Raw genomic sequence first — 57671 nt, forward strand, 5'->3', positions numbered from 1 at the left:
GGCTGGCAAACGATGTGTTTCGCAACACTCCAGAACACATGAAAGATGTGGTGGTATGGCTGACCTTGCCGGTCCTGGCAGGCTTCATGACCCTGATCGTGCTCAGCTACTACGTGCATCTGGGTGAGGCACTGGCGTCGCTGATACTGGTGGCGATGGTGGTACTGGTGACAGGGCTGGTGATGTCACGCCCCGCGTTCAAACGCGTGATCCACAGCAGTCTGGAGAAACACCCCGCTGCGGGCAGAGGCACCTGGGGTGGCCTGTTCGTGACCCTGACACTCTGCCTGCTGGGCACGGTGATCTCGGGGATCTTCACCAGCCTGCTGATCATCAATGCCTACAGCAACGAAGTGTCCAATGACTCGCCGCACTTACCAGCCTTGTTGAACTTCCTGGGGCTGCTCTTCTCCTTGCTGCCCATCGTGTTCTTCTACTGCAAGGCCGGTAGTCCCTACAAACGGGTCTTCTATGCCCTGATGTGCACCCTGCTCCTGGCCGCAGCATTTCTTCTGGTGCTGCCCGGAGCCATGAGTCAGATCACCTACAAGGCCGCCGGCAGCCTCGACGTGCGTCAGGACGGAATCGAACGATTCGTGCTGCACGATGACCTCGAACTGCATGACCTGGACCCACTGATGTGGAACACCCGCCTGACCTCTGAGCAGCGCCTGGAAGTTCAGGGCTTTCAACTCTTCTCTTTCGGCGAGGCCCTGTTGATCTGCCCCAAGGGGCTGCGCAACCTGGCGCTGAACCAGATGCACCGCTATACCCGCACCTGCATCAGGACCCGCAACAGCGCGGTAACCCGCAAGCCGGCAAAACCGCTGTATAGCCAAAACCGCGCCTGTGCCGGTGCCGCGCCACCGGCGGCATGCTGGAAACCCCAAGGCTTCTGAGTCCCCCACTTGCTGAACCTCCAGGCCGTAACCGGCCTGCTGGCTCAGGGCGCCGGGTTGACCAGCAACGGGGGGCTCAGGCTGTCGTGGTTGTGCGAGCCGGGAGCGCAGGCGACAAAGTCCTCCTTGCGCAGCACCACCAGGGCAATCAACGACACCACCCCGGTGGCCACGTAGAAGTACCAGGGCGCGGTGATGTCGCCGGTGAGCTTGATCAGCCAGGTGGAGATCAGCGGCGCACTGCCCCCGAACACCGCAACGGGGATGTTGTAGGCCACGGCAATCCCGGTGGAGCGGATGCGGGTCGGCAGCAGTTCGCTCATCAGGGCGTAGGTCGAGGAGGCGTAGAGCCCGAACAGGATCGCCACTGCCATCAGCGGCCAGAACAACGTGGCCGGGGTGGCGTTGGGCGCCGACTTGAAGAACCAGTACATGGCCAGGGTGGCCAGGGTGCCGATCACCATCAGGAACGGCTTGCGTCCGTAGCGATCGGTGAAGGCGCCGCCCAGGGGCATGACCAGCGCCGCCGAGAGGCTGGCGACGAACACGTAAAGCAAGGTGGTGCCGCTGTCGAACTTGAGGGTGTTGGACATGTAGGTCGAAGCGAAGGTCAGCACCAGGTAAAAGATCGAGCTGTGCAGGGTGATGATGAAGAACACCAGGGCAATCGAGCGTTTCCACTGCCAGACTTCCCGCAGCGGCGCCTTGGAGGTTTCTCCGGCGTGCACCAGGGCCAGGAACTCCGGGCTGTCTTCGAGCTTCAGGCGGATGTACAGCGAGATGAACCCCAGGGGCCCGGCGATCAGGAATGGAATCCGCCAGCCCCAGTCCTGCATCAGCTCGGCCCCCAGGGCCCAGGTCATGCCATTGGCCACGGCGCCGCCCAGCAGCAGGCCGAGCACCGCGGTGACCATCAGCCAGCAGGTGGCGAAGCCCCGGCGCCCAGGTCCGGCGTACTCGGAAATGAAGCTGGTGATGGTGCCGATCTCGCCTCCGGCAGAAAACCCCTGCACGCAGCGGATCAGTACCAGGAGGATCGGCGCGGCGATGCCGATGCTGGCGTAGGTCGGCAACAGGCCCAGCAGGCAGGTGGAACCGGCCATCAGCAGCAGTACGGTGATCAGGGTCTTGCGCCGACCGATCTTGTCCGCCAGGGGACCGAAGAACAGCCCGCCCAGAGGACGGATGAAAAAGCTCAGGGCAAAGGCCGCAAAACTTGCCAAGAGGCTGCTGGTGGGGTCATCGGAGACGAAGAACGCCTTGCCGATGTACAGCGCCAGGAACCCGTAGACGCCGTAGTCGTACCACTCGATCAAGTGGCCCGAGGTAGCGCCGATAAAAGCCCGGCGCCGCTGGCGCCGGGGATTGCAAGAGGACACGTCCATGCTTGGAGACTCCTGTCGTATTGCTGTCCATGGAAAAATCGTTCAGAGGTCGGCGACGGACCCTGTGGGGTCCTGCAACCACTGCCGCAAGCGGGTCTTGAGAATCTTGCCGTAACTGTTCTTGGGCAGCTCGCTGCAGAACAGGTATTTCCTGGGTTTCTTGAACGAGGCCATGCGGGTCACGAACCAATGGTTGAGCGCCTGTGGATCGAGGCCGCCAGGAGAACGCAGCACCACGAAGGCCACCACCGCCTCGCCCCACTCGGCATCCGCCTCTCCCACCACGCAGACCTCGAACACCTCGGGATGCTGCATCAGCACCTCTTCCACTTCCCGGGGATAGATATTGCTGCCGCCGGAAATGATCACATCCTTGGAGCGGTCCGTGAGGGTCAGAAACCCGCGACTGTCGAGGAAACCGATATCGCCGGTAAGCAACCAGCCGTACACCAGAGTCGCCTGAGTGGCTGGCGGGTTGTCCCAGTAACCGTGCATCACCGGGGCACCGCGCACGGCGATCTCCCCGGGTTCGCCGGGCGTCAGGAACTGCCCGTCGGCACCGACTATCCGCACCTCCACACAGGACTGTGGCCGCCCCACCGAGGCCGCGATCGCGGGCCAGTCGGGGTGCTCGCGGTCGGCGATCAGCTCCCGGGACAGGGCGCTGATGGTCATCGGGCACTCGCCCTGGCCGTAGATCTGCACCAGCCGCGGGCCGAAGGTGTCCAGGGCCTGGCCCAGGTCCGCCAGGTACATGGGCGCCCCGCCGTAGACAATGGTCTTGATCCCCTCGCCCGAATACCCCTGGCGACGAGCCTGCTCCACCATGCGCTTGACCATGGTCGGCGCGGCAAACAGGCTGACCTGTCCCAGTTGCTGCGCCAGCCCGAACAGCTCCGCCGCATCGAACCCCCGTGACTCCGGCACCACATGCCGGGCACCGCAGCGCACGTGAATGAAGTTGTAGAGCCCGGCCCCGTGAGACATCGGCGCGGCATAGACCACCGCATCAAGGGCCTGCACCGGGTCCACATCCAGTGGGTAGCACAGCGACATGGCCATCAGGTTGCCGTGAGACAGCATCACCCCCTTGGAACGGCCGGTGGTGCCCGAGGTGTAGAACAGCCAGGCCAGCTCGTTATCCCCGCGCGGGCAGGGCTCCAGCAGCTCGTGGCCCGGGGCTGCAGCCGGCACGGGGGTGGCGTAACCAGGCAACTCGCGGCAGTTGTCCGGCAAGTCCTGGAGCTCGAAAGTCCGACCGCTGTCGGTATAAATCGCCCGGGCCCCGGCGTTGCCGACGATCCAGGCTGCCTCCCGCGGATGCAGCTTGCTGTTGACCGGCACCGCCACCGCCCCGCTCCACCAGATGGCGTAGAGCAGCTCCAGGTAGTCGCAACTGTTCTTCATCAGCAACGCCACCCGCTCCCCCGGGGCGATGCCATGGCCGTGGCGCAAGTGCAGGGCCCGAGCCCGGACCCGCGCCGCGAAGTCCTGGTAGTCGGCCACCTGGCGGTTGCCCTCGAACAGCGCTGGACGCTGGGGCCAGCGTTGAGCCGCATCCAGCAGCCAATGAGCGATGTTCATCTCAGGCCCTGACCGCTTGCAGGACCGAGGCGTAGTTGGCCACGGCCATTCCGCCCATGTTGAACAGCAAGCCGAATTCGGCACGGGGCACGCCGAGGCCAATCGGTTCGCCGATCAATTGGCGAAAGCCCAGGGCATGCATCGAGACCCCGGTGGCGCCCACCGGGTGGCCCTTGGCCTTGAGTCCACCGGACAGGTTCACCGGCAAACGACCGCCCTGGCGCACGATGCCCTCATCCAGCGCCCGATGGCCTTGGCCCCTGGGCGCCAGGCCCATGGCCTCGTAGATCAACAGCTCGGCGATGGTGAAACAGTCGTGGACCTCGGCGAAGTTCATGTCCCCCAGGCTCACCCCGGCCTCGCGCAAGGCGCCGTGAATGGCCCGCTGCGGACCGTCGAAGGCCAGGATGTCGCGGCTGGCCATCGGCAGCAGGTCATTGACCTGGCTCAGGGCGCGGATCGCCACCTCGCGCCGGAACGAACGGGCGCGCTGCGGTGACGCCAGGATAATGGCCGCCGCGCCGTCACTGATCAGCGAGCAGTCGGTGAGGCGCAGCGACGGCGCGATCAGCGGATTGCTCTGGGAAACATTGTTGCAATGCTCGAAGTCCATCGGCCGGTGCATCTGCGCCAACGGGTTGGCCATGGCATTGGCGTGGTTCTTCACCGCAATCGCCGCCATCGAGGCCAGCGGGCTGTGGTAGCGCTCGGTGTACTGCTGCGCGACCCGGGCAAACAGCTGCGCAAAGCTCAGGCCGGCCTCCTGGGGATCGTTCTGGTAACCGGCCCCGGCCAGCGCTTGGGTGACTTCGGCGGTGGAGTTGCCGGTCATCTTTTCCGCCCCCACCACCAGCACCAGTTCGGCGGCGCCGCTGCGGATCGCGTTGACCCCGGCCTGGATCGCTGCCGAGCCCGAGGCGCAGGCGTTCTCGCAGCGGGTCGCCGGTTTGAAGCGCAGTTGCGGGTCGGCCTGCAGCATCAGTGAGGCAGCAAAGCCGTCCGGCACCAGGCCTGAGTTGAAGTGCCCGAGGAACAGGGCGTCGATCTCGGCCGCGTCAATCGCGGCATCCGCCAGGGCTTCACGAGTGACCTGGACAATCAGGTCCTCAAGGGTCGAGCCCTGCAGACGACCGAAAGGCGTGTGGGCAGCAGCAACAATGGATACGGAAGCATGGGTCATAGTGATTTTCTTCTGTGCTTGAAGCGGGCATTCCATACAATGGCGAGCGCCGAAATCAGACGCTAGTTGGGGCAACTACGTACAGCAGTAAGTAGTGCCTGCCCAGCTAGAGCGGCGCACCAACCCCCACGAGGCAGGATGCCCAATGACCGTACATGCCCAGCAGCTCCAGGACCTCGAGCGCCTGGCTTTCCAGGTTTCACCCGCACCGCAGTTGATCACTGGGCATCGGCGCATGCTCGATTGCAACCAGGCCTTCCTGCACCTGTTCGGCTATGAGCGCGAGCAGCTGCTGGATCACCTGACCCTGTTGCTGTATCCCTCCCAGGCCGATTACCAGAGCATTGGCGAACGCAGCGAACACTGGCTGCGCAACGGCCAAGGCGCTTCCTATACCGACGAACGCTTCATGCAGCACCGCGATGGTGAGGTGTTCTGGGCTCGGGCCCACGGCTTTTCCCTGACCCCGGACGACCCGTTCGGGCTGATGATCTGGCACTTCGAACGCCTGGACCGGCGATTGGCGCCGACCGTGCGCCTGACCCCTCGCGAGCGGGAAATCTCCCTGCACATCGTCAACGGCCTGACCTGCAAGGAAGTGGCGCGCAAACTGGCGATTTCCCACCGCACCGTGGAAGTCCATCGCGCCCGGCTGATGAAGAAGCTCCAGGCCAAGAACAGCGCGGAGCTGGTGTCGAAGATCATCTACATCAGCTAGGCGTTTGCTCCAGCACCTCGCTGGCGCTCAGCCGCAGCAACTTCAGGGGCCCGATCGTCCCGCCCTCCAGGCTGCCGCCCTGGTTCAGCACCTTATTCGCCGCGTTCATCTCGGCGCTGTGTTGAGTCACGCTGACAAAGGTGCTGTGCGGCAACTCCTCGCTCCAGCCCTCTTCGAGCGTGTTGTAGGCCAGCATCAGCGCGGCGGTGAAATAGTGCTGGCTGGAAACCGGGATTTTCACCTCCTGGTCATTGTCGTCGTAGGCGATGAAGTGACCGACGAAGGACTCCACCCCCAGGCGCTTGAGCAGCGGCCAGCTCAGGGCCGAGGGCACAAAGGCGTTGAGCTTCTCGGCGACGATGGCCGAGTAGCCACGCGCCTGGAGCATCTGGACGATTTCGTCTTCGCTGGCCTTGGGGTGGGCGCCCATCACTTGCAGGGCTTCGACCACGGCCTGGTGGGCGGTCTGGTGATCAGGGTATTGGGCGCAGTGCGCGCAGTTTGGCGGGCAGGTATCGGTCACGGGAGGCGAAGGTCCATATCGGTCTCGAAAAAAGTGCCGCAGGGTAACCCCATAACCTGCGGCCCGCCAGTGTCGAGCCGGGCGTTTACTCAAGCGCCGCCTTGGCATCCAGACGCAGCAGTTGCACGGGCTCCAGGGTGGACCCCTGCAAGGACTCCCCGGCATACAGCGCCTCGTTGGCCATGGCCATTTCGGCGCTGCGGCCAGCCACCATTTCGTAGGTCTTGCGCGGCAGCACCTTGCTCCAGCCGTTTTCAAAGGTGTCGTATGCCAGGGTCAGCGCGGCGGTGAAGTAGTGCTGGCCGGCCACCGGAACCCGGACCTCCTCGCCCTCCTCATCCAGGGCGATGAAGTGGTTGGGCAGGTGTTTCACCCCCAGGCGCTTGAGCACGATCCAGGCCAGGGCCGATGGCACGAAGGCGTTGAGTTTTTCCGCGGCGATGGCCGAGTAGCCACGCTCCTGCAGCAGTTGGACGATGTCGTCCTCGCTGGCCTCGGGGTGGTCGGCCATCAACTCCAGGGTATCGAGTACGCCCTGATGGGCATTGGCGTGATCCAGGCAGCAGCTGCAGTCCGGCGAGTGCGAATCGTCATGCATGATCGGTCGATGATCCCTATCGGTCTTGGTGAGGGGGCGCAGGATAAACCCTGCGCCCGCCTCTCCACCAGCAAGCGCCGGCTACTTGATGACGATGGGGTTCACCGGTGCCCCGCTGCCGCCGACGATCTTCAACGGCGCGGCGGTGTAGAGGAAGGTCCACTGGCCGTCGGCGGCGCAATCCTCGGCCAGGTCTTCGAGCAGCACGATCTCGGTGAAGGCGATCCCCAGGTTGCGCATCAGCGCGCAGTGCAGCGGAATCTGCACCCCGGACACCGGGTCGGTGATCACTTCGTTGGCAATGGTGTCGGTCACCAGATTGGGGATTTCCATCTGGTTGAACCAGTCCACCAGTTCGCGACTGTAGGTCAGCCCCGGCTCCACCAGATCCTTGAAGAACTCGGTCTTGCCGTACTCGTAGAAGGCACCCATGGAGCCGGTACGGATGATCAGGATGTCGCGCTTCTCGATGGCCACGCCCTGGGCCTTGGTGGCGGCCAGCAGGTCCAGGTGATTGAAGGTCTCGCCGCGCCCCAGGTACTTCTTGCCGCGGTGGCGGGCCATGTCGATCAGTACCGCGCGGCCTACCACGCCACGCTCGGCAATCGGCAGCACGCTGGCCTTGGCCATGCCGCCAACGGTGCTGCTGGCGTCGTAGCCGTTCCACAGCTGGTTGTCGTACCAGGCGTGGCCCAGGGCGTCGTACTGGGTCGAGCCCTGCAGCTGCATGAAGATCACGTCGTCGCAGTACTCGGCACCGCCGGTCATGGACGGCTGCTTGCCGGCCTGATAGTGGCTGCGGTCCAGGGTGTTGAAGCGCATCGAGGGGTTGCGCGCCGGCCACATCGGGTCGCCGCCGGGGTGGCCGATCTGCACTTGCAGGGTGAAGGTCTTGCCCTGGCGCACGGCGGCCACGCCCCGTAGCACTTCGGCCTGTTGCAGGTAGTTGAGGGCACCCACCTCGTCGTCCGGGCCCCACTTGCCCCAGTTCTTGGGCAGGCCTTCAAGCAGCTGCTTGGTATTGGGGTGGCTAGTGTTGTTATCGATCCCACACATGTCGACTGCACTCCGTAGCTGGGTTTGGATTTAGCCAAAGGGCTTTCTACAGATCATCAGACGCAGCGTCCACCATCCACTTCCAGGCAGGTGCCGGTGATAAAGGCCGCCTCATCGGAGGCCAGGTACAGACAGGCGTTGGCCACGTCCTGAGGGGTGGAGAAACGTCCCAGGGGAATGCTGGCCATGAATTTCTGGCGGTTTTCCGGGGTGTCCGGCACGCCCATGAACTCACTGAGCAGGGCCGTGGCGCCGACCACCGGGTTGACGCAATTGACGCGAATGTTGTCCGGCCCGAGCTCGGCGGCCATGGTCTTGCTCATCACCACCACCGCGCCCTTGCTGCCGTTGTACCAGACCAGCCCCGGGCGCGGCCGGATCGCCGCGGTGGAGGCGATATTGATGAACACCCCGCCGCCCTGGCCGCGAAAATGCGGCACGAAGTGCTTGGCGCTGAGGTAGATGCTTTTCACGTTGACCGCAAACACCCGGTCGAACTCGGCCTCGTCCACTTCCAGCATCGGCCGGTTGCGGTGGGTGGTGCCGGCGTTGTTGACCACGATGTCCAGGCCGCCGTATTGCTCCAGGGTATTGCGCAGCAGGTCGCCAACGCTGGCGTCCTGGGCCACGTTGACCTCGATGAAGTGGGCCTGGCCGCCAGCGGCGCGGATCTGGTCCACCACCCGCTGGCCGCCCGTGGCGTTCATGTCGGCGACGATGACCCGGGCGCCCTGCTGGGCGAAAGTCTTGGCGATACCTTCACCAAAGCCGGAACCGGCGCCGGTGACGATGGCAGTCTTGTTGGCTAGACGCATGGGAGTGACTCCTGTTTTTGTTGTTATGGGCCGCCGTCGTGGCGGCCCTCAGTCGTGACGAATGGCAATGGTCTTCAAGGTGGTGAAACCCAGCAGCGCCTCGAAGCCCTTCTCCCGGCCATAACCGCTGGCCTTGACCCCGCCGAAGGGCAGTTCGACACCGCCTCCGGCGCCGTAGTTGTTGATGAACACCTGGCCGCAACGCAGCTTGTGGGCCATGCGCAACTGCCGCGCACCGTCCCGGGTCCAGACCCCGGCCACCAGGCCGAAGGCGCTGTCATTGGCCAGGCGGATGGCGTCGGCCTCGTCCTCGAAGGGCATCACCGCCAGCACCGGGCCGAACACTTCCTCCCGGGCCAGACGGCTGTCTGGCGGTACATCGCGAAACAGCACCGCCTCCTGGAAGTAGCCACCGCTGCCGGCCTCGGCCACCACCTGCCCGCGCGCCGCCACCGGGATGCCGGCGGCTTCGGCCTCACGGACGAATTCGCGCACCTGGCGCAGCTGCTTCTGATTGATCAGCGGGCCCAGGTCCAGGTCCAGCTCCGAGGGCCCGGCACGTAGTTGGCCAAAGCACTGGGCCAGGCGCTCCAGCAGCGGTTCGTAGAGGCTGCGTTGCACCAGTAGGCGGCTGCCGGCAGAACAGGTCTGGCCGCTGTTCTGCACGATGGCGTTGATCAGTACCGGCAGCGCCCGCTCCACATCGGCGTCGGCAAACACGATCTGCGGCGACTTGCCCCCCAGCTCCAGGGTCACCGGGCAATGGCGCTCGGCGGCGGCCTTGGCCACCAGGGCGCCGGTGCCGGTGGAACCGGTGAAGGAGATATGCGCGACGCCAGGATGGGCGCACAACGCCGCGCCGGCTTCGTGGCCATAGCCGCTGACCACGTTGATCGTGCCTGCCGGAAAACCGACCTTGGCCGCCAGTTCCGCCAGCCGCAGCAGCGACAGGCTGGCGTCCTCGGCGGGTTTGACCACACAGGCGTTGCCCGCCGCCAGAGCGGCGCCGACGCTGCGGCCGAAGATCTGCATCGGGTAGTTCCAGGGAATGATGTGCCCGGTGACGCCGTGGGGCTCGCGCACGGTGAGCACGGTGTAGCCGGCCTGATAGGGCAAGGTGTCGCCGTGGAGTTTGTCGGCGGCCCCGGCGTAGTACTCGAAGTAGCGCGCGAGGGCCGTGACGTCGGCCCGGGCCACCTTCAGCGCCTTGCCGGTGTCACGGGCCTCGATCTGCGCCAGCTCTTCATGGTGCTCCAGCACCGCCTGGCCCAGACGCGCCAGCAGGCGCCCACGTTCCAGTGCCGAAAGGCTGCCCCAGGGTCCATCGAAGTTGTCCCCCAGGGCCCGCTGCGCGGCCTGCACCGCCAGGTCGATGTCCTCGGCAGTGCCGCGGGCGATGCGCGCGTAGCTGATGCCGGTGCTGGGGTCGAGTACCGGAATGTCCTCGGCCCAGGACGAGGCTTGCCATTGGTTGTCGATGTAGTGTTCCAGACTCATCAGCTCAGCTCCTGTTTCCAGCCAGACACTCGGCAATCGCCCTACCCACTTCCACGGTGCTGGCGTTGCCGCCCATTTCCCGGGTGCGCGGGCCTTCGGCGAGCACCGTCTCGATGCTTCCGACAATCGCCGCCGCGGCCCGTTGGTAGAGCTCGTCGCCCTGCCCCAGGTGTTCGATCATCAGGGCCGCCGACCAGATCTGGCCGATCGGGTTGGCCACCCCGAGACCGGCGATGTCCGGCGCCGAACCGTGCACCGGCTCGAACAGCGAAGGGTACAGACGCTCCGGATTGAGGTTGGCCGAGGGTGCAATGCCGATGGTCCCGGTACAGGCCGGACCCAGGTCGGAAAGGATGTCGCCAAACAGATTGGAAGCCACCACCACATCGAACCAGTCCGGGTGCTGGACGAAGTGCGCGCAGAGAATGTCGATGTGGAACTTGCGGGTATCGACCTGGGGATAGGCCTTGGCGAGTTGCTCCACCCGCTCGTCCCAGAACGGCATGGTGATAGCGATGCCATTGGACTTGGTGGCCGCCACCAGATTGCGCCGGGGTCGGCGGCTGGCCAGTTCAAAGGCGTACTTCACCACCCGGTCGACACCGTGACGGGAGAACACCGACTCCTGCAGGGCAATCTCCCGCGGGGTGCCCTCCCACATGCGGCCACCGACGCTGGAATATTCGCCTTCGGTGTTTTCCCGGACCACGATGAAATCGATGTCCCCCGGCACCCGTCCGGCCAGGGGGCACGGCACTCCGGGCATCAGGCGCACCGGACGGATATTCACGTATTGGTCGAACTGGCGGCGGATCTTCAGCAGCGAGTCCCAGACCGCAATATGGTCGGGGACGATGTCGGGGGCGCCGACGGCGCCGAAGAAGATCGCCTCGTGGTCGCCGATCTGCTCGGCCCAGTCCTCGGGCATCATGCTGCCGTGGACCTGGTAGTGCTCGCTGCACCAGTTGAAATGATCGAACTCAAGATCGATGCCGAAGCGCCGGCTGACGGCTTCCAGCACGCGCAGGCCTTCGGGCACCACTTCGCGGCCGATGCCGTCACCGGCGATCACGGCAATGCGGTGGCACGGTTTTACAGCGGAATTGATCCTGGACAAGCCGTATCTCCTGGTCTGACGTGTTGTTGTTATTGAGGCAGGTCAAGCGCAAGGGCGAGCCCATTCTGGGCACGGGGAAGCACCCAGGGGAATTGCTCATTGTGGAAACCGCCTTCGCAAAATTCGAAGGCTCGCGGCGCCAGCCAGCCAGGGGCGCGCGACTAGGGCGGCGGCGCTCCGCTCTGGTCGCAGTCAGCCAGGTAGTCGAACAGCTCGCGGCTGGCCAGGGACGGTTGCTCCAGACGTCGGCACAGGAACATCTGACGATCGGCCCAGGGGTCGTCGATTTCGATAAAACGCAAGGCCATCTCCTTGCGAAAGATCTGCACCGCGCCCTGGGGCAACACCCCCACGCCCTGCCCGGCAGCGATCAGCCGGCACACCGCCTCGAAGCTGCGCACCTGCACCCGCAGGCGCAGAGGCATGCTCACCGCAGCCGCTGCCTCGGTGATCAACGGGGTGATGGCGGCGTTGTCCTCCAGGCCGACGAAGTCGTAGCCCAACAGGTCCTGGAAACGCGCATGGCTCATCTTGAACGGGTGATCCTGGGGCACGATCAGGCACAGACGGTCGCGGCAATAGGGCTTGAAGTACAGGTCCCGGGCCTGGGGCAAGGTGGTAACGATGCCCACATCGGCGATGCCGTCGCGCACCGCCAGGAGAATCTCGCGGCTGCGCTCCTCGCGGATGTCCACGCGAATCCCCGGGTGCAGGTCGCTCCACTGGGTCAATTGCCGGGGCAGTTCCTGGCTCATCGCCGAGCTGTTGGCGTACAGGCTGACCCGGCCGGTGGCGCCCTTGGCAAAGTCGGCCAGGTCAGCGTGCATCACATCCACCGCCCGCAGGATGCTCCGGGCATGTTCGGCCAGGGCCTGCCCGGCCGCGGTCGGCTGCACCCCGGTGGAGGTGCGAGTCAGCAGCGCCACCTTGAAGTGCTGCTCCAGCAGCGACAGACGCCGGCTGGCGGCCGACAGCGACAGGTGCGACTGCTCGGCAGCCCGAGACAGGTTGCCCAGGGTCAGGGCCTTGAGAAACAGCTCGATGGAAGTCAGGTCCGGAGACATGGCGGAGTCCTTGTGCGCAGTCCGTGAAAACTACGCAGTTGGCGCGGCCCTGTCCAACGCTGCAGCGACGGTTCAAGCCCCCTCGGAGAGGGCCCCGCCGGCCAGCGCCAGCAGCCTCGAATATTGTCCGACAATAATCTTCAAAGCCCCGTACACACGGGCCGAAACACGCACTAATGGCAAACTGGCATTTCGCCAAAACTGGACAATACTAGGTCGCGACGGACCTCCCTGTCCGCCTTCCAGCGAAAAGGACTTCAGCATGAAACCTCAAGAACTCGAACTCGATGTCGCGGTGGTCGGTGGGGGCGTGTCCGGCACCTACAGCGCCTGGCGCCTGCAGCATGAACAAGGTGAAAAACTGCGTGTCGGCCTGTTCGAATATGGCGACCGCATCGGCGGCCGGCTGTTCAGCATCAACCTGCCGGGGCTGCCCAACGTGGTCGCGGAAGTCGGCGGCATGCGCTATATCCCCGGCCCCACCGGCCATGTGCTGGTGGACAGCCTGGTCAAGCAGTTACGCCTGCCAAGCCAGAAATTCCCCATGGGCGCGCCGCCCCCGGTGGGCTCGCTGAACAACCTGTTCTACCTGCGGGGCAAGCGCTTCCGGTATCGCGACTTCAAGGAAGCGCCACACAAGATCCCCTACGACCTGGCCTGGTCCGAACGTGGTTTCGGCCCCGAGGACCTGCAAGTCAAGGTGATGAACTACGTCTACCCGGGCTTCGACCAGCTCAGCCTGTGCCAGCAGATGCAGGTCAAGGTGTTCGGCAAGGAGATCTGGCGCTACGGCTTCTGGGACCTGCTGTACCGGGTCATGAGCAATGAGGGCTACCAGTTCATGAAGGACGCCGGCGGCTACGACGCCAACGTCGCCAACGCCAGCGCGGTCACCCAGCTGCCCGCCACCGAATACAGCGACGACACCGAGTTTCTGACCCTGACCAAGGGTTTCCAGAGCCTGCCCCTGACCCTGGAGGCCAAGTTCCGCAAGCTGCCAGGGATCTTGCCCGGCGCCCAACGGGTGCAGATGAACCAGCGCCTGGTGCAGATCAGCTACGCCAAGGACCGCGACTTCCCCTATCGCCTGCATTTCCAGAGCACCGTCACCGAGCAGGGCAGCACCCGGGACGTCGGCGGCAGCCAGGTAGTCAAGGCGAAGCAGATCATCCTGGCCATGCCTCGTCGCGCCCTGGAGCTGATCGATGCACCGCTGTTCGACGATCCCTGGCTCAAGGAAAACCTCGGCTCGGTGCTGATGCAGTCGGCGTTCAAGCTGTTTCTGGCCTACGAACAGCCCTGGTGGCGCAGCCTCGGGCTGGTGGCCGGGCGCTCGGTCACCGACCTGCCGGTGCGCCAGGTCTACTACATGGGCACCGAATGCGAACAGCCCGGTGGCCAGCCGAACCTCAACTCGTTGCTGATGGCCTCCTACAACGACATCGGCACCGTGCCTTTCTGGAAAGGCCTTGAAGGCGGTGCGCCCTTTGTCGGCCATGTGCCCTCCAGCCTCGCCGGGCAACTGCAAGCCGCGGCAGTGGTGCCCAGGAGCGAGTTCCAGGTCAGCGACGAAATGGTCCGGGTGGCGCAGATGCAAGTCACTCAACTGCATGATCAGGTGGAGCTGCCACGCCCCTATTCGGCGGTCTACCACGCCTGGGACGCCGATCCCTACGGCGGCGGCTGGCACGAATGGAAGGCCAACTACCGGATCGACCAGATCCTGTGCCGCATGCGCAAACCGGTGGCCGACCAGCAGATCCATATCGTCGGCGAGGCCTATTCCATGGGCCAGGGCTGGGTGGAAGGCGCGCTGACCGTGGCCGAGTCGACCCTGCAGGACTTCTTTGGCCTCAAGCGCCCCAACTGGCTGCCCAAGGACTATGCCCTGCTGCCGGTGCCGACCCCGGACGGCTGCACCCTGCCCGGCGCCCAGCCGCTGCCCTGCCAGGACTGCGCCAAGACCCTGGACAGCGTCACCCAGTTCGCCTACGAGGGGATCGCCCATGGCCAGCAATGACAACTTCACCGTCGCCGACTACCTGCTGACCCGCCTGCAGCAACTGGGCCTGACCAAGGTATTCCAGGTGCCGGGGGACTACGTCTCGCACTTCATGTCGGCCCTGGACGACTTCGACGGCATCGACGCGGTGGGCGAGATCAACGAGATGGCAGCCGCCTACGCGGCCGACGGCTATGCCCGTTACACCGGGATCGGCGCGGTATCGCTGCAATACAGCGTCGGCACCTTCAGTGCCCTGAATGCCATTGCCGGCGCCTATGTCGAACGCAATCCGCTGGTGCTGATCAGCGCCAGCCCGTCGGCGCAGAACCGCAACCTGATCTGGTCCCAGGATGTGCTGTTCCACCACTCCACCGGTGATCTGGACGTGGGCCGCAAGGTCTTCGAGCCGGTGACCGTGGCCAGCCTGATCCTTGACGACAGCCTGCGCGCCCCGGCGCTGATCGATGAGGCGCTGGTCAAGGCCATCAGCGAGCGCCGGCCGATCTACCTGGAGGCCTGGCAGAACGTCTGGGGCGAACCTTGCCCGCGCCCTCAGGGCGAACTGCAACCGCGGGCTACGCGCTGCGACGAGGACTCGATGCGCGCCGTCATCGAGGCTAGCCTGCTGCGCCTGGGCAGCGCTCGCTCGCCGCTGATCATGCTGGGCATCGAAGTGGCCCGCTACGGCCTGCAGGAGCAGGTAATGCGCCTGATCGAGGCCAGCGGCCTGCCCTTCACCACCAGCCTGGAAGCCAAGACCGTGGTCGACGAAAGTCACCCGCAGTTCATCGGCACCTGCGCCGGCACCGCTTCGCGCCTGTGGACCCAGGCCTTCATGCAGGACGTGGACTGCATCCTGGCCCTGGGGGTGATCTTCACCGACGACTACCTGCAACTGCTGAACAAGGACTTCAGCCGGATCATCCTGGTCAACAGCCAACTGGCCCGCACGGGCCTGCAGTACTACCCCCACATACCGCTGCCGGACTATGTGCAACGGCTGCTGGGGGCCATGGGCCTGGACAGCGACTACCCTCTGCGCAACCAGGTTCCTGAACCCGCGCGCCCGCCGCTGCTGCAACAGGGCGCAGCCGACGATGCCCTGGGCTACGACCTGTTCCTGGAGATCCTCGACGGTTTTGCCCGGCAACAGAATCTGTGGCCGAGCAGCAGCCTGATCCTCGGTGAAAGCTCGGCCCTGTATGCCGCCAGCAACCTCAACGGCCTACCTCGGGACAGCTTTGTCGCCGATGCCATCTGGGGTTCCCTGGGCCACGAAACCGGCTGCGCCCTGGGGGTGGCCATGGGCAGCGGTCGGCGGCCGATCGTGGTGGCCGGCGACGGCGGCTTCATGATGATCTGCCAGTCGCTGTCGACCCTGGCACGCAACCGGATCAACGCCCTGGTGTTCGTCATGAGCAACGAGGTCTACGCCATCGAACAGGCTTTCGTCGACATTGACGCCTTCGAACCCGGCGGCCAGTTCGCCCCATTCGACACCCTGCCAAGCTGGGACTACCTGGCCCTGGCCAAGGGTTTCGGCGCCGAGGGGTTCAAGGTCTCGACCCGGGCCGGGCTGGAACAGTTGCTGCCGCAGCTGCTGCAGATCAAGGACCGCCCGGCGCTGATCCAGGTGGTGATTCCCCGGCAGGACCTGGCACCGCAGATCAAGCGCCTGGCCAAGCCGGACGGCCCGTTGTTCGTCGCCCGCCATAGCCACGACAACGACTGAACCCCGGCGGTTGTCATTGCCCCGCCCACTGTAGGAGCCGGCTTGCCGGCGAACAGGTCGCTAAGATCGCCTGCGCCGGCAAGCCGGCTCCTGCCGAGCATGTCCTCTTAGGAGCAACACAGCATGGACGTCCCCTTCCTGCGCTCTACCCTGGCCGCCGGCCTGCTGCTGGTCAGCGGCTGCGCCCTGGCCCACACCATGAACCACGGCAGCGATGAACACAGTGGCGGCTTCACCCCGGTGCCGCCGGACACGCCCTACCTGCAAGTGCTGCACAAGTGCGTCAGCCCCCAGGACACCGAGGGCGACCAACTGCTCTCGGGCCTGGGCGGCACCCGTTACCCCCTGGTCAGCCTCAAGCAGCCGGAGCAGGTCCAGGCCTTCTACAGCCAGGGCATGGCCCTGCAATACGGCTTCAATTTCTCGGCGGCGATCCGCGCCTTCTACCAGGCCAGCCGCTTCGACGAAGGCTCGGCCATGCCCTATTGGGGCATCGCGCTGTCGGCCAACTCCAACATCAACAGTGTCGCCACCACCGGTTGCAACCAGTTGGCCTACCGCTCGGTTCAGATCGCCCTGGAGCACGCCAGCGCCCGGCTCAAGGACAGCGCCGCTCAAGCCGCCTTCAGCCAGCGTCAGTTGCAGCGCGAGGTGGACTACGCCAAGGCACTGCTGAGCCTGTATAGCGAAAAGGACGGCCAGGTCAGCCTCGGCGATGAGGGCAACAAGCGCTACGCCGACGCCATGAAAACCCTGTCGGAAAACTACTTTGACGACCTCGATGCCGCGACCCTGTACGCCGACGCCTTGCTCAGCCGCGACCCGTGGAAATGGTGGGACGGCACCGAAGCCGTATCCAATCAGGTCAAGCCGACCGACGCCGCCTACGAGGCCCTGCAAGTGCTCAACCGGGTACTGGTCCAGGACCAGCAGCACACCGGGGCCAATCACTTCTACATCCACGCCATCGAAGAATCACCGTTCCCCGACAGCGGCCTGCCCATGGCCAATCGCTTTCGCGACCAGAACCCGGCCATCGGCCATCTGGTGCACATGGCCTCGCACATCTACCAGCGCACCGGCAACAACAACCTGGCCAGCGTGGCCAACTACACCGCAGTCTCGGTGGACCGCGCCTATGCCCACCAGGTCCAGCCGCAAAGCCCCTATGCCTTGCACTACCTGGGGCACAACATTCACTTCCTGACCTGGACCCTGTCCATCGAAGGCCGGCAGAACGAATCCCTGAACATGGCCGAGGAACTGGTGGAGAACACCACCCGCTACTCGGCCGTGCCCTTCCTTTGCCAGCAGTACCCCGAAGAGCTCAAGACCAAGACCGACTACTTCTACGCGGTGCCCTACTACTTCGCCGTGCGCTTCGAGGGCTGGGACGCCCTGGCACGGATCGAACCGAAGATCGACGCCGGCCTGGCCAGCATCAACCAGGCTTGCCGCGAGGCGAACCAGGGAACGGACAAGCCCTGGCAAGACTTGACCAAGCCCTACACCCAACTGATGAAAGCCTATGCCCTGGCGTACCGGCAACTGAGCGCCCAGAACCTGAACCAGGACCAGGCCCGTGATGCCCTCAAGGGTTTCTGGCAGGCCGTCGCCACCTCGCCCCAGCCCCTGACCGGCAAGAACGCCCTGCAATATGGCAACAATCCGGCGCTGCAGCTGCTGCGCATCGCCAACCTGATCCTGCTCGACCGCGCCCAGACCGGTGCTGCCGGCCCACTGGATCTGGCAGCCCTCAAAAACCTCGGCAACCAGGTATTCAACAACGCTAAAGAGGGCCTCAACGCTGACCTGCAGGCCCTGACGGGCGATGCCGGCCAGCAGCAGATTGCCGCCTGGCGCAAGGCGGTGGAGGTGCAAGACGCCCTGGCCTACAACGAGCCGCCGGACTGGTACTACACCCTGCGCGAGTCCCTGGGTTATGCCTTGCTGGCGCAGAAACGCTATGCCGAGGCGGAACAGGTGTTCCGTGAGGATCTGGCGGGCAACCGCCTCAGCGGCCGCTCCCTCAACGGCCTGAAGCTGAGCCTGGAAAACCAGCCCGGCAAGCCGGTCCCGGCGTTGCTCGAGGAGCAACTGCAAACCGCCTGGCGCAATGCCACGGTGAGCCCGGCGCCGCGGTTGTAGGCCTTAGGCAAAGGCTACCAGGGGCGGGATCGCAATCGCGGGCGCCCCGCCCCTGGGCAACCTCAGGCAACGACTAGGACAGACCCCGCGGATGCCGCGGCCAGGGCCAGTACCAGCGCAAAACCCGAGGCCGCAACAGGCGTTCGTAGAGCATCCACAGCATGCCCAGCAGCATCAGCGCCACATGCCCCTGTTCCAGCAGCACCGGCAACAGCATCAGCGGCCAGCAGGAACCTACGCACCAAGCCCCGGCGGACAGGCCAAAACCCAGGCAGTCCCTCAGGTAGCCCAGGCCAAAGGCACTGATCCGCGGCTGCCGGTGGCACTGGTTCAGGCAATGTTGCTTGAACGGCGAGGCCTGCCAGACCAGGCACAGCAGCAACACGGCGAAAAAACCCTGCCACGCACTCAGGCCAAACCACACCCGAACCGCCACCACCAGCCCCATCAGCACCACGCCTGCCAGGCTCCAGACCGCACCGAAGCCCAGCACGAACAGGGCAACGCCCTGCCAACGCTTGCGCCGCAAACTACGGTGCCAGACGTAGAGCAAGGGTTGCACCAACAGCAGTGGCAGCATGGCAAGCAGCATCAGCCACCAGCCCAGCAACAGTTGCTGCGGTGGATTGAACAGCAACGCCTGCTCGATGCCCTGCCAGCCCAGGGCATAACCGGCCAATGGCAGGCTGCCGCAAAACGCCGGAATCGACAGCATCGCCGTCGACCCCAGCAACCACCCCCAGCCCACCAGGCTGGTCAGCAGCAACCAGGGCCGCGGGTTCTGGCCCGAAGGTCGCAGCCCGCGTAGCACGCCCCTCAACCGCCCAGCCGGGTAAGGCTGACCCGCGCCACCGTGATCTGGTTCTCGGCCAGCACTGCTGCCCTGGACACCAGGCGGATATTCAGCTGATCCGCCGAGGTGATACCCCCCAGGTGCAGGGCATCGATGATATCGGTGATCTCAAACACCTCGGTGATGCCGTGCCCGCCATGCTCACGGTCGGTACGACTGGCCTGGCTCACGCCGAACAGCGACAAGACGCCGGCGCGCAACTCCGGATGCTGGCTTGGGTCGGCATCGGGCGGCAGGTTGACATAGACCTCCAGCAGCACCGCATCGCAGTTGCCACGAATGTTTTCCAGATTGAGGAAGACCCGGTCCGGCGGCGTGAAGCTGGCCGCGAACAGGTTCGACTTCAGGCTGTTGAACATTTGCTGCGTGACCTGCTTGTCCAACTGCACCGAGGTCTGCACCGAGTGCCCGACTATTTCCAGCGGTGCGCGATTGGCGCCTATCAGTTCTGTATCCGGTTCCTTGGCCATCAGTGCTCCGTTTGCGCTGAAGTTTTGCAGTTGATCGGCCTCCAGTCCCAGACGCTGCAAACGCAGGTGCAGCAGGTTGACCGGGCTCTTGGCGGCAGCGCTGGTGTCATAGCGATAGTTGAGCTTGGGCGCCAGGGTATCGAGCATCTCCACCACCTTGAACTTCCACGGCTCGCCGCTGACGGTGGGTACGATAAACGACCGGCTCAAGCTGTCGGGGGCGTTGTACCAGTCCGATTTGTCGGGGTTGCTGTGATCGGCGGAGCTGTCTAGCCAGACCTGCCACAAGCGGTCGATATTGGCATGGTGCAGCCAGAAGATCGGGTCCAGCGCGGCGGTATTGGGATAGCTCATCAGGCCACGAACCGTATACCGAGAACCGTCGGGTGCGGTTCGCACCTGGTCGTAGCCACCCACTTCGGTATGGACGATGTTGTGCGGGGACGACTCCAGGCCGCCGGGGACGCCGCTGTCAAGCGAGGAATCCGGCACGCCGCCAAACCCTGGCGGGGTGCCCCTGACATTGCCTTCGTACAGCGGATCATCCAGGCAGCCGAGACCGATCAGGCTGCCATCGAGCACCACGTTGCCGTCGCCCGAAAGGCCAAAGCGCTTTTCAACATACAGCGGGTTGGGCCCCTCATTGTTGGGCAGGGTCTTGGCGGCAAAGCACGCGGGCAGGTGCAGGGACTGCTGCCCCTCGTTGTAATTCCAGTAAGGCAGCGCCCAATCCTTGGGACCACCCAGCTGGACGACCACATCGCGGACGATCTGTTCGAAGGACGCCAGGTAACCGCGGTGCCAGGGCAGGAAGAACCAGTTGCCATGCTGGCACTGGTCCCAGTACAGCAGCTGTTCCGCTTCGTTGGGCAGTGCCTCACCGGCCTTGAGGTAGCCGTCCATCCTCCACCACGACTCGGAGAACCCGTGAATTGCCGCGAGGAATCGCCAACTGGTGCGATCGGTGATCGGGCGCTGGCGCAGGACGCCCACCGCTCTGGCATACCACAACAGGGTCGGGTCCCAATCGCCGCTCAATTTCCCTACATCACGCCGTATATAAACCATGATTTATCTCCCTGAAAAGGCTCCGTTGCGGAGGGAGCGCTCGCTCCGCTGGCAACGCTAGATCAGGTGATATCAATTTGCCTGTTCCGGCCCCGTAAAAGCGGACCGGTGGCAGGCCGTTCGGCGGCTCGGTTCAGCGCCCGGAAAAACGCAGGCGCGACAGCTGGCGCAGGTCGCCGTCCAGGTAGTAGTCATTGCTCCAGCTGTCGTCCATCGCCAGGGGCTGGACCTGTTTCAGGGCCAACTGCCTGGCGAAATAGCGAAACCGGTAATGCTCGTAGAAACGCAGCAGTTCCAGGCCGTAGCGATCCGCCAGATCGGTGTCGCCACGGATGATCAGGAAGTTCTCGTCATTGCTCTGGCTGGCGCCGACGCTGAGGTTGTGGCTGCCGCTGATGATCACCGGGGCCTCGCTGGTGAAGTCGGTAACCAGCGCCTTGGTGTGCACCAGCAGGTTGCCCTTCTGGCCCTTGAGGCCCTCCTTGAGCCAGCCCTCGAGGCCATTGTTGAGCAAAGCGGTGGCGGCGAATTCGGCGGTGCGGTCGGCGTGGAAGCCGGTGATACGGCTGGCGGTGTTTTGCAGGCCATAACGCAGGACATCGTCGTGGGGCTGGCCGAGCAAGGCGTCGAGAATGCTGTCGGGCAAAGCGAAGGCGGTGACGAACAGCAGGTCGCGGCGGGCGCTGTTGATGATGTCGACGAACTCACTGAGATCGCCCTGACCGCTGCGCGGGGAAAAACCGGCGAACAGCGGTGCATCAGGCTGCATGGGATTGTTCTGGGTCAACCATTTGCGGGTGGCACCCACGTCCGTCGGCGCCTGCCAGATCTGCTCGAATACCTGCAAATAGCGCCCGGCAATGTCCGGGTGATCGAGGCTGTGCAGCACATTGGCCTGGCGGTAGACCCCGTTGGCGGTGAAGTTGGTGCTGCCGCAGAGCACCGCTTCGGGCTGACGCTGGCCGGCGGCGTCGAGGCGGCTGAGGACGATGAACTTGTCGTGGAAGATCGCGTGGGTCACCCGCCCGCGTTTACTGTCCTCGGGCAGGTGCTGCAGGCTGGCCTGGTTCTGCGTGGTGTCGTCGTCCCCGGGGCCGGCGTGGTACAGCACCCGCACCTGCACGCCACGGTCGAAGGCGGCGTTGACCGCGTCAATGACGGCCTGCAACTGGTACTCGTAGATGGCGATATCCAGGCTCCAGCTGGCATCCGTGGCGCGCTGGATAAACCCCAGAAGCTCCTCCAGCAAACCGTTTTCCAGCCATTGCCGGGGTGCGTCGGGCCAGGCCTCGATGGGCAGTTTCTTGTTGCTGCTGAGCAACCCATCCAGTTCGGGAAACTTGCGCGAGAAGGCCTGGCTGGCGGCCACGGCACGGTTGAAGATCACCCGTTGCCCCGGGGGCTGGCCGTTGTCGGCGGTGATACTCAGTTCCAGGGCCTCACCCAGTTGCAGTGCATCGGGACTGCCGTAGGCCAGGTGAACCCGATAGTTGAGGGTGGTGCCGGGACGGACCGCGTAGTCGGCCCAGCGAAATTTCTGCAGCGGCGCCTGATCGCTGGGGGTGGCGTTGTATTGGGGGAAGGTGTGGGGCTTGCCGGGGAAGGTCAGGCTATTGAACAGAAACAGCCAGGGCTTGCTGTCGACCTGTTTCTCGATGGCGAAGCCCAGCAGCCCCTTGCGCCGCGACGCATCCAGATCCATGGCCAGCAACACGCCGTTGGTCCCGGCATAGGCCTTGACCCGGAAATCGTCCTTATCGTTACGCACCAGTACCCGCATGGATTCACTCCTGTGAAAGACAGCGCAAAGCGTAGCCGTTCCCGCGATACCCAGGCACTAGGCCCCCGCAAGTCACGCATCGCCCCGACCGACGCCTTCGCTGGCAAGCCAGCTCCTACGGGGGGATGTTTATCCCTCGAACCGCCCCGCCCCCTGTAGGAGCCGGCTTGCCGGCGAATTGGCCCGCAAGCCTTGCACCGTCCCGACCGACGCCTTCGCTGGCAAGCCAGCTCCTACGGGGGGATGTTTATCCCTCGAAACGCCCCGCCACCTGTAGGAGCCGGCTTGCCGGCGAATTGGCCCGCAAGCCTTGCACCGTCCCGACCGACGCCTTCGCTGGCAAGCCAGCTCCTACGGGGAGATGGGCATCCCTCGAAACGCCCCGCCCCCTGTAGGAGCCGGCTTGCCGGCGAAGAGGCCCGCAAGCCTTGCACCGCCCCGGACGACGCCTTCGCTGGTAAGCCAGCTCCTACACGGGGGCGTCGAGGTGGCGGTAGTCGGCGTTGAGAAGCTGCGCCAGTTCCCGGGCGCGGCCCAGGCGGATCGGGCCGCGTTCGATGTCGAGCATCAAGGTCGGGCAGTTGAGGGGTATCTGGGCGGGCAGGGTTTTCAGCCGGCCATCGGTGATCAGCAGCACGCGCTGGCGCTCCGCCGGCAGGCGCCGCTGGCGCTGTTCCAGCCATTGGGCGGCCTCGGCCAACGCTTGTAGCAAGGGCGTGCCACCGCCAGCTCCGAGACCGTCGAGCCAGTGGCGCAGGTCCTTGGAGGCTTTCAGGCCCTGGACCTGCCAACGGGGCGCTTGGCCGCTGGCAGTGAGCAGGGCCAGGCGCGCACGCCGGCGGTAGGCGTCGTCGAACAGTTGCGCCAGCAGGCCCTTGGCGTCGCTGAGGGCCGAGTGCCGACGGGTCGAGGCCGAGGCGTCGACGATCACCAGCCACAGTTCATGGGGCGCGCGGCTGCGCAGGCGAAACAGCAGGTCTTGGCGCAGGCGCGGCCGACCTTTGAGCAAGGTGCCGGGCCAGTTGATGGAACCGGCGCGGGCCTCGCGGCTTTTGCCTTGCCGGCCCTGATCCAGGTGCCCCGCCCGGGGCTTGGCATCCGCCCCCCGGTCAGTGCGGGGACGAATGCCTAGGGCTTTTTTGGCCAGCTGGGCACTTCACGACGGGCGCCGGTCGGCAGGGCCTGGGCCGGCATTTCGCCCCATTGGCCCTGGCCTTCGCTGGGCTGAGCGTTGTGTGATGCCGGTGCCTGGGGGCTTTGTCCTGATTGAGGCGCGTTGGGCGCAATCTCCCGGCGGCGGTGGCGCAAGGCGAACTCGGCCACCGCGTCGATATCCTCCTCGGCGATGGCGCTCACACCGCGCCAGGCGGCGTGGGCTCGGGCGGCCCGCAACCACACCAGATCGGCACGCAGGCCGTCGACTCCTGCAGCAAAGCAACGCTCGGTGATCAACTCCAGGGACCGGTCATCGAGGGCGATGGCTGGCAGCAGGGCTCGGGCCTGCTGGCAACGCTCGCGCAACGCTGTTTGTGCCTCGGCCCATTGGCCGCAGAAGCCCTGGGGATCGCTGTCGAAATCCAGGCGCCGCCGGATGATCTGCCCGCGCTCCAGCGGCGCAGTCTGGCCACTGAGGGCGACGTTGAGGCCGAAGCGGTCCAGCAGTTGCGGACGCAGTTCGCCCTCTTCCGGGTTCATGGTGCCGATCAGCACGAATTTCGCCGAATGGCGATGGGAAATGCCGTCGCGCTCGATCAGGTTGGTGCCGCTGGCGGCCACGTCCAGCAGCAGGTCCACCAGGTGGTCGGGCAGCAGGTTGACTTCATCGACATAGAGCACGCCGCCGTCCGCCTTGGCCAGAACCCCCGGGGAGAACTGCGCCCGGCCTTCACCCAGGGCGGCATCCAGGTCCAGGGTGCCCACCAGGCGCTCTTCGGTGGCGCCCAGGGGCAAGGTGACGAACTGCCCGCTGGCCAAGAGGTCGACCAGGCCCCGGGCCAGGGTCGACTTGGCCATGCCCCGGGGGCCTTCGATCAGCACACCGCCGATCTTCGGGTCGATGGCGGTCAGGCACAGGGCCAGTTTCAGGGCGTCGGCGCCGACCACAGCGGACAGCGGAAAATGGGGGGTGTCGCTCATGTCGGGGTCTCGCTTGGGTCGGGTCAGGGGTGTCTGGGAGGACGCCTTCGCGAGCAAGCTCGCTCCTACAGGTAGGGCATTGCCGTTGTAGGAGCGAGCTTGCTCGCGATCTACGCCGAATCAGGAATCTTCTTCTATATCCAGCAGCAGGTTTTCCAGGGCTTCACGATAATCGCCGGGCTCTTGCCACAAGCCACGCTGCTGAGCCTCCAGCAGGCGCTCGGTCATGTCGCGCAGGGCGTGGGGATTATGCTGGCGAACGAACTCGCGGGTCGAGTCATCCAGCAGGTAGGCGTCCGCCAGCAAAGCGTATTGGTGATCGTCGATCAGCTCGGTGGTGGCGTCGAAGGCGAACAGGTTGTCCAGGGTCGCGGCCATTTCGAAGGCGCCCTTGTAACCATGGCGCTTGACCCCTTCGATCCACTTCGGATTGGCCGCCCGCGAGCGGATCACCCGGTTCAGTTCTTCCTTGAGCGTGCGGATCTTCGGCAGGTCCGGCTGGCTGTGGTCGCCGTGGTAGCTGGCGGCCTTGGCGCCGCTGAGGCTTTCCACCGCCGCCAGCATGCCGCCCTGGAACTGGTAGTAGTCGTTGGAATCCAGTAGGTCGTGCTCGCGGTTGTCCTGATTCTGCAGCACCGCCTGTACTTGGCTCAGGCGGGAGGCGAACTGCTCACGGGCGGCAGTGCCTTCGTCGCTGCCGCCATAGGCGTAGCCGCCCCAGTTCAAGTAGACCTCGGCCAGGTCTTCGCGGCTCTGCCACAGGCGGCCGTCGATGGCCCCCTGGACCCCGGCGCCATAGGCCCCGGGCTTGGCGCCGAAGATCCGCCAGCCGGCCTGACGCGCGGCGGTGTCCTGATCCAGACCGGAGGCAATCAAAGCTGCGCGTTCAGCGCGGACTCTGGCCGCCAGCGGATTCATGTCATCGGGTTCGTCGAGGGCCGCCACCGCTTGCACCGCCGCGTCGAACAGGCGGATCAGGTTGGCGAAGGCGTCACGGAAGAACCCGGACACCCGCAGGGTTACGTCAACCCGGGGCCGGTCCAGCAGGCTCAGGGGCAGGATCTCGAAATCGTCGACCCGCTGGCTGCCGGTGGCCCACACTGGACGCACCCCCATCAGGGCCATGGCCTGGGCAATGTCGTCGCCGCCGGTGCGCATGGTGGCGGTGCCCCAGACCGACAGGCCCAACTGCAACAGGTGGTCGCCGTGGTCCTGCAGGTGGCGTTCGAGGATCAGGCTGGCTGACTGGAAACCGATGCGCCAGGCGGTGGTGGTGGGCAGGTTGCGCACGTCCACCGAATAGAAATTGCGCCCGGTGGGCAGCACGTCCAGACGGCCACGGCTCGGCGCACCGCTGGGGCCGGCGGGAACGAAGCGGCCGCTCAAGGCGTCCAGCAGGCCGCGCATTTCTGCGAGGCCGCAAGCGTCCAGGCGCGGGGCGACCACCTCGCGCAACGCCTCGATGATCACCTGCACCGGCTCCCAGCCCGCCTCGTCCAACTGCGCCAGCGGGCCCTGGAGCGCGGCTTCGATCAAGGCGGCGGCATACAGCTCCAGGCGTTCGCGCACGTCACCCGCCGTGCGCCACAAGGCCTCGCTGAGCCGTTGCAACGGCTGCGGACGGCGCCCGGTCCAGGGCTCGGCCAGGGCGCAGTCCAGGGGATCGAAGCCCAGGCCGAAGGCCTTGGCCAAAGCTCGCAGCAAGCTGGCGTGGGCACCCTTGCCATCGCCCCGGGGAATGCGCAGCAAGGCCAGCAGGGTGTCGATGCGCAGTCGGCCGTCAGGGGATTCGCCGAACACATGCAGGCCATCGCGGATCTGCGATTCCTTGAGGTCGCACAGGTAAGTGTCCAGGCGCGGCAGCCAGATCGCCGCATCGGCGTCGCTGTCGAGCTGCTCGCCCAGTTGCAACTCGCGGTCGATGTGGGTCTCGCGCACCAGTTGCAGGATGTCCCGCTGCAGCTCCCGGGCACGACGTGGATCCAGCAGTTGGGCTTCGTAGTACTCGTCCGCCAGCAGCTCCAGATTACGCAGCGGGCCGTAGGTTTCGGCACGGGTCAGGGGCGGCATCAGGTGGTCGATGATCACCGCCTGGGTGCGGCGCTTGGCCTGGGCGCCCTCCCCCGGATCGTTGACGATAAACGGGTAGATGTTCGGCAGCGGGCCCAGCAGCGCATCCGGCCAGCAACTCTCCGAGAGGCCGACGCCCTTGCCCGGCAGCCATTCCAGGTTGCCGTGCTTGCCGACATGGATCAGCGCATGGGCGCCATAGGTCTGGCGCAGCCAGAAGTAGAACGCCAGGTAGCCATGGGGCGGCACCAGATCCGGGTCGTGATAGACCGCGCTGGGGTCCACCTGATAACCCCGGGCCGGCTGGATGCCGACGAAGGTCAGGCCAAAGCGCAGGCCAGCGATCATCATCCGCCCGTCGCGGAACATCGGGTCTTGCTGCGGTGCGCCCCAGCGCGCTAGCACGGCCTGACGATTGGCTTCCGGCAAGGCCTGGAACATCACCGCGTAGTCGTCCAGGGCCAGACTTTGCTGACACGGGCGCTGGTCGAGGCTGTCCAGGTCGTTGCTGACCCCGCCCAGCAGTTGCCGGATCAGCTCGCTGCCGCTGGCGGGCAACTCGGCCGGCAGCGGGTAGCCTTCGGCGTGCAGGGCCTTGAGGATGTTCAGCGCGGCGGCCGGGGTGTCCAAGCCGACGCCGTTGCCAATACGACCATCCCGGGTCGGGTAGTTGGCCAGCACCAGGGCAATGCGCTTCTGGCCATTGTCCAGGCGTCCCAGCTCGACCCAGCGTCGAGCCAGTTCGGCGACAAAATCCATGCGCTCGGGCTGGCCGCGATAGCAGACCACATCCGACTGGCTGCGCTCGCTGCGCCAGGCCAGGTCCTTGAAACTGATGGGCCGGCTGATGATGCGCCCGTCCAGTTCCGGCAAGGCAATGTGCATGGCCAGGTCCCGCGGCCCCAGGCCCTGCTCGCTGTCACGCCAGCCGGGTTCGTTGTCCTGGGCGCAAATGGCCTGGATCACCGGAATATTGCGCCGGAACGGCCGCAGGTGCGGGGCTTCGGGGCTGGATTGGGCAAAGCCGGTGGTATTGAGGATCACCCCGGCCGCGGTTGCATCCAGCCAGTCTTCCACCTGGCTCAGGCAACCGGCTTCCTTGAGGCTGGCCACGGCCATCGGCAAGGGGTTGAGCCCCGCCGCCTGCAGGCGCTGGCAGAACAGATCGATAAAACCGGTGTTGGCCGCCTGCAGGTGGGAACGGTAGAACAGCAGCGCCGCCACTGCTTGATCGGGCTGCCAATCGGCCTGCCAGTCGCTGAGGGTGGCCTGGCTTTTGTGTGGGTGATAGATCGCCGTGCGTGGCAGGGTCTGCGGTTCGCTCCAGGGGTAGTCGCGCCCCAGCAGGCCGCTGGCCAGGCAACGATAGAAGTTCAAGGCGTTATCGCGGCCGCCCTGACGCAAGTATTGCCACAGGCGATCACGCTCGGTGGCCGGTACCGTGCTCAGGTCGCTGAGCTCCGGGTCCGGGCGATCGTCCCCCGGCACCAGGATCAACTGCACTCCGCGTCGGGACAGTTCCACCAGCCGTTCGACGCCGTAACGCCAGTAACCAATGCCGCCGTGCAGGGAAATCAGGATCACCTTGGCGTGGCGCAGCACTTCGTCCACATACAGGTCCACCGACGCATGGTTCTGCACCTGCATCGGGTTGGCCAGGCGAAAGCTGGGGTAGTCCTCGGGCAATTGCTCGGCAGCGTCCGCCAGCAGCGCCAGGCTGGAGTCGCCGCTGCACAGGATCACCAGCTCGGCGGGGGTCTGTCCAAGGTCGGCAATATTGTCATCCGACACGAAACCGCCGGGCTGGGTCCTGAGCAGGTGCATGGGTTACACGCTGAGGGCGGCGCGCAGTTGCGCTTCGAGCTGAGCGGCGTCCAGTTCCTGGCCGATCAGCACTAGGCGCGTGGTGCGGGCTTCGTCAGCCCCCCACTTGCGGTCGAAGTGCTTGTCGAAGCGCGTGCCCACGCCCTGGATCAGCAGACGCATCGGCTTGTTGGGGATCGCGGCAAAACCCTTGACCCGCAGGATGCCGTGCTTGACCACCAGTTGGGTCAGGGCGTCCAGCAGCAGGCTTTCGTCGGCCTGGGGCAGTTCGATGGAGATGGAATCGAAGGCGTCGTGATCGTGATCGTCGTGGTCGTCGTCACCGTCGTGGTGGTGATCGTGGTGGCTGTGGCGGCCGTCGATGTGCTCCTCGGAGCCGGCGCCCAGGCCCAGCAGCACGTCCAGCGGCAGGCGGCCGCTGCTGGCTTCGATGACTTTGACTGCTGGCGGCAGCTCTTCGGCCACTTCCAGGCGCACCTTGGCCAGGTCTTCGGGGTTGATCAGGTCGGTCTTGTTGAGGATCACCAGATCGGCGCTGGACAGCTGGTCGGCGAACAGCTCATGCAGGGGCGATTCGTGGTCCAGGTTGGGGTCGAGCTTGCGCTGGGCGTCCACCTGATCGGGAAACGCGGCGAAGGTGCCAGCGGCCACGGCCGGGCTGTCGACCACGGTGATCACTGCATCGACGGTGCAGGCGCTGCGGATTTCCGGCCACTGGAAGGCCTGGACCAGGGGCTTGGGCAAGGCCAGGCCGGAGGTTTCGATGAGGATGTGATCCAGATCGCCGCGGCGCGCCACCAGTTCGCGCATCACCGGGAAGAACTCTTCCTGCACGGTGCAGCACAGGCAGCCGTTGGCCAGCTCATAGACCCGGCCACTGGCCTCTTCCTCGGTGCAGCCGATGGAGCATTGCTTGAGGATCTCGCCATCGATGCCCAGCTCGCCGAACTCGTTGACGATGACCGCGATGCGCCGGCCCTGGGCGTTGTCCAGCATGTGCCGCAGCAAGGTGGTCTTACCCGAGCCAAGGAAGCCGGTGACGATGGTGACGGGAAGTTTGGCCAGTGTTTTCATCGGATGCCCCTTGGCAAAGGTGGCGGGCAAACGGGACGAGAGCCGCAGCGCAGGAGCGCGCGGAGATTTCGCCACCGGATCACCCCGCCCGGTTGTAGTGAGAATCTGGGATCGAGGCAGGTCTCCTGGCTGAGGGCTTGCCAGTCATTGGACTGGCGGTTTCTGCGCCTTCCCGCAGGCGTTCCGGACGCGAATGCAGTGGCCTTGCAGAAATGAAACCCTTCACAGTTGCGGGGGCAGCCGCGGCATCGACCGCGTTCCCTTCTTAGCTTCGACCGCTGGTCGAAGAACCTCGAAGGCGCAAGGCTACGCAGAGCGCGGGGGACGGTCAATCGGCAATGCGCCGGCGTCCGCAATTGACGACGTTACCCCGGCCATGATTTCCTACGCGCCTTGTTACGGGTGCCCTTCACAGGGTGAAACGGGAAACCGGTGAATCACGTGCTTTACTACAAAAGCCGTGACCAGTCCGGTGCTGCCCCCGCAACGGTAAGCGAGCGAAGTGTCAGATCCACTGTGCCAAGGCATGGGAAGGCGACACTTGCCGGCACGGTCCGACATGACTCGGCCCCTGCCCCTCGCCAGCCCGGAGACCGGCCCGCAACACACACATAACAAACCCGCGGTGGGCGGGCGCTGTTGCAAACCCTGCGTGCCGGTCACGCGGGGTTTTCCTGCGCCACTCTCCCCGCTGACACTCCAGAGGGAAGCGCCATGTCGATCATCAGCAGCACCAGCCATTCCACCAGCAGCACCTCCACCCTGAGCCAGCGCCTGGTGGCCGCCATCGGCGCTTCGCTGCTGGGCGCCTGCCTGGTGTACTTCGCCGGCTTCTCCCATATCGAAGCGGTGCACAACGCCGCCCACGACACCCGTCACAGCGCTGCTTTCCCTTGCCACTGAGACCTGCCGACATGATCAAGCGTATTGCGCAAACCGCAGGGTTCACCGGGTTGCTGGCGGCCTTGCTGCTGACCCTGCTGCAAAGCTTCTGGGTGGCCCCGCTGATTCTGCAGGCGGAAACCTATGAAAAGGCCCCGGCCGCAGAAGTCCATGAACACGCCGAAGGCGCCATGGCCGGCCACAGCCACGACGCCGAAGCCTGGGAACCGGAAGATGGCTGGCAGCGAGTGCTGTCCACCACGGGCGGCAATCTGGTGGTGGCCGTCGGCTTCGCCCTGATGCTGGCCGGGCTCTACACCCTGCGGGCGCCCAGTCGCACCTCCCAGGGCCTGCTCTGGGGCCTGGCGGGTTATGCGACCTTCTGCCTGGCGCCGACCCTGGGCTTGCCACCGGAGTTGCCGGGCACCGCCGCCGCCGACCTGGTACAGCGCCAGGTGTGGTGGGTCGGCGCTGCCGCTTCCACCGCCGTGGGCCTTGCCCTGATCGTGTTCGCCGGCAACTGGCTGCTGAAACTGCTGGGCGCGGCCATCATCGCCGTGCCTCACGTGATCGGCGCGCCACAACCGGAAGTGCATTCGATGCTGGCCCCGGAAGAGCTGGAGGCACAATTCAAAATCGCCTCGCAGTTGACCAACGCCGCCTTCTGGCTGGCCCTCGGGCTGATCAGCGCCTGGTTGTTCCGGCGCAGGAACACGGATCAGTACTCGGCATGATCGAAGTGCGCGCAGCGTCGACCCTGGTGGTCGGCCTGGGCTGCCAGAAAGGCTGCCCGGTGACCACGCTGCGCGCGCTGCTGGATCAGGTGCTGGAAGCCCATCGCATCGATACGCAGCAGGTTTTCGCCCTGGCGAGCATCGACCTGAAACAGGCCGAGCCCGGTCTGCTGGAGTTGGCCGAGCAACTGGCACTGCCACTGACCTGTTTCAGCAGCATGCAACTGGCACCTTATGCCCTGCGCCTCAGCCACCGTTCACAGATCGCCTTTGAACGTACCGGCTGCTACGGCGTTGCCGAAAGTGCTGCCCTGGCCATGGCCGAACAGCTGCATCCCGGCCCGGCCCAACTGCTGATCCCTCGTCAGAAATACGCCCAGGCCACCCTGGCAATGGCCGCTTGCCGGTAAAATCCTCGATAATCCCCCGCCTTGATCATGAGCAATCTTCATTTGAAGCACGGCTCCAGCCCCTTTCTCACAGGAGACAGCCATGACTGTCTATTTCATCGGTGCCGGTCCCGGCGACCCGGAACTGATCACGGTCAAGGGCCAGCGCCTGATCCATCGCTGCCCGGTGATCATCTACGCCGGCTCCCTGGTGCCTCAGGCCGTACTGGAAGGCCACCGTGCTGAGCGGGTGATCAACAGCGCCGAACTGCACCTTGAACAGATCATCGAGGCCATCCGGGAAGCCCATGCCCAAGGACAGGATGTGGCCCGGGTACATTCCGGCGACCCGAGCCTGTATGGCGCCATCGGTGAACAGATCCGCTGCCTGCGGGAGTTGGGCATTGCCTTCGAAATCGTCCCCGGAGTCACCGCCACAGCGGCCTGCGCCGCGCTGCTGGGGGCCGAGCTGACCTTGCCGGATGTGTCCCAGAGCGTGATTCTCACCCGCTATGCGGACAAGACCGCCATGCCTGCCGGTGAGGAATTCGCCAGCCTGGCGGCCCACGGCGCCACCATGGCGATTCACCTGGGGGTCAATCACCTGGAGAAAATCGTCGCCGAGCTGCTGCCGCACTACGGCGCCGACTGCCCGATTGCGGTGGTGCATCGTGCCACCTGGCCGGACCAGGACTGGGTCCTGGGGACCCTGGCCGACATTGCCGAGCAGGTCGCGGCCAAGGGTTTCCGGCGCACGGCGCTGATCCTGGTGGGCCGGGTGCTGGCCACGGATGTTTTCAGCGAGTCGTCCCTGTATCGCGCCGGACACGCGCACCTCTATCGCCCCTGACACCTCTCCCCCTTTGTAGGAGCTGGCTTGCCAGCGAAGGCGTCCTCGGTATCGGTGCAAGGCTCGGGGGCCCATTCGCCGGCAAGCCGGCTCCTACGGAAGTTTTTTTGGGGGGGACTTGCGGGCATAAAAAACGGCGCTCACGGGGCGCCGTTTTTTAGTTCGCAGCGAACGCCTTAGTAGTAGGCGTTTTCTTTCTGCGTGTGGTCGGTGACGTCGCGGACGCCCTTGAGCTCGGGGATGCGCTCGAGCAAGGTGCGCTCGATGCCTTCCTTCAAGGTCACGTCGGCCTGGCCGCAACCCTGGCAACCGCCACCGAATTGCAGCACGGCGATGCCGTCGTCAACGACGTCGATTAGGCTGACCTGGCCGCCGTGGCTGGCCAGCCCCGGGTTGATCTCGGTTTGCAGGTAGTAGTTGATGCGCTCGTTGACCGGACTGTCGGCATTGACCATCGGCACCTTGGCGTTGGGCGCCTTGATGGTCAGTTGGCCGCCCATGCGGTCGGTGGCGTAGTCGACCACCGCGTCATCGAGGAAACCTTCGCTGAAGGCGTCGATGTAGGCGGTGAAGCTCTTCAGGCCAAGGGCCTTGTCTTCGGGTTTCTCTTCGCCCGGCTTGCAATAGGCGATGCAGGTCTCGGCGTACTGAGTCCCTGGCTGGGTAATGAAGATGCGGATGCCAATCCCCGGGGTGTTCTGCTTGGATAGCAGATCAGCCAGATAATCGTGGGCGGCGTCGGTAATGGTTATGGCGCTCATGGTGGTTCCTCGCAGACGTGGGCGCAGTTTACGCCAATCGACGCCGCTGACAAAGTCCTAGTATTTTTGTCGGGATAGACCTTGGTATAGGGCATCCCCGGGCCCCGTCAGTAGGCGGCCCGAGGACAGATAGCGGCCCTGTATCAGAGGTTTTCGTAACGGTTCATGTCCATGACGCCGGCCTCGACCGGGTCGACTTCCTGTAGATAGCGGGTCTGGTCGTGGAAGTACTGCCAGAACTGCGGATGACTGCGGCGAATCCCCCAGCGATCGACGATCTTCTCGAAGCCGGCAGCGTCCCGGGCCTCTTGCATGGCCTGGACAAACGCCGGCACCTGCTCGGTGGGAACGTTGAACATGAAATTCGGATAACTGCTGAGAATGCCCGGGAAAATGGTCAGGGTGTCCAGGCCCGGCTGGTAGCGTAGCGACTCGCCCAGCATGAAAGCCACGTTACTGTGGGCGCGATTGCGCAGCATGCTGTAGAACTCGCGCTTGCCGCTCGGGGCCTGGACCCGCAGCAGGGTGGCTTCCGGCAACTGTTCGATGACCTTGAGCCCCGCCGCCGGGCGCGACGCCAGGCTGCTCAGGGCCTGCTCGGCATCCTGCAGCGCCGGGTCGATATTGGGCCGCGAGCAATAGGCACTGTCACAGCGATTGATCGGGTCGGGCTTGGCATTGAGCTCGCCATAGCGCGCCAGCAACTGATGGGCGAAGTCTTTCTTCGGGTCCTTGGGGTCCAGTTTCAGCGCGCTGCGCTTGTCATCGTCGATGGACTCGTAATCCAGCCACATCTTGAACTTGCCGCTGTTCTGGTACCAATCGTCGAGGAAATCCTCGCGGGTACCGGCGGGCATCAGGCGCAGGAAGTTCTGCTCGGCGCCGTTGCGGATCAGGTCGAAGTACAGCCGGGTCTGGGCCTGGTGGGAAACGTTGCCGAACACGTCGAAATTCACTGCCAGCTGATAATAGGTGCGCTCCAGCAGCGGGTAGTCGAACAGCCACATCGTCTGCGGCACCTCGCCGATCAGGCCCTTGGTCACCGAAGCACTGTCGAAGTGACGGAAGATGCTGAGCAGCGCGTTGTCGTTGCCGGCCCACAGGGTTGACCAACTGGGTGCCGGAGAGTCTGCATAGAAGTCGCGGCGCAGGGCTTCGTACTCGTTGCGCTTGTCGCGATAGGACAGCCACAAGCTGAGCACGCTGCCGACATCGTCGTTCTGCCCGGGCATGGCCAGCAGCGGCGTGACCTGGCCGCGATAGGTCGGATCGGTGATGTACAGGTCATGTTCCGGGGCCTGGAACAGCGCCCAGAAGTTGTCGCGGATCACATCGGTGGCGATCTGCCCGCGGCACACCGGGCCACGAATGAAGGTGCGCACGAAGTATTCGGCGTTATCGAGCATGAACTGGTAGCGGGCCTTGGCCGGAATCGCCTCAAAGGTCTCGAACGGATTGGCTCGGCGCCCGGGTCCGTAGCCCGGCAAGGCAGTGACCTGCCAGTCGCCGCTGTAGAACAGGGTCTTGACCCGGGCCATCTTCGCCGCGCTCAGCGGGTAGGTGATGTGGGTCTTGTGCACGATCACCCCTTGCACCGGCCACAGGCGGTAATACACCTGGGTGCCCGGGTCGTCGTTGGGGCGACGGGTGTTGATCAGGTCAATGGGCTGGCCGCTGGGGGTACGCGAGCGCACCCACTGGAAGAAGTGCCCCGGCTCGCCGCCTTCGAAATAGACATGGGCCAGGAACCAGTGTTCGTAGAGCCAGCGCGCCACCAGGCTTTCCCGAGCGCCAGGGGCGTTGAGCAGGTTCTCCCACTGAGCCACTTGCAGGCTTTCCCGGGCACTGGGGGCCAGACCCTGCTCGTCGATGGGTGCGCCGGAGGCCAGCCAGCGTTGCAGGGTCTGGTATTGCTGATCGGTAAGACCGGTGACCGCCAGCGGCATGCCCTCTTTCGGATGCGCGCCGGCATAGGCGTCGAACTCCGCCGGCTGCGGGCACATGTTCTCCCGGTTCAGGCCCAGGGCGATTTCACTGGGCAACTTGGCATTGGGCTGCAATGGCGTGCGATGCCCCAGTTCCAGCATCCGCGCCATCAGCGCGGCCTGGCTGCCCTGGGCATCGAGCACCGAATAGAAGCCCTGGCGCTGCCAGGCCGCCTTGCCACTGGCGTCGTAGAACAGGCGGGTCGGGGCCTGGGCCTTGCTGCGCTCGCCGTCATACACCGGAATTTTCGAGGCACCGCGACCGGCCCCCTCACCACTGCCCAGGTTGAGCTGACAGGCGGAGTCGTAGCAGGCATGACAGGCCACGCACTTCTCGGTGAAGATCGGCTGGATGTCGCGGGTGTAGGAAATAGCCGGACCTTGGGCCATGCACAATGAACTGAGAAGCAGCAAAGCGCTGGCAACGACAAAACGATACGGCATGTCCCTGATCCCGAAAATAAAAAACGCCGCGATTCTACCGGGGTCGCCCACCGACCAACATGAGCGATATTCATGAAAAACCCGTACATGCCGCAAATCCATGCAGGTTTGCTATGATCCACGCCCTTCGTAATGGCCCTACCAGGTAGTTCTCATGTCTGATCGCAGTGCTCGCCTCCACGCTCTCCAGCAAGCCCTCAAAGAGCGCATTCTGATTCTCGATGGCGGCATGGGCACCATGATCCAGAGCTACAAGCTCGAAGAACAGGACTACCGTGGCAAGCGTTTCGCCGACTGGCCCAGCGACGTCAAGGGCAACAACGACCTGTTGGTGATCACCCGTCCGGACGTGATCGGCGGCATCGAAAAAGCCTATCTGGATGCCGGCGCTGACATCCTGGAAACCAACACCTTCAACGCCACGCGCATTTCCATGGCCGACTACGGCATGGAAGAACTGGCCTACGAATTAAACGTAGAAGGCGCACGCCTGGCGCGCAAGATCGCCGACGCCAAGACCCAGGAGACCCCGGACAAGCCACGTTTCGTCGCCGGCGTCCTGGGCCCGACCAGCCGTACCTGCTCGCTGTCGCCCGACGTCAACAACCCCGGCTACCGCAACGTCACCTTCGATGAACTGGTGGAGAACTACACCGAGGCCACCAAGGGCCTGATCGAAGGCGGCGTCGACCTGATCCTGATCGAGACCATCTTCGACACCTTGAACGCCAAGGCGGCGATCTTCGCCGTACAGGGCGTGTTCGAGGAACTGGGCGTCGAGCTGCCGATCATGATTTCCGGGACCATCACCGATGCCTCCGGCCGCACCCTGTCGGGCCAGACCACCGAAGCCTTCTGGAACTCCGTGGCCCACGCCAAGCCGATCTCGGTGGGCCTGAACTGCGCCCTGGGCGCCAGCGAACTGCGTCCGTACCTGGAAGAGTTGTCGAACAAGGCCAGTACCCACGTTTCGGCGCACCCCAACGCCGGCCTGCCCAACGAATTCGGCGAGTACGACGAACTGCCGGAACAAACCGCGAAGATCATCGAGGAGTTCGCCCAGAGCGGTTTCCTCAACATCGTCGGCGGCTGCTGCGGCACCACCCCAGGGCACATCGGCGCCATCGCCAAAGCCGTTGCCGGTTATGCGCCACGGCAGATTCCGGACATCCCCAAGGCCTGCCGCCTGTCGGGCCTGGAGCCCTTCACCATCGATCGCAACTCGCTGTTCGTGAACGTCGGTGAACGCACCAACATCACCGGTTCGGCCAAGTTCGCCCGACTGATCCGCGAGGACAACTACACCGAAGCCCTGGAAGTCGCCCTGCAGCAGGTGGAAGCCGGCGCCCAGGTGATCGACATCAACATGGACGAAGGGATGCTGGATTCGAAGAAGGCCATGGTCACCTTCCTCAATCTGATCGCCGGCGAGCCGGACATCTCCCGCGTACCGATCATGATCGACTCCTCCAAGTGGGAAGTGATCGAAGCCGGCCTCAAGTGCATCCAGGGCAAAGGCATCGTCAACTCCATCAGCATGAAGGAAGGCGTGGAGCAGTTCATTCACCACGCCAAGCTGTGCAAACGCTACGGCGCTGCCGTGGTGGTGATGGCCTTCGACGAGGTCGGCCAGGCCGACACCGAAGCGCGCAAGAAGGAAATCTGCAAGCGCTCCTACGACATCCTGGTCAATGAAGTGGGCTTCCCGCCGGAAGACATCATTTTCGACCCGAACATCTTCGCCGTGGCCACCGGCATCGAGGAACACAACAACTACGCGGTGGACTTCATCAACGCCTGCGCCTACATCCGCGACGAGCTGCCCTACGCCCTGAGCTCCGGGGGCGTGTCCAACGTGTCGTTCTCGTTCCGCGGCAACAACCCGGTGCGCGAGGCGATCCACTCGGTGTTCCTGCTGTACGCGATCCGCAACGGCCTGACCATGGGTATCGTCAACGCCGGCCAGCTGGAGATCTACGATCAGATCCCGCAGCAGTTGCGTGATGCCGTGGAAGACGTGGTACTCAACCGCACGCCCAATGGCACCGATGCCCTGCTGGCCATCGCCGACCAGTTCAAGGGCGATGGCAGCGTCAAGGAAGCCGAAACCGAGGAATGGCGCAGCTGGGAGGTCAACAAACGCCTGGAGCACGCCCTGGTCAAAGGCATCACCAGCCATATCGTCGAAGACACCGAAGAGTCGCGCCTGAGCTTCAGCCGCCCGATCGAAGTGATTGAAGGCCCGCTGATGTCCGGCATGAACGTGGTCGGCGACCTGTTCGGCGCCGGCAAGATGTTCCTGCCCCAGGTGGTGAAATCCGCCCGGGTGATGAAGCAGGCGGTAGCGCACCTGATCCCGTTCATCGAACTGGAGAAAGGCGACAAGCCGGAGGCCAAGGGCAAGATCCTCATGGCCACGGTCAAGGGCGACGTGCACGACATCGGCAAGAACATCGTCGGCGTGGTTCTGGGCTGTAACGGCTACGACATCGTCGACCTCGGGGTGATGGTGCCGGCGGAGAAGATCCTCCAGGTGGCCAAGGAGCAGAAGTGCGACATCATCGGCCTGTCCGGGCTGATTACCCCGTCCCTGGACGAGATGGTCCACGTCGCCCGCGAGATGCAGCGCCAGGATTTCCACCTGCCGCTGATGATCGGTGGCGCCACCACCTCCAAGGCCCACACTGCGGTGAAGATCGAGCCCAAGTACAGCAATGATGCAGTGGTCTACGTCACCGACGCCTCCCGCGCCGTGGGCGTGGCCACGCAGTTGCTGTCCAAGGAACTCAAGGCCGGTTTCGTGCAGAAGACCCGCGAGGAATACGTCGAAGTCCGCGAGCGCACCGCCAACCGCAGCGCCCGCACCGAGCGCCTGAGCTACGCCGCAGCCATCGCCAAGAAGCCGCAGTTCGACTGGGCCGGCTACCAGCCAGTCAAACCGAGCTTCACCGGCGCCCGAGTGCTGGACAACATCGACCTCAAGGTGCTGGCCGAGTACATCGACTGGACGCCGTTCTTCATCTCCTGGGACCTGGCCGGCAAATACCCGCGCATCCTTGAAGACGAGGTGGTCGGTGAAGCCGCCACCGCGCTGTACAAAGACGCCCGGGAGATGCTCGACAAGCTGATCAACGAGAAGCTGATCAGCGCCCGTGCGGTATTCGGTTTCTGGCCGGCCAATCAGGTGCAGGACGACGATCTGGAAGTCTACGGCGATGATGGCCAGCCTCTGGCGCGCCTGCATCACCTGCGCCAGCAGATCATCAAGACCGACGGCAAGCCGAACTTCTCCCTGGCGGACTTCGTGGCACCCAAGGACAGCGGCATCACTGACTATGTCGGCGGCTTCATCACCACCGCCGGGATCGGCGCCGAGGAAGTGGCCAAGGCCTACCAGGATGCCGGCGACGACTACAACTCGATCATGGTCAAGGCCCTGGCCGACCGTCTGGCCGAAGCCTGCGCCGAATGGTTGCACCAGCAGGTGCGTAAAGACTACTGGGGCTATGCCAAGGATGAGCAGCTGGACAATGAGGCGCTGATCAAGGAGCAGTACAGCGGCATCCGCCCTGCCCCGGGTTATCCGGCCTGCCCGGATCACACCGAGAAGAGCACCCTGTTCGCCCTGCTCGACCCCGAGGCCAGCGAAGGCCGCGCCGGCCGCAGCGGCGTATTCCTCACCGAACATTTCGCCATGTTCCCGGCGGCGGCGGTCAGCGGCTGGTACTTCGCCCACCCTCAGGCGCAGTACTTCGCCGTGGGCAAGGTCGACAAGGACCAGGTGCAGAGCTACACCGAGCGCAAGGGCCAGGACCTGACCGTAAGCGAACGCTGGCTGGCGCCGAATTTGGGCTACGACAACTGATCCGGACGCGGTAGGAGCCGGCTTGCCGGCGAGGGCGCTCGAGCGTGCGATGCAAGACTCTCGGGGCTCTTCGCCGGCGATCCGGCTCCTAGGTAAGTGCAGCCCCCATCACAGGCGGCATTGTCTATGCTCTGTTGACACCCAACCGTGTCGAGGGATTTATGGACGATCCAAGCAGCGACAATCAGCCCCCAACCTTCCTGCAGATGCTGCAAAGCGTGCTGGCGGCCGCCTTCGGCGTACAAAGCGGGAAAAATCGCGCCCGGGACTTCAGTCACGGCAAACCCAGTCACTTCATCGTGCTGGGCATTCTCTTTACCACCCTGTTCGTACTGGTGCTGCTGGGTATCGCCAACCTGGCCATGCACCTGGCGGGGGTCTGAGCGGCGTCAGTGCAGCAGCAGTTGCAAACTGAAGGGATAGCGGTAGCTGTCCGGCTTGCCTTGGGCGGACAGCCCGCGAAAATCGAACCGGGCCCCCACCTGATCGCCCATCCGCAGCAGTTGCTGGGCCTGAGCTCGGGTCAGTGACTGGAACAGCGACAATTGCCAGTCCGGCCCACCCAGGCGCCTGGCATCGAGCCCCAGTGCATCATCACGCAGGGCAACCAGGGCCCAACCGCCGATAGTGAAATGTCCGGCCATCAGCACCGACAACTGCCCGTCGATCAATGCCTGTAAGGCTTCGGGCGAACTGTTGACCCCACTGAACAGCAGGTCGACACCCGGCTTTCGGCCCAACTCCCGAGCAGCCTGCATGGCCCCCAGAGCCATTTCGTCGTTAGCCGACCAGATCAGTTGCGTCAGCGGGTAGCGCTGCAGCAACTGTTGCGCCTGCTCGTGCGCCCGCTGCCTGTTCCATTCGCCATACACCAGTTGCCGCAGGCGCACCTGCGGATTCTCAGTCAGGGCCCGGTGCAGTCCCTGCTCGCGCAACTGCGCCGCCGGCGTGACTTTCACCCCGGAAAAGGCCAGCAAATCGATTGTTTGCCCTTGAGGCACAGGGCCATGCTTGCGCAACAACTCCTTGAGCATCCGATAACCGGCCTCTTCATCGTTGCCCATCATGCTGCCGATCCAATCGGAGTAACTGCTGCGGCTTTGGCTGATCAACGCCCGCTGATCCTCGGTCAGCGGGCTGTTGACGATAAACAGCTTGACCCCGGTACCCTGAGACATGCGCAGGATCTGCGGAGCGACATACTGTTCGTTGACCAACATCAGATAATCGGGCTTTTGCGCTCGCTGAAACAGCTCCCGAGCCTGATCGAGAGAGTTCTGGGGATTGCGTTCGCCATAGAGAATTTGCAGATCCATACCCAGATCCCGGGCGGCGGCCTGCATGAACTGCGAATAACTGACCCAGAAGATTTCTGTCGAATTACCGGGGTTGAGAAACACCACCGACGTTGCTTGAGCCACCGTCCAGAACGGCAAACTCAGCCATATCACCCACTTGCACAGAACCTTGAACATTGTGAAAAGAGCCCCTGGATTATCCCAGGCAGTATAACTGGCAAAGTGCTAGCCAACGGCGGCAAATCGTCCTGATTGTCCGACAATTCGGGCTCTTCTTTTACGTTCGACTACTGGTGGCTGACCCAAAACACGGCCGTACCCACGACCAGTATGATCAGAAAAAGAATCGCCCATGCATCAACGCTACTGTCACTTTTCCTTACTTTGGTTGGATGGCTCATAGCATCGCCTCTAGTAGATTTTGTCGGTGACTGCTCAAAGACACGACCACAGTTAAGACCAGGATTGTCCCCACCTCAAATGTGGATACTCATATACCCCTACCGTTAGTCGTTTTGGTTCTTTGCATATACTCAAACATCACTTTTGCGCATAACCGCAAACTGGTATCGTTCGGCGGCTCCGATCGGAGTGCGCGGCCGTGCGCGCAGATTTGCTTACATGGGTGGGGTTGAGCGTGAACGAAGGCAGGACGAGGTGAAACCGGCGACAAGCCCCGGTCGACGCCAGTCGAAGCAACGTACCGAAGCCGTTCACCGCAGTATTTGCCAAGTGCGCTTTGGCGCCACCTGTAGCCTGAGAACTGGACCTATATGTACGTATACGACGAGTACGATCAGCGGATCATCGAGGACCGCGTCAAGCAGTTCCGTGATCAGACCCGACGCTATCTGGCAGGCGAGCTGAGCGAAGAGGAATTCCGTCCCCTGCGCCTGCAGAATGGCCTTTATATCCAACGTTTTGCCCCGATGTTGCGGGTTGCCGTGCCTTACGGCCAATTGACCTCGCGCCAAGCGCGGATGATGGCCAAGATCGCCCGCGACTACGACAAAGGCTATGCGCACATCAGCACCCGGCAGAACGTGCAGTTCAACTGGCCGGCCCTGGAAGACGTGCCGGAGATCCTGGCCGAGCTGGCCACGGTACAGATGCACGCCATCCAGACCAGCGGCAACTGCCTGCGCAACGTCACCACCGACCAGTTTGCCGGTGTCGCTGCCGACGAGTTGATCGACCCGCGTCCCTGGTGCGAGATCGTCCGTCAATGGACCACCTTCCACCCTGAATTTGCCTATCTGCCGCGCAAGTTCAAGATCGCCATCAATGGCTCGACTTCCGACCGCGCAGCCATCGAGGTCCACGACATCGGCCTGGAGCCGGTGCACAACGCTGCCGGCGAACTGGGCTTTCGCGTGCTGGTGGGTGGCGGTCTGGGCCGCACCCCGGTGGTCGGCGCCTTCATCAACGAATTCCTGCCATGGCAGGACCTGTTGAGCTACCTCGACGCCATCTTGCGGGTCTACAACCGCTACGGCCGTCGTGACAACAAGTACAAGGCGCGGATCAAGATCCTGGTCAAGGCCCTGACGCCGGAAGTGTTCGCCGAGAAGGTCGAGGCGGAAATGGTCCACCTGCGCGGCGGCCAGACCACCCTCACCGAAGCCGAAGTGCATCGCGTGGCCAAGCACTTCGTCGACCCGGACTACAAGACCCTGAGCAACCAGGATGCCGAACTGGCCACCCTGGACCAGCAACACCCAGGCTTCGCCCGCTGGCGCGTACGCAATACCCTGGCCCACAAGAAGCCGGGCTATGTCGCCGTCACCCTGTCGCTCAAACCCACCGGCGTAGCGCCTGGGGATGTCACCGACAAGCAATTCGACGCCATCGCCGACCTGGCCGACCGCTACAGCTTCGGCCAACTGCGCACGTCCCACGAACAAAACGTGATTCTGGCGGATGTCGAGCAAAGCCAACTGTTCACCCTGTGGGGCGAGCTGCGCGAAAACGGCTTTGCTACACCGAACATTGGCCTGCTGACCGACATCATCTGCTGCCCGGGCGGCGACTTCTGCTCCCTGGCCAACGCCAAGTCGATCCCGATCGCCGAATCGATCCAGCGCCGTTTCGATGACCTGGACTACCTGTTCGACATCGGCGAGCTGGACCTGAACATTTCCGGTTGCATGAACGCCTGCGGTCACCACCACGTGGGCCATATCGGCATCCTCGGTGTCGACAAGAAAGGCGAGGAGTTCTACCAGGTCTCCCTGGGTGGCAGCGCCAGCCGTGACGCCAGCCTGGGCAAGATCCTCGGCCCATCCTTCGCCCAGGACGACATGCCCAACGTGATCTCGAAGCTGATCGACGTGTACGTGGAACAACGTACCGAAGACGAACGCTTCATCGACACCTATCAACGTATTGGCATCGACCTCTTCAAGGAGCGCGTCTATGCAGCGAATCATTAAGAACAACGAGGTCATCGACGAAACCTGGCACCTGCTGCCCAAGGATGCGACCCTCGACGGCATCTCCAACTGCGACGACCTGATCGTGCCGCTGGCCCTGTGGCGCGATCACGCCCATGCCCTAAAGGCTCGCGACGGCGGCCTGGGCGTGTGGCTGGATGCGGACGAAGAAGCCGAGGAAATCGGTGACGACGTCCAGCATTTCCAGGTGATTGCCCTGAACTTCCCGGCCTTCACTGATGGCCGCAACTACTCCAACGCCCGCCTGCTGCGTGACCGTTATGGCTACAAAGGCGAACTGCGGGCCATTGGCGACGTGTTGCGCGACCAGCTGTTCTACCTGCACCGCTGCGGCTTCGACGCCTATGCACTGCGGGCCGACAAGGACCCCTATGAAGCCTTGGAAAGCCTCAAGGACTTCTCGGTGACCTACCAGGCTGCCACCGACGAACCGCTGCCGCTGTTCCGTCGCCGCTAAGCCCTGGCGCCAACAAAAAGCCCTGAGCCGGTTTCCCGGCTCAGGGCTTTTTTGTATCCGCATCTCCCTCCGACGTAGGAGCCGGCTTGCCGGCGAAGAGGCCCTTGAGCCTTGCGCAAACCTTGCGGCCGCTTTCGCTGGCAAGCCAGCTCCTACAGCACACGCCAACAAACAACGCGCCCTTTGTAGGAGCCGGCTTGCCGGCGAAGGGGCCCTTGAGCCTTGTACAAACCTTGCAACCGCCTTCGCTGGCAAGCCAGCTCCTACAGAACAGGCGCCTGCAATTCGGGGCTTACCAGAACCGCTGCTGGGTCAGGCGGCTCCACCAGGTCAGCAACACGCGATCGATGGAACCGCTGGCCGCCAGGCCTACGCGCTCCTGCAGGCTCTTGCGCTCGGCATAGTGCAGGTGGAACACCTCGGCATTCTTGGCCTTGTCCGCCAGGTACTCGTCGCTGGTCTGCAGCTCGTCCACCAGCAGTTTTTCCTGCGCTGCCACCCCCAGCCAGACTTCTCCGGTGGCCACCTCATCAATGGCCAGTTGCGGGCGATAGCGGGATACGAAGTTCTTGAACAACTGATGGGTCACGTCCAGGTCTTCCTGGAACTTCTCCCGGCCCTTCTCGGTGTTTTCGCCAAACACCGTCAGGGTGCGCTTGTACTCACCGGCGGTCAGCACTTCAAAATCGATGTCGTGTTTCTTCAGCAGACGATTGACGTTGGGCAACTGCGCCACCACGCCAATGGAGCCGAGGATGGCGAACGGCGCACTGATAATCTTCTCGCCGATGCACGCCATCATGTAGCCGCCGCTGGCCGCGACCTTGTCGATGCATACGGTCAAAGGCACCCCGGCCTGGCGAATACGCGCCAGTTGCGACGAGGCCAGACCATAGCTGTGCACCATGCCGCCACCGCTTTCCAGACGCAGCACCACTTCATCCTTGGGCGTGGCCAGGCTCAGCAAGGCGGTGATTTCATGGCGCAGGCCTTCGGTCGCCGAGGCCTTGATATCACCATTGAAATCCAGCACGAACACCCGAGGCTTGGCCTCGGCCGGTTGTTTCTTCTGTTTCTTCTCGGTCTTGCCCTGGGCCTTGCGCAGGGCCTTGAGCTGATCCTTGTCCAGCAGGCTCTGCTCCAGGCGCTCGCGCAGGTCCTTGTAGAAATCATTCAGCTTGCTGACCTGCAACTGCCCGGCGCCTTTGCGGCGACCCTTGCTGCGCAGGGCGGCGGCAGTGATCAGCACCACCAGGATAGCGACCACCAGGGTCACGGTCTTGGCCAGGAAACTGGCGTATTCGGCGAAAAACTCCACAGGGACTCCTCAAACATGAACCGCTGCCAACCAGCAGCGTAATGGGCTCAAGCATACCGACGAGACCGGCCGGCCACCAGTCGCGAAACCTTGTGTAACGAGGCTCCAACAAGCATTTCAAACAAGCGTATGTTTTTTCATTGACAGCTCACCGGCATCCTCATAACCTCGCAAAACTTTCAACGTACCGGGACGACGCGGACGTGGGCAGCATCTATTTGATTCGACATGGCCAAGCCTCTTTCGGTGCAGACGACTACGACGTGCTGTCTGCCATCGGCGTGCGCCAGGCGGCAGTTCTCGGCGATCATCTGGCCGCCCTTGGAGTGAGCTTCGATCGCTGCCTGTCCGGTGACCTGCGGCGCCAGCAGCACACCGCGCAAACCGCCATGGAACAGATGAGCGCTGCCGGTTTTGACCACCCGCCACTGGAAATCGATTCAGCCTTCAACGAATTCGATGCCGACGCCATCATCCGTGCCCTGCTCCCCGACCTGTTGCCCCAGGAACCCGAGGCCCTAAATATCCTGCGCAATGCCGCGCAGAACCGTGCCGAGTTCCAACGCATCTTCGCCCTGATCATCCAACGCTGGCTGGCCGGCACTTACGATCCGCCCGGGCTGGAAAGCTGGCTGGGGTTCGTCGAGCGTGTCCAGGGCGGCCTGCAACGGATTCTCGAAGCGGCGGACAACCCGCACAAGATCGCGGTATTCACCTCCGGCGGCACCATCACCGCCCTGCTCCACCTGATCACCCGGATACCTGCCCAGCAGGCGTTCGAACTGAATTGGCAAATCGTCAACACCTCGCTCAACCAGCTGAAGTTCCGCGGGCGCGAGGTGTCTTTGGCTTCCTTCAACGGTCATGCCCATCTGCAACTGTTGAAGGCCCCGGAGCTCATCACTTTCCGTTGAGCCCGGCTTACTGTGACCCTTGCTGTAACCACCCATAAAAGGATCGAACCATGACCTCCGTAGCTGACGCCGTACAAGCCATGCAAGCCAAGTTCAACCCAGCTGCCGCTGCCGGCCTGGACCTGGTTTTCGGTTTCCGCATCGATGACTCCAAGCACTTCTCGCTGGTCGTCAAGGACAGCACCTGCGAACTCAAAGAAGGCGAGAACCCAGACGCACAAGTCACCCTGGTGATGGACGGCGAAACCCTGGACGGCATCGTCAGCGGCGAAACCGACGGCATGCAAGCCTTCATGGGCGGCAAGCTGCGCGCCGAAGGCGACATGATGCTGGCCATGAAACTGAGCGAGCTGTTCCCAGCCTAAGACCCCACAAGGTCCGGCTGCACACAAATCCCGCCCCTGTGGCGGGATTTGTCGTTTCTGCACCACGCAACGCCTCTATCCCCCCGCTTTGCCCTGGATCAATACCACTGGGCGGCTCAGCCTCCAGGCCGCACGCTTGATTGATCTCGGTCAGCTTGCGCCCCGCAACCCCCCTCTACTCTTGCGCCTCCATCGCGGCCAGGGACGGCACAGCCGGAGCCCTTTGCCACACCGCTATCACTCACGGAAGAGTCTGCTTATGCGATCACTGAAGATCATCCTGCTGTCCACCGCCTTCAACGGTCTGACCCAACGGGCCTGGCTCGACCTGCGCCAGGCCGGGCATCGTCCCAGCGTGGTGCTGTTCACCGGCGAAGAAGAGGTCTGCCGGCAGATCGAAGAAGCCCAGGCCGACCTGGTGATCTGCCCCTTCCTCAAGGATCGCGTTCCGCAGCAGCTGTGGAGCCACCCCAAGCGTCCGGTGGTGATCATTCACCCAGGGATTGTCGGCGACCGTGGCGCCAGCGCCCTAGACTGGGCCATCAGCAAGGAACTCAAGCGCTGGGGCGTGACCGCCCTGCAGGCCGTCGAAGAAATGGATGCAGGTCCGATCTGGTCGACCCATGAATTCAACCTGCCCAGCGGACTGCGCAAATCCGAGCTGTACAACGGCCTGGTGAGTGACGCTGCCATCCGCTGCATCCGCGACGTGGTGGAAAAATTCCGCAACGGCTTCAGCCCTGAGCCCCTGGACTACGACAACCCTTCGGTGCTCGGCCGCCTGCAACCGAACATGAAGCAGTGCGACCGCACCTTCAGCTGGCACGACAGCGCACAGTTCATCAAACGCAGCATCGACGCCGCTGACGGCCAGCCTGGCGTCCTGGCCAGCCTCGCCGGCGGCCAGTACTACGTCTACGACGCCCACCTGGATTCACGCACCGGCATGCCCGGGCAACTGCTGGCGGTGCACGACGACGCGGTGCTGGTGGCCTGCGGCGATCACAGCCTGTGGATCGGCTACCTGCGCCTCAAGCCCCAGCCCGGCGAGGAAACCTTCAAACGCCCCGCCCGCCACGTACTCGGCGAACGCCTGGCCGACGTGCCGGTGCTGGACTGGTCAGTGTCCAGCAGCCCGTTCAGCACCGAAGCCTACCAACCGATCCGCTACCGCGAATCCGGTAGGGTCGGCGAGCTGACCTTCGAGTTCTACAACGGTGCCATGAGCACTGAGCAATGCCAGCGCCTGGTCAGCGCCCTGCGCTGGGCCAAGGCCCGGGACACCCAGGTGCTGCTGGTACGCGGCGGTCGCGGCGCCTTCAGCAACGGTGTGCACCTCAATGTGATCCAGGCCGCCCCGGTGCCGGGCCTTGAAGCCTGGGCCAATATCCAGGCCATCGACGACGTCTGCCTGGAGCTGCTCACCGCCCGCCAACTGGTGGTCAGTGGCCTGACCGGCAACGCCGGCGCCGGCGGCCTGATGCTGGCCCTGGCGGCGGACGTGGTTCTGGCCCGCGCCGACACCGTGTACAACCCGCACTACAAGAGCATGGGCCTGTACGGCTCCGAATACTGGACCTACAGCCTGCCCCGTGCCGTCGGCCAGCCCATGGCCAAGCAACTGACCGAAGCCTGCCTGCCGATCAGCGCGCTCCAGGCCCTGCAGATGGGCATGGTCCAGGAAATCGGCCCACGCTGCCCGGATGAATTCGGCCTGTGGCTGCTGCAGCGAGCCAACGGCGTGCTCAACGACCCGCGCTACCAGCACCTGCGCCAGCGCAAGCTGGATGCCGATCCCCAGCTGATGCAGCACTGCCGCAACGCCGAGCTGGAAGACATGCACATGGACATGGTGCAGAACCGCAAGGGCTTCGCCGAGAAGTGCAGCAACTTCGTCTACAAGCGCAAGACCTGCTGCACACCAGAGCGGCTGATAGAAGCCTGGGCCAAGCCCCAGGACATTGCCCTGGTGGGCTGATTCACAGCCTGAGCGACAGGCTTTAAAAGCACCGCCAGGCCACGTACCATTCGCCGCCTTTTATTGCCGCCCCCAGGGGCGGCAATACTTTGCAAGGAGGCGATCATGCAAGACATTCCAGGCCACGCCACATGGCGCAGCATCGAAGCACAAACCCTTGGCTGGTCCAGCGATCGGATCTTTCACATCGTCGACGAACAAGGCCAACACCTGCTGTTGCGCACCAACGACTCATCCCAGTACGTCAACAAACGCGACGAGTTCCAGTGGACCCAGCATCTGGCGGCAAAGGGCATCGCCATGTCCCAGCCCTTGGACTTCGGCCTGTTTGATTCAGGACGCCAGGTTTACTCGCTGTTGTCGTGGATCGAAGGCAAGGATGGCGCGCAATGGGTGGCTGAACAGCCCGCCGCTGCCTGTTATGAGCTTGGTCTGCAAGCCGGTCAAATACTCCAGCAGATCCACAGCGTTGCTGCGCCTGAAGGCACTGAAAACGCCGAACAGCAGATGCGTGCCATCTACCGTAAAAAGCTCGAACAATACCGGAGCTGTGGCCACAAGGTGGCACATGAGCAAGACTTCCTGCAGTTTCTCGAACAGCACTTTCATCTGCTGGCAGACACGCCGCTGGTGTTTCTCCACGGTGACTATCACCTGAACAACATGATCGTGGGCGCCGATGACCAATTGTCGATCATCGACTTCAACCGCTGCCGTTTCGGAGATCCGGCGCGGGACTTCAACAGGCTGGCGCTGTTTTCCTGCAACCTCAGCAGCGACTTCGCCCGCGGGCAGATCGACGGCTACTGCGCAGGTCATGCCGACCCTGTCTTTCTCACCCGCATGGCGTTCTACGCCGCGTTCGATACCTTCTTCAGCGTGCTCTGGGCCATGGCTTTCGGCGAGCAGGAAGTTCAGGCCACCCTGCAACGCACGCAAAAAGTCTGGGAGGACTTCGCCGGTTTTTCCAGGCATGTGCCGCGCTGGTATGGCGAATGAACGCTTTGGGCTAGGTCCTGTAAGCCGCCGGCAAAGCGATCACGGCTGCAACAGCAACGCCACCAGCGCCGTCCAGCCGGTCTGGTGGCTAGCCCCCAATCCGCGCCCGGTTTCACCATGGAAGTACTCATGGAACAGCACCAGCTCGCGGTCCTCGGCCTCCACCTGCAACTGTGGGTAGCCGCTCATCGATGGCCGATGCCCCTCCTCATCCCGCAAAAACAAACGAGTCAGGCGCTGGCTCAAGCCGTCGGCCACTTCCTCCAGGGACGCCAGGTATCCAGAACCTCGCGGATACTCCACCGAGAAGTTGACGTCGTAGTACCGATGAAATTCACGAAGGGATTCGATCAGCATGTAATTGATCGGCATCCACAGCGGCCCGCGCCAGTTGGAGTTGCCGCCGTACAACCGTGAATCGGACTCCGCCGGCTCATAGCGGGCACACAACTGCTTGCCATCCACCTGCATGGCGAACGGCTGCTCGAAGGCCTTGGACAGGGAGCGGATACCGAAGTCCGAGAGGAACTCGCTTTCATCGAGCATGCGCTTGAGCAGGTCCTTGGTGCGCTCACCTCGCAACAGCGCCAAGAGCATGCGGTTACCCTTGCCCGGTTCGTACCAGCGCGACACCAGGCTCGCCAGGTCCGGACGATGATGCAAAAAGCCCAGCAGACGTTGAGCCAGTCCCGGCAGGTTCTCGTGCTCGTGCTGCTCCAGCACCTGCACCGCGAACAGCGGCATCAGGCCGACAATGGAGCGCAAGCGCAGGGGTTCGTTGTCGCCGTCGGGCCGGTGCAGCACGTCGTAGAAAAACTGGTCCTGTTCATCCCACAGCCCTTCGGCGCTTTCATCCACCCGGTTGATGGCCCCGGCTATATAGAGGAAGTGCTCGAAGAACTTCACCGCAATGTCCACGTACACGCCATTGCGCTTGGCCAGTTCCAGGGCGATGCGCATCAGGTCCAGGGCATAGGCCGCCACCCAGGCCGTACCGTCGGCCTGGTCCAGAGCGAAGCCTTCCGGCAACGGCGCGGAACGGTCGAACAGGGCGATATTGTCCAGGCCGAGAAAGCCGCCCTGGAACAGGTTGCGGCCCTCGGCGTCCTTACGGTTGACCCACCAGGAAAAATTCAGCAGCAACTTGTGGAAAATGCGTTCGAGAAAATCCAGGTCACCGGCGCCGGTCATGGACTTTTCCTGCTGATAGACCCGCCAGCAGGCCCAGGCGTGTACCGGCGGATTGGCGTCGTCGAAGCGCCACTCGTAGGCCGGCAACTGACCGTTGGGGTGCATGAAGCGGTCTTTCACCAACAGCAATAACTGCTGCTTGGCAAAGCCGGGATCGATCAGGGCAAAGGCTACCGCCTGGAAACCCAGGTCCCAGGAGGCATACCAGGGGTATTCCCAGGTGTCGGGCATGGACACGATGTCGCAGTTGGACAGATGGCGCCAATGGGTATTGCGCAGGTGTGCGCGCGCCTTCGGCGGTGCCGGCTGCCCAGGATCACCATCGAGCCACTGGTTGACGTCGAAGTAATACAGCTGCTTGGACCACAGCAGCCCGGCCAGGGCCTGACGCTGGACATTGCGCGCATCCGCATCATCGAGGGGCTGTTGCAGCGCCGCATAGAAGTCATCGGCCTCGCGCCGACGCTGCTCAAACAGGTGGCGAGCATTGACCTGCTCACTGCCCGCCGGGGCAAAGCGCAAGAACAGACTCTTGCTCTCGCCGCCCGCCAGCTCCAGGATAAAATGCGCCGCGGCCCGGGTGCCGCCATCGAGGGCCACCGCAGTGGCCTGCCCGTTCACCAGATAATCGTTGATGCCGTCCTTGAACGGCCCCGCAGAGGCCACCCCGTCCAGCTTGGGAAAGTTGCTGTCGTTATTGCAGAACAGCCATTGGCAAGGCGCCGCCCCCCAGGCGGTGACCTGCCGATCGGCTAGCTGCGCATGCCGCGCCAGTACCTGATCACCTTCCAGGCGCAGGCTGGGCCGAGGCCCATCGCCGCCCCAACTCCAGGTGTTGCGCGCCCAGACCTGGGGCAGCACCCGCAAACGGGCCGGCTGGTGAAAACGGTTGTGCACGGTGACCCGCATGAAGAGGTCGTCCGCCGTGTACTTGGCGTACTCCACCGTCACATCAAAGTAGCGATTGTCCTCGAAGACCCCGGTGTCGAGGATCTCGTACTCGGCCTCAGACAGACCACGCCGGGCGTTTTCCGCCACCAGATCGGCATAGGGAAAGGCCGCCTGGGGGTACTTGTAGAGCATGCGCATATAGGCATGGCTGGGCACGCCGTCGAGGTAGAAATACAGCTCCTTGACGTCCTCGCCATGATTACCTTCGGCGTTGTTCAGGCCAAACAGACGCTCCTTGAGAATACTGTCGTGTTCATTCCACAGCGCCAGCCCCAGGCACCAGTGCTGGGCCTTGTCGGAGAACCCGGCCAGGCCGTCCTCGCCCCAGCGATAGGCACGGCTGCGGGCGTGCTCATGGGGAAAATAGTTCCAGGCATCGCCGTCGGCGCTGTAGTCCTCGCGCACCGTGCCCCACTGCCGTTCACTCAGGTACGGCCCCCACTGGCGCCAGTGCTCGGCATCGCTGCCCTGCAGGCGCTGGCCTTCCAAGGTGTCGAGAATGCTCGCTGGGGTACTTGCCGTCATGGAGGGAGTCCTTGGCCATGGAGGTGAGTTGCAGTGTAGGAGCGACCCGCCCCGCCGGTTCATGACATATGTTTCATGGTGCGAAGGGCTAACAGCGGTTAAACCGCAGCAAAAGCTCGATCCAGAGCCGTTGCCGCTAAATTTTCGGCGCCGGGCTCGTTATAATCGGCAACCCTTTTATGGCAATGCGGATTCGATGATGTTCAGTTGCAAAGCGTTTTTCCCAGGTCTGTTACTGATGGCAACCTGTTCGGCCCAGGCCGCAGGCCTTGACCTGAGCTACCCGCAGCCTCCGTTGCCGGCCCCCGCCCAGACCCCGGCGCCAGAGCGCGACACGCCGAAGCTCAAATTGCAGTTCAAGCCGACCATCAGCTACGAGTACCGCTGCAGCGGGCAATGCACCTACGAAACCAATATCGACCAGTTGCACGAACGCGAAACCCGCCACAGCGCAAGCGTCGGCTTCGACTGAGCCCCGCCATTGAACCCGCGGCACGCTTGATCCACACTCGCGCTCCTGAGTCCTACAGCAAACTCAGAAAGTCCTGCCCTGCCAGTGCCTTGTTCCGTTTTGGGGTACATGCCTATAGTCCCGGGTCGTCCTGATGACGAACGGGTTTGGCGACCCGATGACCGTGTGCGAGAGCCCTGTGCTTATTTGCAGGGCTTTTCGCATCCGTAACGCTGCCTATATGGCGGCTGTACGCGGGAGACCTTCGGGTCTGCCGGCTCCCCGGTCCCGGTTCGCCAACCTGCGTACAGCTGCCACCTTTCGTTTGGCGACGATCCAGTGGCGCTCTCAACCGACCGAGGCGTTACTTATGAACAGATACATGCCGATCACCGGCCACGACTGCACCATCCCTTCCCTGCTGATCGATACCCAGGCCCCTGCCGATGTGCTGTACGAAGCGGCCGCCTATCGCATCCGCGCCGTCACTCATCTGCTGGAAAACTTCGCCGCCCGCCCCGACATCCCCGGCGATGCCGTGGTGCTGCAAGAGCTAGCGCTGATCTGCGCCATCCCGCTGCGCGATGGTTGCGATGTGCTGGATGTGCTGGGTCGTCAGTTGCAAGCGCAGACCCGCTGAACCGGTAGGAGCCGGCTTGCCGGCGAAGAGGTCCGTGAGCCTTGTGCAAACCTTGAGGCCGCCTTCGCGGGCAAGCCCGCTCCTACAGAACGTCTCGAACGGGTGGGGCCGCATTCAATCAGGCCGAGGAATACGCCGCCGCAGTGCTCACAAAAACGCAACACCAGGCTGCGTCCTTTGTGATGGTTGGGCTAGGGTGGAAGCGATACAGTCGGGCCATCAGCAACCCGACTGACGCCCGACACAAGGATGCGTTCGATGACTGATTTGCACGATCTATCCACCACCCAGCTGCTGGCGCAATTCGCCAGCCGCACGCTCTCGCCTCTGGATTATTACGAGCATCTGCTGGCCCATATCGAGCGCTGGGAGCCGCATGTCCGTGCGCTCTACGCCTTCGATCCGGAGCAGGTGCGTCAGCAGGCCCGGGCCGCCACCGAGCGCTGGAACAAGGGCACGCCCAACGGCCCGCTGGACGGGATTCCAGTGACGATCAAGGAACTGATCGCCACCCAAGGCACGCCGATTCCCCTGGGCAGCGCGGCCACCACCCTGAAGCCGGCCCTGCAGGATGCTCCACCGGCCGCGCGGATGCGTGAAGCCGGGGCGATCATCCTGGCCAAGACCACGGTGCCGGATTTCGGCATGTTGTCGTCGGGTCTGTCGAGCTTCCACGGCATTACCCGCAACCCCTGGAACACCGCCTGCAATACCGGCGGCTCCAGTTCCGGAGCCGCTGCGGCCGCCGCGGCCGGTTACGGGCCGCTGCACATCGGCACCGACATCGGCGGCTCGGTGCGCCTGCCGGCCGCCTGGTGCGCTCTGGTGGGGTTCAAGCCGACCCTGGGGCGGATTCCCATCGACCCGTATTACACCGGGCGCTGCGCCGGGCCCATGACCCGCAGCGTCGCGGATACCGTGCTGCTGATGCGCCACCTGGCCAGGCCCGATGCCCGGGATGCCACCAGCCTGCCGCCCTTGACCACGGACTGGAGCGATGAGCCGGTGTCGGTCAACGGGTTGAAGATCGGCCTGATGCTGGAGCCCGGCGCAGGGCTGCAGCCGGAAGGTTTTGTCTGCGCAGCGGTGGAACAGGCCGCTCGACTGTTCGAGAGCCACGGCGCCCAGGTCCGCACCCTGGCGCCGATCATGGATCGCGCCCAACTGGACGGCCTCGACCGCTTCTGGCGCGCCCGGCAATGGGCGGAACTTTCGGCCCTGGGTGCCGAGCAGTTCGCCAAGGTGCTGCCCTATATCCGTGACTGGGCGGCGCCGGGGGCCGACTTGTCCGGGGTCGAGGCGGTGCTGGGCTTCAACCAGACCTTCGAGATGCGTCGCCGCGCCGCCCAGGTGTTCAGCGAGTTCGACCTGGTGTTGTCGCCCACCAATCAGATCAACCATTTTCCCGCCCAGTGGCCATCGCCGAGCAACGACCCGCAGCAACCGTTCGAGCACATCGTCTTCACCCTGCCCTGGAACATGGGCGAACAACCGGCGCTGTCGATCAACTGCGGTTTCGCCGCCGATGGCATGCCCATCGGCCTGCAGATGATCGCCCCGCGCTTTGCCGATCAATGGCTGCTGCAAGTGGCCAAGACCTATGAGAGCTGGCGCGGAGCGATCCACAGCTGGCCAAGTCCGCCGTCCCACTGACACACCGAAACTGCCACCTTCACCCCAGCCCCGGGCCTCGCCGCCCGGGGCCTGGGCAACCTATGAATAAAAATTCGAGGGGCCAGTATGCACAGTCACGATTCCACCCACTCCCAGCACCAGGATCCTGAAGCGCCGAATGTCCCGGGGGGCAAGCGCAGCGTGTTCGCGGTGATCCTCGGCAACGCCGTGGAGTTCTTCGATTTCGGGGTCTACGCCACCTTTGCGGTGATGATCGGCCACACCTTCTTTCCCTCCGACAGCGCCTTTGTCAGCCTGATGCTATCGGTCACCGCCTTCGGCGTCGGTTTTATCGTGCGGCCCCTGGGGGCAGTGCTGATCGGCGCCTACGCCGACCGCGTCGGGCGCAAGCCGGCGATGCTCCTGACCCTGGTGATGATGGCCGTGGGCACCGGCAGCATCGCCATCCTGCCCAGCTACGACAGCATCGGCATCGCCGCGCCGATCCTGCTGGTGCTCACCCGGCTGATCCAGGGCCTGGCCTGGGGCGGCGAGGCCGGCCCCGCCACCACCTACATCCTCGAAGCCGCGCCGCCGCACAAGCGCGGCACTTACGCCTGCTGGCAGGTGGTGGCCCAGGGCGTGGCCGCCATGGCCGCCGGCACCGTGGGCTACACCCTGACCCAGGTGCTGTCCCCCGAGGACCTCAACAGCTGGGGCTGGCGCGTGCCCTTCGTGTTCGGTCTCTTGGTGCTGCCAATCGGCATCTACATCCGCCGCAACCTGGCGGAAACCTTCCATGGCCAAGGCGAAGAAGCCAGCACCGGCAGCCTGGTGCGTCAGGTGTTCGGCGAACATCGCCGGGCCCTAGTGCTGGGGCTGCTGATTCTGTCCGGCAGCACCATCACCCAGTACTTCATCAACTACATGACCACCTTCGCCCTCACCGAACTGAAACTGCCCACCAGCATCTCCATGCTTTCGACCCTGGTGGCCGGCGCGGCCATGGCGGTGTGCGCGATTGCCGGCGGCATGCTCTGCGACCGCTTCGGCCGCCGCACCATCCTCATGGCGCCGCGGGTGGTGCTGTTGCTGGTGCTGTTCCCGGCGTTGCAGTTGATGACCGAGCACCCCAGCCCGGCGACGTTCCTGCTGACCCTGGCGGTGTTGTCCGGCCTGCACGGCATGAGCGGCGCGGCGCTGATCGTGTTGCTGGTGGAGAGTTTCCCCAAGGCGGTGCGCTCCACCGGTTTCTCCATCGTCTACGCCTTTGGCGTGGCGGCTTTCGGCGGTACGGCGCAGATCATCATCACCTGGCTGATCGGCACCACCGGCAACCCAATGTCACCGGTGGGCTACCTGCTGGTGGCCAACCTGGTGTGCCTGACCGCCGCCTGGTTCGCCAAGGAAACCCGCCCGCAAGCACCCGGACGCAGCAACCCCGGCCAACGGCTCGCAGAAGCCCGCGCCCGCTGATCGCGCTTCGCACTGCCCAGCACTCTTTTCCGGCACCGCGTTTTTCTCTACCCTGCCGGCCGCGCATAACCGCGGTCGGGCGGTGGCTTGACGCCTTTGATTTGTGGGGAAGCAGCATGAAACAGCTTGTACTTTGCGTCCTGGCCATGAGCGCCAGCAGCACCCTCCTGGCCCAGGACAACCCGCGCCCGAGCCAGCAGGATCAGGCGCCGGGGTTTATCCAGGGCAGCCACCTGGACCTCAACCTGCGTCACTACTATTCCAACCAGCACACCCAGCGCGACACCTACCTGTCGATCAAAAAGGCCGACGGCATCGAGCGCACCCGGGTGCGGGAAACCTGGGTACAGACCGGCATGCTCAAGTACAGCTCCGGCTACACCCAGGGGCTGGTGGGTTTTGGCGTCGACGCCGGGCTGTTCAGCGCGGTCAACCTGGAGCGTGGTCATGGCCGGGTGGCCAACGGCGGCGACCGAGTGCTGGTGGACAGTGACGGCGATGCCCTGCCCACCTGGAGCCGCCTGGGCATCGGCGACGTACGCCTGCGCCTGTCCAACACCGAGCTCAAGGCCGGACGCCTGATGACCGACAACCCGGTGCTGCGCTACAAGGACAACCGCGCCCTGCCCTCGAGCTTCCAGGGCGTGGGCCTGTACAGCAACGAAACCGACTGGCTGTCGCTGCAGGCCGGCAGCTTCGACCGGGCCATCCCGCGCACCGGCACCGGCAGCGAACGCCTGACCACCACCTTCGGCAACCGCGCCTACAGCGGCGAGCGCATCAGCTACCTGGGGGCGACGGTAAAGCCCGGCCTGGGCCTGGAAGGCAGCCTTTATGCCTCGCGCTTCGAGAACATGTGGGACCAGTACTACCTGGGCCTGACCCACCGCGCCGGGGACAAAAGCCGGCTGGCGCTGAAGACCGCGTTCAACTACTACCACACCCGGGACCAGGGCCAGCAGCGCCTGGGCTACATCGACAACGACGCCTTCAGTCTGGCGCTGACCGGCAGCCACCAGGCCCACAGCCTGACCCTGGCCTGGCAGCAGGTGTTCGGCAACGAGTACTTCGACTACGTCTGGGAGTCCACCGGCAATTACATGGCCAACTCCCTCTACTCGGACTACAACGGCCCCAATGAAAAGTCCTGGCAGTTGCGCTATGACCTGGATTTTGCCGCCTATGGCGTGCCGGGGCTGAGCGCCAGCCTGTGGCACGCCAAGGGCTGGGGCATCGACGGCACGCACTACGACGGCGATCGCGATGGCCGCAACCGCGGCTACAACGTGCGCGGCCTGGACGGCGCCAAGCACAACGAAAACGGCCTGATGCTGGCGTATGTGGTGCAGTCCGGGCGGCTCAAGGATGCGGTGCTGCGCACCATCGTCTACAACCACCGCGCCAGCGGTGGGCAGATCGATGGCAGCTACGACGAATTCCGTCTGGTGGGGAATTTCCCGTTCAACCTGTTCTGACCCCATCACCCTCCCCCGTAGGAGCCGGCTTGCCGGCGAAGCGGCCCGCCAGCCTTGCAT

General features: G+C 64.1%; 44 protein-coding genes and 2 riboswitches (1 of these 46 cut by a window edge). Of the genes, 22 read left to right on the plus strand and 22 right to left on the minus strand.

Annotated features, from left to right (window positions below):
- Window positions 1-899 carry the 3' portion of a hypothetical protein gene (locus P7C00_RS19985; RefSeq protein WP_404937199.1) on the plus strand. Its footprint begins 271 nt before the window's first position, so 899 of the gene's 1170 nt are visible here — the last part of the coding sequence; its start codon lies beyond the left edge, outside the window; the stop codon is at window positions 897-899.
- 44 nt (window positions 900-943) lie between these two features.
- Here the strand turns inward: P7C00_RS19985 and P7C00_RS19990 are convergent, their stop codons facing one another.
- The 3 genes from P7C00_RS19990 to P7C00_RS20000 are packed head-to-tail and all read right to left on the minus strand — an operon-like array spanning window position 944 to window position 5048.
- Window positions 944-2284, minus strand: coding sequence for an MFS transporter (locus P7C00_RS19990; RefSeq protein ID WP_346635338.1), 1341 nt, complete (start codon window positions 2282-2284; stop codon window positions 944-946).
- 42 nt (window positions 2285-2326) lie between these two features.
- The gene (locus tag P7C00_RS19995; protein WP_404937200.1) at window positions 2327-3868 is read right to left on the minus strand and encodes a class I adenylate-forming enzyme family protein; all 1542 of its coding nucleotides are present in this window, start codon (window positions 3866-3868) and stop codon (window positions 2327-2329) included.
- Between the two features lies 1 nt (window position 3869).
- Window positions 3870-5048 (minus strand): acetyl-CoA acetyltransferase, encoded by a 1179-nt coding sequence (locus P7C00_RS20000; protein ID WP_346635336.1) that lies wholly within the window; start codon window positions 5046-5048, stop codon window positions 3870-3872.
- 145 nt (window positions 5049-5193) lie between these two features.
- Here P7C00_RS20000 and P7C00_RS20005 point away from each other — a divergent pair, with 145 nt between their 5' ends.
- The gene (locus tag P7C00_RS20005; protein WP_404937201.1) at window positions 5194-5766 is read left to right on the plus strand and encodes a LuxR C-terminal-related transcriptional regulator; all 573 of its coding nucleotides are present in this window, start codon (window positions 5194-5196) and stop codon (window positions 5764-5766) included.
- Here P7C00_RS20005 and P7C00_RS20010 read toward each other — a convergent pair.
- From P7C00_RS20010 to P7C00_RS20040, 7 genes are all read right to left on the minus strand, one after another.
- Window positions 5759-6289: a hypothetical protein gene (locus tag P7C00_RS20010; RefSeq protein ID WP_404937202.1), complete on the minus strand. Its 531-nt coding sequence runs from the start codon at window positions 6287-6289 to the stop codon at window positions 5759-5761. The two genes, P7C00_RS20005 and P7C00_RS20010, sit on opposite strands and share 8 nt — an antisense overlap.
- Window positions 6290-6374: 85 nt before the next feature.
- Window positions 6375-6887, minus strand: a complete 513-nt coding sequence (locus tag P7C00_RS20015) for a hypothetical protein (protein WP_404937203.1) — start codon at window positions 6885-6887, stop codon at window positions 6375-6377.
- 81 nt (window positions 6888-6968) lie between these two features.
- A complete protein-coding gene (locus P7C00_RS20020; protein WP_404937204.1) occupies window positions 6969-7943 on the minus strand; it encodes a cyclase family protein in 975 nt (324 codons plus the stop codon).
- A 56-nt stretch (window positions 7944-7999) separates the two neighbouring features.
- Complete coding sequence (locus P7C00_RS20025) at window positions 8000-8758, minus strand: SDR family oxidoreductase (protein ID WP_346635332.1); 759 nt, start codon at window positions 8756-8758, stop codon at window positions 8000-8002.
- Between the two features lie 48 nt (window positions 8759-8806).
- Window positions 8807-10255, minus strand: coding sequence for an aldehyde dehydrogenase family protein (locus P7C00_RS20030; RefSeq protein ID WP_346635331.1), 1449 nt, complete (start codon window positions 10253-10255; stop codon window positions 8807-8809).
- A 4-nt stretch (window positions 10256-10259) separates the two neighbouring features.
- Window positions 10260-11372 carry a tartrate dehydrogenase gene (locus tag P7C00_RS20035; RefSeq protein ID WP_346635330.1) on the minus strand — a complete coding sequence of 371 codons (1113 nt, stop codon included), beginning with the start codon at window positions 11370-11372 and terminating at the stop codon, window positions 10260-10262.
- Window positions 11373-11533: 161 nt separating this feature from the next.
- Window positions 11534-12436, minus strand: a complete 903-nt coding sequence (locus P7C00_RS20040; RefSeq protein WP_346635329.1) for a LysR family transcriptional regulator — start codon at window positions 12434-12436, stop codon at window positions 11534-11536.
- Window positions 12437-12698: 262 nt separating this feature from the next.
- On the opposite strand from P7C00_RS20040, the gene P7C00_RS20045 reads away from it, so the two are divergent.
- From P7C00_RS20045 to P7C00_RS20055, 3 genes are all read left to right on the plus strand, one after another.
- Complete coding sequence (locus tag P7C00_RS20045; RefSeq protein ID WP_404937205.1) at window positions 12699-14456, plus strand: flavin monoamine oxidase family protein; 1758 nt, start codon at window positions 12699-12701, stop codon at window positions 14454-14456.
- On the plus strand, window positions 14443-16173 hold the full coding sequence (locus P7C00_RS20050) for a thiamine pyrophosphate-binding protein (RefSeq protein ID WP_404937206.1): 1731 nt from the start codon (window positions 14443-14445) through the stop codon (window positions 16171-16173). The genes P7C00_RS20045 and P7C00_RS20050 overlap by 14 nt, the downstream gene beginning before the upstream one ends.
- A gap of 123 nt (window positions 16174-16296) precedes the next feature.
- Window positions 16297-18321, plus strand: a complete 2025-nt coding sequence (locus tag P7C00_RS20055) for a hypothetical protein (RefSeq protein WP_404937207.1) — start codon at window positions 16297-16299, stop codon at window positions 18319-18321.
- A gap of 73 nt (window positions 18322-18394) precedes the next feature.
- On the opposite strand, the gene P7C00_RS20060 is transcribed toward P7C00_RS20055, so the two are convergent.
- The 7 genes from P7C00_RS20060 to cobW form a co-directional block, all read right to left on the minus strand.
- Entirely contained in the window at window positions 18395-19132 is a 738-nt protein-coding gene (locus tag P7C00_RS20060; RefSeq protein WP_404937208.1) for a DUF2182 domain-containing protein, read from the minus strand.
- A gap of 5 nt (window positions 19133-19137) precedes the next feature.
- Complete coding sequence (locus P7C00_RS20065) at window positions 19138-20712, minus strand: tyrosinase family protein (RefSeq protein ID WP_346635324.1); 1575 nt, start codon at window positions 20710-20712, stop codon at window positions 19138-19140.
- 133 nt (window positions 20713-20845) lie between these two features.
- The gene (locus P7C00_RS20070; protein ID WP_346635323.1) at window positions 20846-22492 is read right to left on the minus strand and encodes a phospholipase D-like domain-containing protein; all 1647 of its coding nucleotides are present in this window, start codon (window positions 22490-22492) and stop codon (window positions 20846-20848) included.
- A 469-nt stretch (window positions 22493-22961) separates the two neighbouring features.
- Window positions 22962-23567, minus strand: coding sequence for a VWA domain-containing protein (locus tag P7C00_RS20075; RefSeq protein WP_346635380.1), 606 nt, complete (start codon window positions 23565-23567; stop codon window positions 22962-22964).
- A gap of 53 nt (window positions 23568-23620) precedes the next feature.
- Complete coding sequence (locus P7C00_RS20080; protein ID WP_346635322.1) at window positions 23621-24628, minus strand: AAA family ATPase; 1008 nt, start codon at window positions 24626-24628, stop codon at window positions 23621-23623.
- 120 nt (window positions 24629-24748) lie between these two features.
- A complete protein-coding gene (gene cobN, locus P7C00_RS20085) occupies window positions 24749-28522 on the minus strand; it encodes a cobaltochelatase subunit CobN (protein ID WP_346635321.1) in 3774 nt (1257 codons plus the stop codon).
- Window positions 28523-28525: 3 nt separating this feature from the next.
- Entirely contained in the window at window positions 28526-29596 is a 1071-nt protein-coding gene (cobW, locus tag P7C00_RS20090; protein WP_102881550.1) for a cobalamin biosynthesis protein CobW, read from the minus strand.
- Window positions 29597-29693: 97 nt separating this feature from the next.
- Window positions 29694-29906, minus strand: a riboswitch (cobalamin riboswitch).
- A 73-nt stretch (window positions 29907-29979) separates the two neighbouring features.
- Window positions 29980-30213: riboswitch (cobalamin riboswitch) on the plus strand.
- Window positions 30214-30310: 97 nt separating this feature from the next.
- On the opposite strand from cobW, the gene P7C00_RS20095 reads away from it, so the two are divergent.
- From P7C00_RS20095 to cobM, 4 genes are all read left to right on the plus strand, one after another.
- The gene (locus P7C00_RS20095; RefSeq protein ID WP_123725945.1) at window positions 30311-30499 is read left to right on the plus strand and encodes a CbtB-domain containing protein; all 189 of its coding nucleotides are present in this window, start codon (window positions 30311-30313) and stop codon (window positions 30497-30499) included.
- An 11-nt stretch (window positions 30500-30510) separates the two neighbouring features.
- Window positions 30511-31212 carry a CbtA family protein gene (locus P7C00_RS20100; RefSeq protein ID WP_346635320.1) on the plus strand — a complete coding sequence of 234 codons (702 nt, stop codon included), beginning with the start codon at window positions 30511-30513 and terminating at the stop codon, window positions 31210-31212.
- Entirely contained in the window at window positions 31209-31622 is a 414-nt protein-coding gene (locus tag P7C00_RS20105; protein WP_346635319.1) for a cobalamin biosynthesis protein, read from the plus strand. Before P7C00_RS20100 ends, P7C00_RS20105 begins: the two co-directional genes overlap by 4 nt.
- Before the next feature lie 82 nt (window positions 31623-31704).
- Window positions 31705-32451 (plus strand): precorrin-4 C(11)-methyltransferase, encoded by a 747-nt coding sequence (gene cobM / locus P7C00_RS20110; RefSeq protein WP_346635318.1) that lies wholly within the window; start codon window positions 31705-31707, stop codon window positions 32449-32451.
- Window positions 32452-32627: 176 nt separating this feature from the next.
- Here the strand turns inward: cobM and nfuA are convergent, their stop codons facing one another.
- Together nfuA and P7C00_RS20120 are read right to left on the minus strand one after the other, a co-directional pair.
- Window positions 32628-33212: a Fe-S biogenesis protein NfuA gene (gene nfuA / locus P7C00_RS20115; RefSeq protein WP_102864880.1), complete on the minus strand. Its 585-nt coding sequence runs from the start codon at window positions 33210-33212 to the stop codon at window positions 32628-32630.
- A 143-nt stretch (window positions 33213-33355) separates the two neighbouring features.
- Entirely contained in the window at window positions 33356-35641 is a 2286-nt protein-coding gene (locus P7C00_RS20120; protein ID WP_404937209.1) for a fatty acid cis/trans isomerase, read from the minus strand.
- A 154-nt stretch (window positions 35642-35795) separates the two neighbouring features.
- Between P7C00_RS20120 and metH the strand changes: the two genes are divergently transcribed.
- Both metH and P7C00_RS20130 read left to right on the plus strand, forming a co-directional pair.
- Window positions 35796-39506, plus strand: coding sequence for a methionine synthase (metH, locus tag P7C00_RS20125; protein WP_346635316.1), 3711 nt, complete (start codon window positions 35796-35798; stop codon window positions 39504-39506).
- Between the two features lie 161 nt (window positions 39507-39667).
- Window positions 39668-39889: a DUF2970 domain-containing protein gene (locus P7C00_RS20130; RefSeq protein ID WP_102864877.1), complete on the plus strand. Its 222-nt coding sequence runs from the start codon at window positions 39668-39670 to the stop codon at window positions 39887-39889.
- A 6-nt stretch (window positions 39890-39895) separates the two neighbouring features.
- Here the strand turns inward: P7C00_RS20130 and P7C00_RS20135 are convergent, their stop codons facing one another.
- On the minus strand, window positions 39896-40981 hold the full coding sequence (locus P7C00_RS20135; RefSeq protein ID WP_404937210.1) for an ABC transporter substrate-binding protein: 1086 nt from the start codon (window positions 40979-40981) through the stop codon (window positions 39896-39898).
- Window positions 40982-41577: 596 nt separating this feature from the next.
- On the opposite strand from P7C00_RS20135, the gene P7C00_RS20140 reads away from it, so the two are divergent.
- Window positions 41578-43236, plus strand: coding sequence for a nitrite/sulfite reductase (locus tag P7C00_RS20140; RefSeq protein ID WP_346635314.1), 1659 nt, complete (start codon window positions 41578-41580; stop codon window positions 43234-43236).
- Complete coding sequence (locus tag P7C00_RS20145; protein ID WP_159892932.1) at window positions 43220-43714, plus strand: DUF934 domain-containing protein; 495 nt, start codon at window positions 43220-43222, stop codon at window positions 43712-43714. The genes P7C00_RS20140 and P7C00_RS20145 overlap by 17 nt, the downstream gene beginning before the upstream one ends.
- A 292-nt stretch (window positions 43715-44006) precedes the next feature.
- On the opposite strand, the gene sohB is transcribed toward P7C00_RS20145, so the two are convergent.
- On the minus strand, window positions 44007-45032 hold the full coding sequence (sohB, locus tag P7C00_RS20150) for a protease SohB (RefSeq protein ID WP_123725935.1): 1026 nt from the start codon (window positions 45030-45032) through the stop codon (window positions 44007-44009).
- A gap of 203 nt (window positions 45033-45235) precedes the next feature.
- Here sohB and P7C00_RS20155 point away from each other — a divergent pair, with 203 nt between their 5' ends.
- The 4 genes from P7C00_RS20155 to P7C00_RS20170 all read left to right on the plus strand — a co-directional run bounded on the left by P7C00_RS20155 (window position 45236) and on the right by P7C00_RS20170 (window position 49288).
- Window positions 45236-45946 (plus strand): histidine phosphatase family protein, encoded by a 711-nt coding sequence (locus tag P7C00_RS20155; protein ID WP_346635313.1) that lies wholly within the window; start codon window positions 45236-45238, stop codon window positions 45944-45946.
- Window positions 45947-45996: 50 nt separating this feature from the next.
- Window positions 45997-46311: an SCP2 sterol-binding domain-containing protein gene (locus P7C00_RS20160; protein WP_011061945.1), complete on the plus strand. Its 315-nt coding sequence runs from the start codon at window positions 45997-45999 to the stop codon at window positions 46309-46311.
- 259 nt (window positions 46312-46570) lie between these two features.
- A complete protein-coding gene (locus P7C00_RS20165; RefSeq protein WP_404937211.1) occupies window positions 46571-48289 on the plus strand; it encodes a hydrogenase maturation protein in 1719 nt (572 codons plus the stop codon).
- Between the two features lie 105 nt (window positions 48290-48394).
- Complete coding sequence (locus P7C00_RS20170; protein ID WP_346635311.1) at window positions 48395-49288, plus strand: aminoglycoside phosphotransferase family protein; 894 nt, start codon at window positions 48395-48397, stop codon at window positions 49286-49288.
- Between the two features lie 39 nt (window positions 49289-49327).
- Here the strand turns inward: P7C00_RS20170 and P7C00_RS20175 are convergent, their stop codons facing one another.
- Window positions 49328-51955: an MGH1-like glycoside hydrolase domain-containing protein gene (locus P7C00_RS20175; RefSeq protein ID WP_346635310.1), complete on the minus strand. Its 2628-nt coding sequence runs from the start codon at window positions 51953-51955 to the stop codon at window positions 49328-49330.
- A 238-nt stretch (window positions 51956-52193) separates the two neighbouring features.
- Here P7C00_RS20175 and P7C00_RS20180 point away from each other — a divergent pair, with 238 nt between their 5' ends.
- The 5 genes from P7C00_RS20180 to P7C00_RS20200 all read left to right on the plus strand — a co-directional run bounded on the left by P7C00_RS20180 (window position 52194) and on the right by P7C00_RS20200 (window position 57611).
- The gene (locus P7C00_RS20180; protein WP_346635309.1) at window positions 52194-52427 is read left to right on the plus strand and encodes a hypothetical protein; all 234 of its coding nucleotides are present in this window, start codon (window positions 52194-52196) and stop codon (window positions 52425-52427) included.
- Window positions 52428-52776: 349 nt separating this feature from the next.
- Window positions 52777-53046: a hypothetical protein gene (locus tag P7C00_RS20185; protein WP_346635308.1), complete on the plus strand. Its 270-nt coding sequence runs from the start codon at window positions 52777-52779 to the stop codon at window positions 53044-53046.
- Between the two features lie 258 nt (window positions 53047-53304).
- Window positions 53305-54699 (plus strand): amidase, encoded by a 1395-nt coding sequence (locus P7C00_RS20190; protein WP_404937212.1) that lies wholly within the window; start codon window positions 53305-53307, stop codon window positions 54697-54699.
- 87 nt (window positions 54700-54786) lie between these two features.
- Window positions 54787-56136 carry a citrate-proton symporter gene (locus P7C00_RS20195; RefSeq protein ID WP_404937213.1) on the plus strand — a complete coding sequence of 450 codons (1350 nt, stop codon included), beginning with the start codon at window positions 54787-54789 and terminating at the stop codon, window positions 56134-56136.
- Between the two features lie 116 nt (window positions 56137-56252).
- Complete coding sequence (locus P7C00_RS20200; protein ID WP_346635305.1) at window positions 56253-57611, plus strand: OprD family outer membrane porin; 1359 nt, start codon at window positions 56253-56255, stop codon at window positions 57609-57611.
- Window positions 57612-57671 lie beyond the last annotated feature (60 nt).

This window comes from Pseudomonas sp. JDS08PS003 (assembly GCF_045013505.1).
In the GTDB taxonomy this organism is placed as follows: Bacteria; Pseudomonadota; Gammaproteobacteria; order Pseudomonadales; family Pseudomonadaceae; genus Aquipseudomonas; species Aquipseudomonas protegens_B.

Excerpts from the sequence above, each read along its gene's own strand:
- P7C00_RS19990 (WP_346635338.1), bottom strand. The coding sequence starts at position 2,284 with ATGGACGTGTCCTCTTGCAATCCCCGGCGCCAGCGGCGCCGGGCTTTT.
- P7C00_RS19995 (WP_404937200.1), bottom strand. The coding sequence starts at position 3,868 with ATGAACATCGCTCATTGGCTGCTGGATGCGGCTCAACGCTGGCCCCAG.
- P7C00_RS20000 (WP_346635336.1), bottom strand. The coding sequence starts at position 5,048 with ATGACCCATGCTTCCGTATCCATTGTTGCTGCTGCCCACACGCCTTTC.
- P7C00_RS20005 (WP_404937201.1), top strand. The coding sequence starts at position 5,194 with ATGACCGTACATGCCCAGCAGCTCCAGGACCTCGAGCGCCTGGCTTTC.
- P7C00_RS20015 (WP_404937203.1), bottom strand. The coding sequence starts at position 6,887 with ATGCATGACGATTCGCACTCGCCGGACTGCAGCTGCTGCCTGGATCAC.
- P7C00_RS20020 (WP_404937204.1), bottom strand. The coding sequence starts at position 7,943 with ATGTGTGGGATCGATAACAACACTAGCCACCCCAATACCAAGCAGCTG.
- P7C00_RS20025 (WP_346635332.1), bottom strand. The coding sequence starts at position 8,758 with ATGCGTCTAGCCAACAAGACTGCCATCGTCACCGGCGCCGGTTCCGGC.
- P7C00_RS20030 (WP_346635331.1), bottom strand. The coding sequence starts at position 10,255 with ATGAGTCTGGAACACTACATCGACAACCAATGGCAAGCCTCGTCCTGG.
- P7C00_RS20040 (WP_346635329.1), bottom strand. The coding sequence starts at position 12,436 with ATGTCTCCGGACCTGACTTCCATCGAGCTGTTTCTCAAGGCCCTGACC.
- P7C00_RS20045 (WP_404937205.1), top strand. The coding sequence starts at position 12,699 with ATGAAACCTCAAGAACTCGAACTCGATGTCGCGGTGGTCGGTGGGGGC.
- P7C00_RS20050 (WP_404937206.1), top strand. The coding sequence starts at position 14,443 with ATGGCCAGCAATGACAACTTCACCGTCGCCGACTACCTGCTGACCCGC.
- P7C00_RS20055 (WP_404937207.1), top strand. The coding sequence starts at position 16,297 with ATGGACGTCCCCTTCCTGCGCTCTACCCTGGCCGCCGGCCTGCTGCTG.
- P7C00_RS20065 (WP_346635324.1), bottom strand. The coding sequence starts at position 20,712 with ATGGTTTATATACGGCGTGATGTAGGGAAATTGAGCGGCGATTGGGAC.
- P7C00_RS20070 (WP_346635323.1), bottom strand. The coding sequence starts at position 22,492 with ATGCGGGTACTGGTGCGTAACGATAAGGACGATTTCCGGGTCAAGGCC.
- P7C00_RS20080 (WP_346635322.1), bottom strand. The coding sequence starts at position 24,628 with ATGAGCGACACCCCCCATTTTCCGCTGTCCGCTGTGGTCGGCGCCGAC.
- cobN (WP_346635321.1), bottom strand. The coding sequence starts at position 28,522 with ATGCACCTGCTCAGGACCCAGCCCGGCGGTTTCGTGTCGGATGACAAT.
- cobW (WP_102881550.1), bottom strand. The coding sequence starts at position 29,596 with ATGAAAACACTGGCCAAACTTCCCGTCACCATCGTCACCGGCTTCCTT.
- P7C00_RS20095 (WP_123725945.1), top strand. The coding sequence starts at position 30,311 with ATGTCGATCATCAGCAGCACCAGCCATTCCACCAGCAGCACCTCCACC.
- P7C00_RS20100 (WP_346635320.1), top strand. The coding sequence starts at position 30,511 with ATGATCAAGCGTATTGCGCAAACCGCAGGGTTCACCGGGTTGCTGGCG.
- P7C00_RS20105 (WP_346635319.1), top strand. The coding sequence starts at position 31,209 with ATGATCGAAGTGCGCGCAGCGTCGACCCTGGTGGTCGGCCTGGGCTGC.
- cobM (WP_346635318.1), top strand. The coding sequence starts at position 31,705 with ATGACTGTCTATTTCATCGGTGCCGGTCCCGGCGACCCGGAACTGATC.
- nfuA (WP_102864880.1), bottom strand. The coding sequence starts at position 33,212 with ATGAGCGCCATAACCATTACCGACGCCGCCCACGATTATCTGGCTGAT.
- P7C00_RS20120 (WP_404937209.1), bottom strand. The coding sequence starts at position 35,641 with ATGCCGTATCGTTTTGTCGTTGCCAGCGCTTTGCTGCTTCTCAGTTCA.
- metH (WP_346635316.1), top strand. The coding sequence starts at position 35,796 with ATGTCTGATCGCAGTGCTCGCCTCCACGCTCTCCAGCAAGCCCTCAAA.
- P7C00_RS20130 (WP_102864877.1), top strand. The coding sequence starts at position 39,668 with ATGGACGATCCAAGCAGCGACAATCAGCCCCCAACCTTCCTGCAGATG.
- P7C00_RS20135 (WP_404937210.1), bottom strand. The coding sequence starts at position 40,981 with ATGTTCAAGGTTCTGTGCAAGTGGGTGATATGGCTGAGTTTGCCGTTC.
- P7C00_RS20140 (WP_346635314.1), top strand. The coding sequence starts at position 41,578 with ATGTACGTATACGACGAGTACGATCAGCGGATCATCGAGGACCGCGTC.
- P7C00_RS20145 (WP_159892932.1), top strand. The coding sequence starts at position 43,220 with ATGCAGCGAATCATTAAGAACAACGAGGTCATCGACGAAACCTGGCAC.
- P7C00_RS20160 (WP_011061945.1), top strand. The coding sequence starts at position 45,997 with ATGACCTCCGTAGCTGACGCCGTACAAGCCATGCAAGCCAAGTTCAAC.
- P7C00_RS20165 (WP_404937211.1), top strand. The coding sequence starts at position 46,571 with ATGCGATCACTGAAGATCATCCTGCTGTCCACCGCCTTCAACGGTCTG.
- P7C00_RS20170 (WP_346635311.1), top strand. The coding sequence starts at position 48,395 with ATGCAAGACATTCCAGGCCACGCCACATGGCGCAGCATCGAAGCACAA.
- P7C00_RS20175 (WP_346635310.1), bottom strand. The coding sequence starts at position 51,955 with ATGACGGCAAGTACCCCAGCGAGCATTCTCGACACCTTGGAAGGCCAG.
- P7C00_RS20180 (WP_346635309.1), top strand. The coding sequence starts at position 52,194 with ATGGCAACCTGTTCGGCCCAGGCCGCAGGCCTTGACCTGAGCTACCCG.
- P7C00_RS20185 (WP_346635308.1), top strand. The coding sequence starts at position 52,777 with ATGAACAGATACATGCCGATCACCGGCCACGACTGCACCATCCCTTCC.
- P7C00_RS20190 (WP_404937212.1), top strand. The coding sequence starts at position 53,305 with ATGACTGATTTGCACGATCTATCCACCACCCAGCTGCTGGCGCAATTC.
- P7C00_RS20195 (WP_404937213.1), top strand. The coding sequence starts at position 54,787 with ATGCACAGTCACGATTCCACCCACTCCCAGCACCAGGATCCTGAAGCG.
- P7C00_RS20200 (WP_346635305.1), top strand. The coding sequence starts at position 56,253 with ATGAAACAGCTTGTACTTTGCGTCCTGGCCATGAGCGCCAGCAGCACC.